This window comes from Jiella pacifica, from assembly GCF_010500815.1.
Classification (GTDB): domain Bacteria; phylum Pseudomonadota; class Alphaproteobacteria; order Rhizobiales; family Rhizobiaceae; genus Jiella; species Jiella pacifica.
This window is the reverse complement of sequence record NZ_JAAAMG010000009.1, coordinates 1-56,467: the sequence shown is the minus strand read 5'-3', so window position 1 is coordinate 56,467 and position 56,467 is coordinate 1. Positions and strand designations below refer to the sequence as shown.

Below are 56,467 nucleotides of genomic sequence, written 5' to 3'. Positions count from 1 at the left end.
CCTCGCGCTGATCATCACCGGCGCGCTGGTCGGCTCGTCCGGTGCGATTCTCTCCTACATCATGTGCAAGGGGATGAACCGGTCCTTCGTGTCGGTGATCCTCGGCGGCTTCGGCGGCGACAGCGGTCCTGCCGGGACGCAAGACCTCGGTGACCGGACGATCAAGCAGGGCTCGGCCGAGGACGCCGCCTATCTGATGGCGAACGCCGCGAAGGTGATCATCGTGCCGGGCTACGGCATGGCGGTGGCCCAGGCCCAGCACGCTTTGCGCGAGATGGCCGACAAGCTGAAGGAAGCCGGCGTCGAGGTGAAATACGCCATCCACCCGGTGGCGGGCCGCATGCCGGGTCACATGAACGTGCTGCTCGCCGAGGCGAACGTTCCCTATGACGACGTCTTCGAACTCGAGGACATCAATTCGGAGTTCTCCCAGGCCGACGTCGCCTTCGTCATCGGCGCCAACGACGTGACCAATCCGGCGGCGCGCGACGACAAGACCTCGCCGATCTACGGCATGCCGATCCTCAACGTCGACCAGGCGCAGACCTGCCTGTTCGTCAAGCGCTCGCTCGGCTCGGGCTATGCCGGCATTGACAACACGTTGTTCTACAAGGACAACACGATGATGCTCCTGGCCGACGCCAAGAAGATGGTCGAAGACATCGTCAAGGCGCTCGATCGCTGAGACGGGTAGCCTCGCTCGGGCATGCGCCGGCGGCATGACGCCGGCGCAACGAAGCCCGTCGTACGGCCCCAGGTGTGGGCTGTGGACGAACCGATCATGCAGACGATGCGGCCAGGCCGCCTGAACGCGGCCATGCGGCCAGTCCGGGAGGCGGCGCAGAGAGACGGTTCTAGTCCCCCGACCCCGACAACACGTCCTCGGTGCTGGTAAGGTCGGAGGTGAGGACCTCGACGTCCGTGTCGTGGCCGGCCGTGACGGTGAAGGGCCGCTGGTAGACCTTGTTGTTGTTCTTGGCGACGATGACGTAGTCGCCTTCGGCCAGCACCATGGACGGAAAGGCTCCGACGCTCTGGCGGATGAGATCGCCCGATGCGGTGGTGATCGTCCATGCGGTGTCGGCGATCGCTTCGCCGCCATGGTCGCGGACGAGCTTCATGGTCAAAAGCGCCGCCCGCTGGGTCAGCGTCGCCTCGGTCAGCTTGCCGGCCTCGACCCGAATGTCGGCGCGCACCACGGCATTCGCGGTGCCGTAATGCGAGACGATCTGATAGGAGCCGGCATTCAGCCGCACCACCTTTTCCGACGGCACGTCGCTGGCGACCAGCTTGTGGTCGAACTCGTCCCCCTCTTCATCGGCATAGATGTCGAAGCTCAATCGCGCCGCTGGCGGCTTGCCGTCGTCGCCGACCACGGCGTTGAGCTTCAGCCCGCCGGCATCGAGGACGACCGTCTGCTGGGTCTTCAGTCCGGTGAAGTCGATGCGTTCGACGATGCCGGCCCGGCCGAAGCCGACATGCAGGATGTAGGTTCCGGGCGAGACCTCGAAATCAGGTGTCGGGCTTTCCGACGAGGCGACCAGCGAAGAACTGCCGTCGATCGAGGGAACCGCCGAGAACAAACGCCAGATCAGGCCGTTCGGGATTTCCGGCCCGCCTTCGGAAAGGACCGCGCGCAGGGAGAGCGTCTCGCGCCGGCGCATCAGATTCGGGATCGGCCCGGTGGCCGGCGGCGCATAAGCCGGCAGCCCCGGCAGATCGATCGTCGGAGCCTCCAAGAGGCCGGGCCTGTTCGGCAGCGCGATCGGCTCGAAATGACGGAGCGGGCGGGCTCCCGGAGCTCCAATCTCGTTGCCCTTTGGCAAGAGATCTATGGCCGAGGGCGAGGCGTAGGCGCCGGGCTTGTTCGGCTTGCCGCCGAAGATCTGACCGAGAAAGCCGTTGTCGTCGTCAGCGCCGTCCGCCTGCTGCGCATGAGCGGGCAGGGCCGCGACCTCCAGCATCAGGAGCAAGGCGACGAGCCCGGTCTTCGACCAGAAAGGACGTATCGAAAAGCGGCCGCAGGTCACGCTGCGGATCCGTTGCGGGACACATATGTTATCGCCGCGGCAGAACGTCGTTCCACCACAGCCACGCGTCGCTCGTCTTCCACCGGATCGCCGGACCGCATTCGCGCCCCGATCGAGAGCATTTCCCCCATGCGGCTAGTGTTGAACGCAAATCATCGACGAATTCAAGGCAAGCTGCGGCTTTTCCCACCGCGAGGGAACGCGGCGTCCATGCGGCGCTCCAATTGCAATGTTCGGCCGAGCAGCCTAGCTCTGCGGCAGAACGAGCGGAGACCTGATGTTTTGACCGAAGCGACTGACCTTCTCGCCACCCGGCGTTCGATTCCGATCCTGATGCTTGCCGACCCGGCGCCGTCGGGCGAGGAACTCGACCGCATCCTGACCATCGCCGCCCGCGTGCCGGATCATGGCAAGCTCGCGCCCTGGCGGTTCATCCTCTATCGCGGCGAGGCGGCTGCGGGAATCGGCCGGGCGCTGGCGAAGCTCGTCGCCGCGCGCGAAGGCGAGCGGATGACCGAGACCCGCCAGAAGGTGGAGGCCGAGCGCTTCACCCGCGCGCCGCTCGTCGTCGGCGTCGTCTCGACCGCCAGAGAGCACGTGAAAATTCCGGTCTGGGAGCAGCAGCTCTCCGGCGCCGCCGCGGCGATGAACCTCGTCAATGCCGTCCATGCCCATGGCTATGCCGCCAACTGGGTGACCGAGTGGGTCGCCTATGACGAGGACGCCAAGGCGATTCTCGGCATTGCGCCGGAGGAGAGGGTGGTCGGCTTCATCCATGTCGGCACGCCCACCGAACCGCCTTCGGAGCGACCGCGGCCGGAGCTTTCCGCAATCGTCACCGAGGCGGTGGCGCCGGGAGCCGCGTGATGCTTTTCTATACGACGGATTCCAACGATCACGGCCTGCCGCACGATCCGTTCAAGGCGATCGTCTCGCCGCGGCCGATCGGCTGGATCTCGACGCGGTCGAAGGACGGGGCGGTCAACCTGGCGCCCTACAGCTTCTTCAACGCGATCAGCGACCGCCCGAAGCTGGTGATGTTCTCCTCGGCCGGGATGAAGGATTCGGCGGCGTTCGCCATCGAGAGCGGCGAGTTCGTCGCCAATCTGGCGACGCGGGAATTGGCCGAACAGCTGAACAAGAGCTCGGCGCCGGCGCCGCGCGGCGTCAGCGAATTCGGCTTTTCCGGCCTGACCGAGGCGCCGTGCCGCATCGTTTCGGCACCGCGCGTCGCCGAAAGCCCGGCCGCTCTCGAATGCAAGGTGACCCAGTCGTTCAGCCCAAAGGGGCTGGACGGGACGATCTCGGAAAACACCGTCGTCATCGGCGAGGTGGTGGCCATCCACATCGACGAGAAGATCCTCAAGGACGGGATGATCGACATGGCGCTCGCCGCGCCACTCGCCCGCCTCGGCTATCTCGACTATGCGGTCGCCGACCAGGTCTTCCAGATGCGGCGGCCACGCATGCCCGACGCCTCGGACGTCTGACGCCGCCGGGCTTTTCGCTCATTGGCCCGGCAGGCACACGCCCGGAGACGTCCGCCTTCGTGGACGTTTCCGTTGCGTGAACGGACATGGTGAACGAAAGCTAAACCTTTTGCCGCGATCATGAGCTGTCCGAGCGGATCGAGGTAAGAGGGTTGCAGCATCCATGATCGTCCAGCGTTTTGCCAAATGGGCCAGGGAAGCGAATACCAAGGAGCGGGCCGAGGCGGCGACGATGCTCGCCGAGGCGCTCGTCCACGGCGAGGCCAAGGGCTCCGACCGCGACACCATCGTCGCCTCGCTGACGCTGCTCCTCGACGATTCGGCACCGTCCGTCCGCCTCGCCATGGCGAAGGTGCTTTCCGCCGGTCGTAGCGTGCCGCGCTCGCTGGTCTTTGCACTGGCCGCCGACGTGGCGCCGGTCGCGGCCGAGATCGCCGGACGCAGCACGCATCTTTCCACCGAGGATCTCGTCGACGTCGCCGCCGTGGGGTCGGCGGCGGCGCGGCGCGCGATCGCCGAGCGCCCGGTGGTCGCGCTGCCGGTCGCCGCGGTGATCGCCGAGATGGGCGAGCCCGAGGCGGCACTGGCGCTTTGCCGCAACGACGAAGTGGCGATCGGCAATTCGAGCTTCGATCGTCTCGTCGACCGGTTCGCCGCCGACGGACGGGTGCGCGAGGCGCTGCTCGGCCGGAGCGATCTGCCGCCGGTGATCCGCCACCGACTGATGCTGGCGGTCCGCGATACCCTTGCGGGGTCGGCTCTCCTCGTCAATCTGTTCGGGGAGAAGCGGGCGGGCGTCGTCGCGTTCTCGGCCGCCGAACGCGGCACCAACGTCCTCGCCGAAACGCTGACGAGCCGGCAGATGCCGGATTTCGGCGAATATCTGCGTGGCTCCGGCGCTGTGACGCCGTCGCTGCTGGTGCGGGTGGTCGCGACCGGCAACATCGAACTCTTCATCACGCTTCTCGCCAGCCTCTCGGGTCGCTCGGAGCGCCGGGTCGCGGGGATCGTCGGCGGCGGGAAATCCCCGGCCCTGCGGGCGCTGGTCATCGAATGCGGCCTCGAAGAGGGCCTCGCCTGCCTGTTCGGCGAGGCGGTCTCGCTGTGGCGCGCCATCGCCCGCGGCGACAAGGCCCTGCGCCCGGCCGCCGTGCCCGCGCTCGTCCTCGCTCGGGTGAGCGCCCTTGGCGCCGGCGGCAGGATCCCCCACGATGCGACGACGCTGCTCAGGCGGCTTGCCGGCGAGGCGGAGCGCGACGCGGTTCGCGAGGCGGCGGCGGTCGCCGCCTGAGCCGAAGCTCCATTCCGGCAGCCTTCCAGGCGCCCGACGTAGCTTTCCAGAGGCGCCCGTGACGGCCTGCAGCGAAGATCAGTAGCGGAACTGCTCGGTGAGGATGCGCTCGTCCCAGGAGTGATCCTGATCGAACAGGATGTAGCAGACGTCGCGGGCGGATTCGCGGATGGTGACGCTCTGGACGGACTTGACCTCCGTCGCGTCGGCGACGGCGTTGACCGGGCGTTTGTCGGCCTCGAGGGCGGTGATCGCCACTTCCTGGCGGTTGCGCAAAAGCGCGCCGCGCCAGCGCCGCGGGCGGAACGGACTGACGGGGGTCAGCGCCAGGAGCGGCGCGTCGATCGGCAGGATCGGCCCCTGTGCGGACAGGTTGTAGGCGGTCGAGCCGGTCGGCGTCGCCACCATGACGCCGTCGCAGACGAGTTCGTCGAGGCGCACCTTGCCGTCGATCGAGATCTGCAGGCGTGCCGCCTGATAGGATTGCCGGAAGATCGAAACCTCGTTGATCGCCAGTGCGCGATGTTCGATGCCTTCGGCATCCGTCGCGACCATCTCCAAGGGGCGGATGGCGTTCTCCACTGCCGCCGCCAGCCGCTCGCGAAGTCCGTCCTCGCGATAGTGGTTCATCAGGAAGCCGATGGTGCCCTTGTTCATGCCGTAGATCGGCTGGGCGGTGTCCATGAAGCGGTGCAGCGTCTGCAGCATGAAGCCGTCGCCGCCGAGCGCGACGATGACGTCCGCCGTCTCCGTCGCGGCATTGCCATAGAGCGCCGAAAGCCGCCGCGCCGCTTCCTGGGCAGCGCCGGTCTCGCTGGCGACGAAGGCGATGGAACGGAACGGACGGGGCATCTTGAAAACTGCGGGTCAGGGCGGTGTTCGTTCACCGGTGTCTAACGGTTCGGGACCGAACACACCAGCGCAGCAGGAAATGTCGAAGGCCGGCAGGCGAGGCAGAGATGCCGCCGACGGTCGTAAGGGCGAGGGTATGGCGGTGACGCGTTCGCCGGTGCCCCTCGACGGACGAAAGGGGCCTTGCGGCCCCTTTCCCATTGAAGTCCCGTTAGAGGGCTTCCTACTGGAAGCCGAGCTTGGCGGCCAATCGCCGGAGAAGGCCGGCGGGCATCGCCGGCTTTTCCTCTTCTCCGGGATGGTCTCTTGTCTAGGCGCCGGCGAAAGGATGCGCGGCAGAACCCTTCTTGGAGACGACCTCGGCGGCCGTCGGCGTGCCCTTGATGGCGCGCTCGATGGATTCCATCACGGCCTGGTAGTTGTAGTCGCGGATCTTCGCGTCGTCCTCGGCTTCCCAGTGGATGAAGACGCCGACGCAGATGAACAGGTCGTCGGCCTCTGCAGCCGGGATGATGCCCTTTTCGACCGAGTCGGCGACGGCGCGCGCGACGGCGGTCTGGGCCGGGCCGAACATCTGGACGGCCTGCTTGGCGCCCTTGATGGTGACCTTGTTGAACATCACGGTGTTGGGCTTGCAGGGCAGGTTCGGCGCGACCACTGCGAGGAGGGTGGTGAAACCGTCCTTGTTGTTGGTCAGCGAGTTACAGAACGCCGCCTCGGCCGCCGAGCCGCGGGGTCCGATGATGAGATCGATGTGGGCGACCTCGTTGCCTTCGCCGACCAGCGATTCGCCGACCATCACCTTGTTGATTGTCGCCATGAGCCATTCCTCCAAACTAGCGTTAGCTGATGCGTCCGGCTCGAGCCGGACGCGTAAAGACGTTCCGATCCGGAGGAGAATCGAATCCGGCCACAGGATCAAGTCGCTGCGTCGGACGGCTCTCCTCCCGAGCGCCGGAAAATTCCCGGCTACGACTATCCTTGTTCGCGGCGTCCGCACGGGACCGGTTTGCCAGATAGCTTGGGGCCCAGATGGACCCCTGCGTCCGACAGTCAATCATTCCGCGCGCGCTTCCGCAAGATTTCTGACCAAGAGGGTGGCCACCGTGAGGTCGGCGGAGGTGCCGGGATTGCGGCCTTCGCGCTTCAATGCGGCGTCGAAGGCCAGCGCCGCCGCAAGCCGTTCCTGCCGATCGGCGATGCCGTTCAAAGAGTTACTGAATGATTCGAAGCGTTTGCGACAGGCTTCTGCCGTTTCCATCCCGTATTTGCGCGCGATATGGCTGTCCGGAAATTCGCTGGCGAAGGCGAGGTAGATAGCAAGGGCTGCAGCGTCGCCGAGGCCGGATGCGACTTCGTCTGCCGCCGAATCGCCGGCGGGCAGTCCGATGTCGAAGACGTCATGAAATCCGTTGCAATACTGGCGGGCGACGAGATCGACGTCGGCGGCCATCGCCATCGCCTCGACGAGGCCGATGGAGGGAGCCGAGCGCACGTCGTCGTCTGCCCGTGTACCGAGCCCGCCGGGACTGGCGAGGGCGATGGCGGCGAAAGTCTCACGCGCGTCGGCCGCATCGAGGTGGGCCAGGACGCGCGCGACGCCATTGCGGAGTGCGCCGACGCGATCCGTCCGGGACGACGGCGCGCCTCGGCCGCTCGTCTCCGCCGCTGCTGCCAGCGGCGCGCAAAGCAGCACGATGCCGAGATTGGCGTTGACGCCGACCGCCTCGAAACTGGCCTTCGTCGCAGCGAAGACGCGCTCGCCGACCGAGGAGCCGCGCCGGGCGATCATCGGGGCGGCGGCCGCGGCAGCGTCGAGGAACGTCTCGACCGTCATGCCGTGGCCGGGCGCGAAGCGATGGACGTTGCCGGGCTTCAGCGTCTCGACCTCGGTCCGGCAGGCGTCGAGGAAGGCCGCCTCGATCGCTGCCGGCTCGAGGCTCACACGAAGGCTCCCGAGGCTCGTGAGAAGGCAGGAGAGGCAACCGGCTCGACGCGCCGACGCTCGGCGAGGGTGGCAAGAAGATCCTCCGCACGGATCGCCGCGATGTCGCGTCCGCTCGCCTTTTTCAGGCCCGTCCAGGCCGGCATGGAGTTCACTTCCAAAACGTGCGGTCTGCCACCCGCGTCCTTCAGGATGTCGACGCCGCAGAAATCGCCGCCGACGGCCGCCGTCGCCGCAACGGCGAGCGCTTCGAGCTCATTGTCGGGCTCGATCGGCCGGGCGAGGGCGCCCTGCTTGATGTTGGTGATCCAGCAGGCCGCCTCCCGGCGCATCGCCGCGACGGCCCGGCCGCGCGACACGAGGACCCGGTAGTCCGACCAGCGGCCGTCCAGCGAATGGCCGATGAAGCGCTGGAGATAATAGACGCCGCCGGCGATCTCTTCTGCCGGGGGCAGGTCCTCCGGGCGGCCGATCAGCTTCAGGCCCTTGCCTTGCGCCCCGAACAGCGGCTTCAGGACGAGCGCATGGTTTTCGGCGGCGACGATGCGCTCGGCCTCTCTGTGCGATTCGACCGCCCAGCTGCGCGGCGTCGGCAGGCCGGCCGATGCCACGAGATAGCTCGTCATTGCCTTGTCGACGCAGTTCTCGACGGCCCGTGCATCATTGGAGACGAGGACGCCGAGCCGGCCGAGCGCATGCAGGATCGAGAGGCGCCGCGTCACCGCCTCGAAGCTGCCGCCGTCCATGGTGCGGACGCAGACGGCGTCGGGGAGGGCGTCGCCGAACTCCGGAAAGACCAAGCCGTGCCGCGCATCGGTGTCGAAGCCGACATCGGCGAGACCGGAGACCACCACGCTCGCGCCCTTCGCCTCGAAGGCGGCGCGAAGCTCGCGGGCGTGCCGGTCGAGGCTCGCCGTGACGACGAGAATGCGCGGCGTGGCAAAGGGCGCCGTCTCAGCCGAAGGAGGCATCGATCAGCCCCGGGTCGACCTTGCCGGCCGAGAAGGTCTCTCCGGTCTCCAGCGCCACCACCTGCACCTCGGCGGGCGAGAACAGCATGCCGTCGATCTTGTAGAAGTCGCCTTCGTAGCGGCTGAAGATCTCCTTGAAGGGCTTGCCGAAATCGGCCGAGGTGCTGCTCGGCAGCTTCTCGGCGAGCTCCCTCGCCGCTGCCGCCGGTCCGGTAACGGCGAGCATCACCCGGCCGCCATAGATCACCGCATCGTTGGTGCGGCCCATGGCGGTGAGGAAGTCCGGATGCGGGGGGGCGAGCGGCGCCGTGCCGATGCCCTCGACGATGGCGCTCATGTCGAAATGCAGGGCATGGGCCTTGTGCATCGCCACCTCGACGACGCGTCCGACGATCTGCACGCTGCCGGCCAGCGACTGGGTCGGCGTGAAGATGATCGTCAGCTTTTCCGGGGCGACGTCGCAGTCATGGGCGATGCGTCGCACCAGGGCTTCGGGCGGCGGGCTGGCGGCTTCGAGCACGATGGTCGCCGTCTCGCTCTGATCGGCATAGGCGATGTCCTTGAACAGCGCCTCCTTGCCGGCCAGCGCCCGGGCGGGGCCGGAGCCCATGGAGAAATAGGCCTCTTCGCCCTCCTCATTGGTCAGCTGCCAGCCGGCATACTGGCTGCCCATGCAGGCGATCACCGGGTTCGACGTGCGCACGGTGATCGCGAAGGGCCAGCGGGCGAGGCGCTCGGACGGCGCGATCGCGACGGTGCCGAGCCCGCCGAGGCAGATCTCGGTGATGATCCGGCCGGCCTCGAGGCTGCCGGGGACACTGGCCCCGGCATCGACGACGGTCTCGCCTGCCGCGCCCGTCGACACCGCGAGCTTCAGTTCCTGCGCCCGTTGCTTCAGCTCCGCGACGAGGGGCAGGACCCCTTCGTTCACGGACAACAGCCTCGTGGTACTCATGCCGCAATACTCCCCAGTACGTCGCCGATGCGGCGCGTTCTAGCATGGAAAAGCCGTTCGGCGGTCTCGGCGGTTTCGCCTGCCGCAACGATGGTGCAGATCGGTTCGCCGGCGGCGAAGCGGGTGGGTGGGTGGCTGCGGTCCCGCGTCCAGTCAGGCCATTGGAAGCCGGCCGGGACGCCGAGCGGTCGGTCCGCCCAGGCCAGGCCGGAGGCGCGGACGTCGCCGGTCGTACCAGCTCCACGCGAAGGCAGCTCGCCGCGCACGGCGGCCAGATGGAGCGCGATCAGCGGCTGGGCCGGATCTTCGAAGACGTCGAGCGTCGCGCCCGGGCGAGCATTGACCTCGAGGAGCACCGGGGCGTCGTCGCCGACGACGAAGTCGGCGCTGCACAGGCCGGTGAGCGGCAGGCGATCGAGAATGCCGGCGACGTCCCGTCGCATGGCAGCGTCGGCGTCGGCCGCAACCGGCACCGGCCCGACGGCGCCGCCGTATCGATACGGTTCATCCTGGCTCGGATCGGCCCATTGCCGGGAATAGCCGAGGCAGGCGTAGCGGCTGCCGGCGGCGACGAAGGCCATGGAGATCCGCTCGCCCACCACGAAACGCTGATAGTAGCGGTCCGGCGACGGCGGCGCATCGCCGCGAACGACGTGGCTGCCGCCGCTGCCGCCGATCTTCTTCGATAGCCACTTGGCGGGATCGCCGGGCCGGGTCCGGCGGATCTCGGGATGGGCGATGCCGGCGTCGTTGCAGATCGCGGCGATCGCCTCCGGGTCCTTCAGGCGGCGCGCGGTCGCCGGATCGGTTCCGAGGATCGGCCAGCGCTCAGCGATCGCCTCCAGAAGCTCAGGTCGGTCCTCGAAGCCCGCGCCATAGACGAAGCCGAGCGGTTCCTCGCCCTCCGCGAGTCGCTCCAGCGCTGCGATCAGAGCCTCGCTGGAGAAGCCGTCGGGATAGTGCCCGCGCAGCACCTCGCTCTTCCTGGCGTGGTCGCGAAGGTCGAGATCGCCGAAGAAGTCGACCGCCAGCGCGTCAATCCCGGCGAGCTGCGCGCTCGCCGCGATCTGGCGAGCGGAAAAGGCGGCCGTGAGGATCGTCGGCCGGGGGGCGGTGCTCATGACACGAGCTTGCGGGCGAGCTGGAACGCGTCGCGGAAGTCGAGGGTCTGCGGCTCCTTTGCCTCGATCATCCGCTTGAGCAGACCCTGCTCGGTGTCCGACTTCAGCGGACCGACGGCCAGCGCGCCGATGCCGAGCGCATTGGTGCCCTCGATCGGCTCGCCGCCCGCCATCACGTCGATGCCTTCGAGGCCGAGCGGCGGCACGGCGTTGACGTCGGCGGCGACGAGCAGCTTTTCCGCCGCCTGGAGTTGCTTGAGGCTCAGCACCTGCACGCCGGCCTTGGCGGCGGAGAAGATCACCTCGACGTCGCGGACGGCTTCGGTATTCTTCTCGTCGCTGGAGCCGTCGGCGGGTTCGACCTTCGCGCCGAAGCGCTCCTTCATCTCGTCGGCGCGCTTCTGAACCCGCTCGAGGCCCGAATAGCCGACGATCCTGACCTTGGCGCCTTCGAGCGCGGCGATCACCGCGGCGCAGTATCCGACGACTCCGGTGGCGCCGAACACAGCGATCGTCACATCGGAAAGAGCCTTGCCCTTCTCGTCCTTCAGCTTTTTCTCGACGAAAGCGACCATCGCCGCCGCGGTGGTGAAGGAGCCGGCGGGGTCGGCCATGATGTTGCAGCCGAAGGGCGGCACCAGCGCGTTCTTCGCCGCATCGATCATGTCGAGGGCGAGCACCGCATCGTCGCCGCCGAAGAACACCGCCGAATTGACGCCGCGGTCGGGCGGCCGCGAGAAGATCACGTCCTGGACGAGATCGGCGACCTCTTCCAGCGTCACCGCCTCGTAGGGCGTCACCGAATCGTAGCCGGCGTCGAGCGCCATGTTCACGTCGAAGGGGCTGACGTGCTTCTGGGGCGTCAGCATGTGAAGAATGTTCTTGGCTGCCATGGGGCTGTCCTTCCTCGAATTTTTGTCTGCCGCCGTGATGCGCGAACGTGTCCGTGCCGGCTTTCGTCCCGGCTCACATGGCGGGCGGCGGGTCGATTTCGATGCCGCGGTTGCGGCCGCGGGCGATGCGGATGTCGAGCCCTTCGCCGAGCCCCGTCGCGACCAGCCGGCCGACGAGGCGGTCCGCCGCCGCCGCGCTCTCGCAGAAGGCGAAGCCCGTCGGGCCCCAGGAACTCTGGCCGATGCCGTGGGCGCCGTTGGCGGCGAGCCACTCGCAAGCCGCCGCGACCCGGCGGCTGGTGAAGACGCCGCCCTGGGCCGACGCGAAGTGGGCGCCGACCTTCTGCTGGATTTCGGCGATCGCCGCGCCGAAGGCCGGAAGATCGCTCTCCGCGAGACCCGGCAAGGCTCGCATCAGCACGAGCTGGCAGATCCGCGCCGCATGCGCCTCGGGAAAGGGCGGCAGGGCGGCGAAGGCGTCGAGTTCGTCCTGACCGTGGAAGCCGACGTCGTTGGGGTCGATGACGAGGACGGCGCGCCAGGCCTCGGGAAAGTCGAGATGGGCGATCAGCGGCGGCGGCAGTTCCGAGCCGCCCTTGCCGCCGTCGACGGCGACGCCGCCGCCGGTGACGAAGGCGACGCCGAGGCCGGACCGGCTGCCGCGGCCGAGCAGCGTCGCATCCGATGCGGGATCGAGCGGCAGGCCTTCCAGGCGACGCAGGCCGCAGGCGATGGCGAGCGCCAGCTGGGTTCCCGAGCCGAGACCGGCATGGGGCGGGATTGCCGAGGCGACGTCGAGCTCATGGGCGCCGGCGATCCCCAGCGCCTCGCGAAGCCGAACGAGATGGTGGGCGGCCCGTTCGATGCTTTCGCCAAAGACGCGGTCGCTCGCCGCGCGGCGAATCCGGATCGTCGTCGACGGCGCGTCGAGCGCGAGTCCGATCCCGCCGAATCGCCGGCCGAGCGAGCCGCCGGGATCGAGGAATCCCAGATGCAGGCGGGCGGGCGCCGAGACGGTGACGACATCGTCGATCAAAAAAATATCCTGCCTTCGAAGTGCCCGTGTTCTATTATTGCTGGCCCGGACATCGGGGCAAGGGAGAAATTCCATGGCTGCCAAGACCTATTCCGAAACCGAAGTCGAAGAGCGACTGAAGGCAGAGCTGCCGACATGGCGCCTGGAGGACGGCTGGATCCGCCGGACGTACAAGACCCATGGCTGGAAAGGCACGCTGATGGTGATCAACACCGTCGGCCATCTCGCCGAGGCCGCCTTCCACCATCCGGACATCACCGCCTCCTACGCCTGGGTCGAGGTGCGGCTGATGAACCATGCCGCCAAGGGTATCACCGATTCGGACTTCGCCCTCGCGAAGAAGATCGAGGAGGTGGTGACGTGGCAGCCGGGCAAGGAGGAGGGGCCGCTTTCCGGCACTCCCGAGGATCCGCGCTTTGCCTATATCAAATACGACAAGTCCTGAGAGCGGCGCCGCCGGCATTTGACCTTGGCGCGCCAGACGGTAGTTTGGCGCCGGGCACAGAAAGCGAATGAGAGTGGACACAGCGTGGATCGACGGGCAGCCGGCAACGCCTGAAGCGGCATTGCGAGCGGCGGCCGATCTCCTGGACAGCTCGCGCCAGCCCTTCGTCGGCGGCCTGCGGACCGATGTCATCGGCCTGCGTTCGGCTCTGTCGCTGGCTCGCCGGATCGGCGCCATCGTCGATCATGCCGGCTCCGCGGCGGTTTATCCGTTCATCGTCCCGGCGCGGGAAAGCGGGGCCTTTCTGGCCGCGCCCGCAGAAATGCGGCGTCGCGCCGACCGGGTGCTGATCCTCGGAAACGCCGCTGCCCGGACCGGCGCCGACGTCATTCGCATGCTGACCGACGCCGAGCCGGACCTCGGCGCGGCAACGCGCGCCGGCAAGCGGCGCTTCATGACCCTCGGCAGCAAGAACGCGACATGGCCCGGCGCGCAGGAAACTGCTCACGTCGACTGCGCGAGCGAGGAAATCGTCGACGTTCTCGGCATGGTGCGTGCCACACTCGCGGGGCGGCGGACGGGCGAGGGCGCTCTTGGCGAGGAAACCGTCGCGACGATCGCGTCCTTCGTCGCCGAGGCGAGCTTTTGCTGCGTCGTCTTTTCGCCGGCCGAGTTCGGTGAACTCGGCACCGAGCAGATCTTCGGTCTCGTCGCCGATCTCAACGAGACGACGCGGGCGAGCACCCTGCCGGTCTTCGCCGAAGCCGACGCGATGGGCGCGGCGCTGCAGGCGACCTGGACGGCGGGGTTCCCACTGCGGCTGTCCTTCGGGCGCGGCGCGGCCGAGCACGATGCGGCGCTGAATGCCAGCGAGCGCCAGCTTTCCGGGGCGGGCGAGGCGGATCTGGCGGTTCTCGTCGAGGCGCTCGCCGGCGCTTCGCCGGCCACCCTCGAAGCTGCGATCCCCGCCATCTTGCTGACCGCCGATCCGGCCTCGGCCGGGTCTGCGAAGGTCGCCTTTCACGTGGCGACGGCAGGCCGCGACCAGGACGGCGTCCTTTACGATCCGCGCTTCGGCGGTTTCATCGCCAAGACCGCGCAAACGAAGAGCGAGCTGCCCTCAGTGGCCGCGATTCTCGACGCCTTGGCCGAGCAGATCGGCGAGCGCGCCCGCGATGCGGCCTGAACCAGAAGCGGCCGGGAGGAATATCTGACATGCTGACACGGCTTTCCGGCGGCCATGTCGTCGATCCGGCCAATGGCCGCGACGAGGTCGCCGACCTTTACGTCGAGGACGGTCTCGTCGTCGATCCGCCGGCCAACGGGCGGGTGGCGGACGAGACCATCGACTGCACCGGCCTCGTCGTCATGGCGGGGGCGATCGACATCCATTCCCACATCGCCGGCGGCCACGTGAACACCGCGCGGCTGCTTTTGCCGGAGTGGCACCGGGCTTTCCAGGCCCGGCCCGGCGAGACGGCGCTCTCAAAGGTCGGCTGGACCACCGAGGAGACCGGGCTTCTCTACGCCGAGATGGGCTTCACGACCGTGGTCGAGCCGGCGATGGCGCCGTCCTCGGCGCTTCACGCCCATCTCGAACTCGCCGATACGCCGATCATCGACAAGGCGACCCTCGTCGTCCTCGGCAATGACGACATGCTGATGTCGATGATCCGCGAGGGGGAGAGCGAAGGCGCGATCGCCGACTACGTCGCCTGGACGGTCTCCGCCAGCCGGGCGCTCGGCGTCAAATGCATCAATGCCGGCGGCTCGGCGGCCTTCAAGGAGAACGTCCGCAAGTTCGACTTCGACGACGTCGTGCCGGATTACGGGGTCTCCTCCCGCCAGATCGTCAAGGCGCTACAGACGGCGGTGACGAGCCTCGGCATCCCGCATCCGCTGCACGTCCACTGCAACAATCTCGGCGTTCCGGGCGCCTCGTCGGATTCCATCGAGGCAACGATCCGCGCCGCCGAGGGAAGCCCGCTGCATCTCGCCCACATCCAGTTCTACGGCTACGGCACCGAGGGCAAGCGGCGGTTTTCCTCGCGCGGGCAGAAACTGGCCGAACTGGTGAACTCGACGCCCGAGGTCACCGTCGACATCGGCCAGGTGATGTTCGGCCAGACGGTGACGATCTCCTCCGATGAGTTGCGCCAGTTCGCAGGCTCCAAGCAGGCGAGCCCGAAGAAGAGCATCATCTTCGACCACGAGGCCAATGGCGGCGGCGTCGTGCCGATGAACTATAAGCAGAAGAGCTACTTCAACGCCCTGCAATGGGCGATCGGGCTGGAGCTGTTCCTCCTGATCGAGGACCCGTCCCGGGTGTTCTTCACCACCGATCATCCGAACGGCGCGCCCTTCACCACCTATCCGGACATCTTCGCGCTGCTGATGGATCGCAGCGTCAGGGCGAAGTGGCTCGAGGCCCTGCCGAAATCGGTGGTGAAGATGACGTCGCTGCCGGAGATCGAGCGCGAATACACGCTCACCGAGATCGCCACCATGACCCGCGCCTCGCCCGCAAGGCTGCTCGGCACGTCCGACCGGGGCCATCTCGGCACCGGCGCGGTGGCCGACGTCGCCGTCTACCGGCCCGACGCGGACAAGGCGAAAATGTTCGGCAAGGCCGCCTATGTCCTCAAGGACGGCGAACTGGTGGTGAAGGACGGGCAGGTGGTGAAACGCAAGTTCGGCCGGGCGCTGACGTTGCGGCCGGAGCCGGACAAGGCGATGAAGACGCGGCTCGACCGCTATTTCGACGACAAATACGGGCTCTCCGCCCGCTGGTTCGAGGTGCCCGAGGGCGCGCTTGGCCGGGACGAGCCGTTCAAGGTGGTGCCATGCCGGGCGTGAACGACACGATGACCGTCAACGGCGTTTCGATCGACGACGGCTTCGCCGAGGCCTTCCCGATGGCCGGGACGGCGATCCAGATCACCGCGATCAATGAGAAGTGGGCGCTGGAAGCGGCCCGCTCGATGACCGGCTTTGCCACCTCGGTCATCGCCTGCGGCTGCGAGGGCGGCATCGACAAGGTGCTGACGCCGGCCGAAACCCGAGACGGGCGGCCCGGCGTGCGCGTCCTGTTCTTCTCCTTCGATGCGGGCGGGCTTGAAAAGCAGGTGACGACGCGGCTCGGCCAATGCATCCTCACCAGCCCGACTTCGGCCTGCTACGCCGATTTCGACAGCGAGACCAAGATCGATCTCGGTTCGGCCATCCGCTATTTCGCCGATGGCTGGCAGATCTCCAAGAAGTTCGAGGGAAGGCACTTCTGGCGCATGCCCGTGATGGAGGGCGAGTTCCTCTGCGAGGCCGAGACGGGCGTCACCACCGACGGCGTCGGCGGCGGCAATCTTCTCCTGATGGCGCGCACGACGGCACAGGCGTTGGCCGCCTCGGAGGCAGCGATCGAGGCGATGCGCAAGGTGCCGGACGTGATCATGCCGTTTCCGGGCGGCATCGTGCGCTCCGGCTCCAAGGTCGGCGGCAAGTACAAGGGGATGATGGCCTCCACCAACGACGCCTACTGCCCGACGCTGAAGGGCGTGACGAAATCCGAACTGACGCCTGAGATCGGCTCGGTGCTGGAGATCGTCATCGACGGACTTTCCGCGCGCGCCGTCGCCGATGCGATGCGCGTCGGCATCAAGGCGGTCACCGATCTCGGCCCGGAAGAGGGGGCGCTGCGAATCGGCGCCGGCAATTACGGCGGCAATCTCGGGCCCCATCACTTCCATCTGAAGGACCTCCTGCCATGACCGGGCTGACCTTTCGCAAGAGGGAAGAGCCGGCCGAGCGGCTGGACCTTTCGCCGCTGACCCCCTCGCGGCTCGCCGGGATGGCGGAGCGGGACATCGCCGCGCTTGCCGTTGGAACCAGCCGGATGGGGCTTCGCGTCGGAGACGTCTTCGACGTGGCGATGGGCGATGCCGCCGCGATCCGCTTCGAAGGCGGATCGGATCGCTTCGACCGGATCGGCGAGGCGATGGATGGCGGCGAGATCACCGTCGCTGGCGATGCCGGCGTCCGGCTCGGGCGGATGCTGGCGGGCGGGCGGATCAGCGTGTCCGGCTCGGTCGGCGCCCATGCCGGCTCGGCGATGAGCGGCGGCGTCATCGCCATTTCCGGCAATGCCGGGGAGCGCCTCGGCGGGCCTCTGGCCGGCGAGATGATGGGCATGAAGGGCGGCACGATCACCGTCGGCGGCAATGCCGGCGTGCGCGCCGGCGACCGCATGCGCCGCGGCGTGATCTTCGTGACAGGCGCCGCCGGCGAGGATCTCGCCAGCCGGATGATCGCCGGCACGATCGTCGTCGGTGGCCGGGCGGCCGCGACGCCGGGCCGGCTGATGAAGCGCGGAACGCTCGTCCTGTGCTCCGGCGCGGAGCGCTTTGCGCCGACTTTCCTCGACAATGGACCGGCCGATCTTCTCATCCTGAAGATCATGGCCGACGCCTTCGCCAAGGGCGAGGTCGGCGAGGTGCCGTTTCACGGCGCGCCGATGCGCCGGCTCGGCGGCGACACCGCCGTCCTCGGCCTCGGCGAGGTTTTCCTGCCGCTCTGATGCGTCTGCAATCGGGGCGAGCGAGGGCGCTGTCGCAAGCGCCCGTTGCCCTCCTGGCGAACCTTCAGCGGCGTCCATCGGGATGATTTGTCGCGGCTGCAGCACGCATCCAACGCGCTATCCTCCGCGAATATCGGAGAGCAGATCGCCCGCCATGCGGGCGGCGTCCGAAAGGGAGGAAACCAGCTGATGATCGATCTCGTCCTGACCGTCTGCCTCGTCGTAAGTCCCACCGACTGCAAGGAAGAACGTCTGACCTATCAGGCGCGTTCGACGAGCGCCCAATGCATGATGCTCTCATCCCCCTACGTCGCCGAATGGGCTGGCAACCACCCGAAGTGGCGGGTGGCGAAGTGGCGTTGCGAATGGCCGGAGCAGCGCCGTAAGGCGATCTGAGGGGTTCGTCGCGCCGCCAGTCCTCGCCAACACGTCTCTCGGATGAACAGGTCTCGGCCGCTTCACTCTTCTTTCGGCCGCTCCATAATCTTCAGCGGCACCCGCAAGAAGAGAGGAGCGCGACGATGGCTTCGCAACCACCCGTCTGCGATTTCGGTTGGCCGGCAGGCGATGCCGAGCGGCCCGGTGTCGACGGCAAGATGCACAAGATCTTCGAGTGCCGCGGCGACAACGGCCTGCTCGTCGCGTTCATCTGCAATCACTGTCCCTATGTGAAGGCGGTGATCGACCGTCTGGTGCGCGATGCCAAGGACCTGTCGGCGATCGGCATCGGCACCGTGGCGGTCTGTTCGAACGACGCGGACGCCTATCCGCAGGATTCCTTCGAGAACATGCAGCGCTTCGCCGAGGCGCACGGTTTCCCGTTTCCCTACCTCCACGACGCCGACCAGAGCGTTGCGCGCGCCTACGGCGCGGTTTGCACGCCGGACTTCTTCGGCTTCGACAAGGATCTGAAGCTGCAATATCGCGGCCGCATCGACGCCTCGCGCAAGGAAGTGGCACCGGAGGGCACGCGGCGGGATCTCTTCGAGGCGATGCGTCAGGTGGCCGAGACGGGCGAGGGACCGCGCGAGCAGATCCCCTCCATCGGCTGTTCGATCAAATGGAAGGATGCCGCCTGATGGCCGCAAGCGAGTGGCCGAAGGCGGTCCTGTTCGATCTCGACGGCACCCTCGTCGATTCGGCGCCGGACATCCATGCCGCGCTCAACCAGACTCTGGAGAGCTACGGTGAGCCGCCGTTCACCCTCGAGGCAGTGACGCGGATGATCGGCGCCGGCGTTCCGAAGCTGATCGAGCGCGCCTATGCGGCGCTGGACAAGGAACTCGACCCGGCGACGCGGGACAGGATCGTCGACCGGTTCCTCAAGATCTACGAGCCGCGCAGCGCCGAACTGACCACGCTTTACGCCGGGGCCAGCGAAATCACGCGTCGGCTGAAGGAGGAGGGCCGGGCGATCGGTGTCGTCACCAACAAGCCCGCCCAGGCCACTGCGGAGATTCTCAAGCATTTCGGGCTCTTCGACCTGATGGACGTGATCGTCGGAGGCGATGCCGGACCGGCGAAGAAGCCGGAGCCGGGACTGTTGCTCCTTGCCTGCGAGAAGCTCGGTCTTCGCCCGCAGGACGTTCTCTTCATCGGCGACAGCGAGAACGACGTGGCGGCCGCCAAGGCCGCGGCGATTAAGGTTGTGGTGGTTCTCGGCGGCTATACTGTCCTGTCGAACGAAGAGCTCGCCGCCGATGCCGCCATTGACGCCCTCTCTTCGGTGCCGCAGTTGTTCTCGACGCTGGCGTGAAGAGACTGGGGCGCTTGCGCAGTCGTCATGGGTGCGAGCGCCGCAAGAGGCGGAAGTCGTTTGGCAGAACGATGATTCGCCCCTCATCTGCTCGATCGGAAAATTTGACTTTTATTTCAGCGTTCTAGGTTCTTTCGTAGATGTGGCTTCGAACTCCGTCGGTTCCCCGCGGAAAGGAAAGCTCTACGAATGGTGAATTACTCTACGGCGGAGGATATGATTCTCGTAGTGGCGATCAGCTTTTGGCTGCTCGTCGTCGGGGCGGCCTATTTGCTCGGCGTGTAAGCTGTCGAGCAGGATCTGAGAGCTTGATCCAGGTCAAAGCGCTGTATGCGGGAAAAGTCTGTAGATTGCCACGCAAATGCCGCGCAGTTTCCGGCCTCTTCTGTGCAACCAACTGCGCGGAAATGAGTTTTTGACGCTGAACTATCGACGTCAGCATCCCTGCCGTTGGGCGGGCGGGAGGAGAGAGAATGCCGAGGATCGACGATGCGGCCGAGATCCGGGCTTTGGCATATCAGATTTGGGAACAGGAAGGATGTCCGAGCGGACGCGAGCATGAGCATTGGGCTCAGGCAAATCGCATCTATGCCCAGCTTCATCCCGCCGAGCCAAATCTCAGGGAGAGTCGCGGAAACGACATGGAAGTCGTGTCCGTCGGGCGATCGGAGATCGACCGTCTGAGGCAGGCGCTGTGGACGCCCGAACCGTTCTCTCCCGATCTTTACCCGAATAGCGTGCCGGAACCGCGGCCTGTGTGGCAGCGGCAGGGCATGTCCCCGGAAGTTCTCGGCAGCCGAGCGACCTCCACTCGACCCGCCCGGCGGGTTGGAAGCGGGCGCTACTGACGCTGCTGCACGGCGGCCGATCGGCGCGTTTGGCCGCGAGAGAGCTAGCTTTGAGAGCCGCGATGTCTCGGCGTGGCGGGGCGTGAGGAAGCAGACGCTTCTCTTGCACCTCGTCGTTCAGCCGCGTTTTTCCTTGTCCTTCAGCATCGACCAGGTGTTCTGCTGAGCCAGCATCTTCTGCAGATAGGCGGCGTTGGCTTCCGCCTGCTGCGGCGGCAGCGCGGCGGTGGCGATCTGTTTGGCCTCCTCGAAGCGACCCTGTAGCCCGACGACCAGCGCCAGGTTCTGCCTTACACGGGTGTCGACGCCCGGAGTATCGGCCGCTTGCCGGAGATACTGTTCGGCCGAGGCGAGGTCGTTGGTCAGGACATAGGACATGCCGAGATTGGAAAGAACCGTCGGCTCGTTCGGCTGCAGGTCGAGGGCCTTGCGGTAGAGCGTCCGCGCCTGGTCCGACTGGCCCATCTGGTCGAGGATCGCCCCTTCCGCCGACAAAAGCCGCCAGTCCGGCCGGTCCGGGGTCTGCGCCCGGCGGATGGTCTCCAGCGCCTTCGGCAGATTGCCCGCCGCCGCCAGAGCCTTGCCGTAGGCCGACAAGACGTCCCGGTCCTTGGGGTTGGCGATCGCCACCTGCTGCATGACGGCGAGGGACTGGTCGTTCCGCCCGGCCATCTGCAGGACGGCGGCGAACGCCATGCCACCGCCCTTGTCCTTGGGGTTTTTTTCGTAGGCCTCGCCGTAGGAACGCAGCGCGCCATCGAGCTGCGTGGCCGGCAATGCGGCGACTTGGCCGGCGCCCGGCCGCTCGACCGACCCGGTGGTCTCCCGCGAGACCGAGGCGCAGCCCTGTCCGGCCAAAAGCGCCGCCGCGGCGAACCCCAGCGCCAGGCGCTTCAAACGTGGCGACGTCGGGGCAGTGCGAGCGGTCATCGAGCGATCTCCATGGCGAAACGATGTGCGAAGACCTTCACGGACGGGGCCTTCCGAGACGGCACAGTATTTTGTTAACCCTACCCAAAGGTTAATTTCCCATGCCGGCGCTCGGCTGTCTCGCGCCACACACCCCGCGTTGCGGGGGTGCTTGATTCTGCGCTTCGAGGCGCCGACAAAGTGCGCCATCGGCTCGTCGACGAGCCGCATCCAATTCCAGGGAGTTTTTGCCCATGGCGATCACGCTATCCGCCAAGCCCGGCGCCGCCTCGCGTCCCATCCACGCCGTCTTTGCCGATGGGATCGACGCCCTTCCGGATCGGGCGAGGAGATGGGCGTCGACGATGCGCTTTGCCGGCGAGGCGGGTTCGGTGCTGATCGCGCCCGGCGATGATGGAGACGCCGCAGCCGCCGTTCTGGGCCTTGGCAAGCCGGCGAGGGACGACTGGGGCCGGGAGGCGCTGCCGCTCGCCTTCGGCGCGCTTGCAACGCGTCTTCCCGCCGGGGCCTGGCATGTGGAGGCGCCGGAAGCCGCGGGCGATCCGACGCTGCGGGCCGTCGCCATGCTTCTCGGCGGCTATCGCTTCTCCCGCTACAAGGGCGGCAAGGCCGATGGCGCCGAAGCCGAGCCGGCCGAGGTCTTTGCCGGCGAGGGTGCCGACATCGCCGAGGCGGAACGGATCACCGAGGCGGCCTTTCTCACCCGCGACCTGATCAACACGCCCACCAACGACCTCGGACCGGCGGAGCTCGAGGCGGCGGCCCGTGCGCTTGCCGCGGAATTCGGCGCCGCGTTCTCCGTCACGACGGGCGACGAGCTTCTCGAAAATAACTTCCCGATGATCCACGCCGTAGGCCGCGCCAGCGCTTCGGCGCCGCGGCTGATCGATTTTTCCTGGGGCGGCAGCGACGCGCCCAAGGTGACGCTGGTCGGCAAGGGCGTCTGCTTCGACACCGGCGGGCTCGACATCAAGCCGTCGTCGGGAATGCTGTTGATGAAGAAGGACATGGGCGGCGCCGCCAACGTTCTCGGCCTCGCCCGCCTCGTGATGGCGAGCGGTCTGGACGTGAGGCTCCGCGTCCTGATTCCGGCGGTGGAGAATTCGATTTCAGCCTCGTCCTTCCGGCCGGGAGACGTATTGAAGAGCCGCAACGGCAAGACCGTCGAGATCGGCAACACCGACGCCGAGGGGCGGCTGGTACTTGCCGATGCGCTGACCCTCGCCGATGCCGAGGCGCCGGAGATCCTGATCGACATGGCCACGTTGACCGGCGCGGCGCGTGTCGCGCTTGGTCCGGACGTGCCGCCGTTCTTCACGTCCGACGACGCCTTCGCGCGAAGCCTCTCCGACGGCGCCAAAAGGGTGGCCGATCCGATCTGGCAGCTGCCGCTCTGGCAGCCTTACAGCGAGGATCTCTCCTCCAAGATCGCCGACCTCAACAACGTCACCAGCAACGGTTTTGCCGGCTCGGTGACGGCGGCGCTGTTTCTCGAGGGCTTCGTGGACAAGGCCAGGACCTGGGCGCATTTCGACGTCTATGGCTGGCGCCCCAAAGCCTCTCCGATCGGCCCGGTCGGCGGCGAGGCCCAGGCGATCCGGGCGATATACGACGTTCTGAAACAGCGCTTCGGCAAGGCCGGCTGAAACACCGAGGACGTTCGCGACATCGGCGGGCGAACAGGGCGTCTCTGTCCAGTTCGCCCGCTTCTGGCGCGGAAACTGCGGCCACGATAGACGGAGGAAAAGACGATGCCCGACAGGCAGGACGCCCGGCTCAACGCCTTCCGGCCGGATCTCGCCGACGCGCGGCTGAAGGGCCGGGTCGAGGCCGAGCGATTCGTCGAGGGCGAGGTTCGCCGGGTTCTCGCGCCGATCGCGCCGCTCAGGCGCCGGCCCGAAGACGGCGCGCCACTCGACACGGAATTGCTGATGGGCGAGCGGGTGACGGTCTTCGAAGACGCCGGCGACGGCTGGTGCTGGGTGCAGGCCGGGGCCGATTCCTATGTCGGCTACGTCCCGACCGCCTGCATCGGCCGCGTCGATGATGCTGCGCCGCCGACGGCACGTGTGCCGGTGCCCCGGACGCTGGTCTTTCCGGCACCGGACATCAAGCGGCCACCACTCGGCGCCCTGCCGATGGGCGCACTCGTCTCCGTCGTCGGCGAGGCGAGCGATCACAACGCAGACTACCGCGAACTGGCCTCCGGCGGCTTCGTGGTGCGCCAGCATCTCGCGCCGCTCGGCGAAGTCGAGTCCGACTTCGTTGCGGTCGCCGAGCGATTTCTCGGCGTTCCCTATTTGTGGGGCGGCAAGAGCGTGCTCGGCATCGATTGCTCCGGGCTTCTGCAGCTCGCTCTGGAGATGACCGGCGCTTCGGCGCCCCGGGACGCCGACATGCAGGAGCGCGACCTCGGCACGCGGCTCGCCGGCGTCGAAGGCCTGCAGCGCGGTGACCTGATCTTCTGGAAGGGCCATGTCGGCATGATGCTCGACGGCCGCAATCTTCTCCACGCCAACGCCCACCACATGATGGTGGCGAGAGAGCCTCTGGTCGAGACGATCGAGCGGCTGACCGCGAAAGCCGTCGCGATCACCAGCGTGCGGCGGCTGCGCGGCGATACCGGGTGAGGCGGCGGCGGAGGGCGCGGGACCAACTCGGGGATCAGACCCGACTCGTTGGCTTCGGCGCGGCGATCCGCTAGCGTCGCGCCGCTATCGAAACGGGAGGACGACATGGCAGAGAAGATTGCGCTGGTGACCGGCGGGGGAACCGGCGTCGGCAAGGCGATCACCAAGGCGCTCGTCGCCGAGGGGTTTCAGGTGGTGATCACCGGGCGGCGCGCCAGCGTGTTGGATGATGCGGCGAAAGAGGTCGATGCGGGAGCCGTTCATCCGGTCGCCTGCGACGTCTCGGACCGGGAGGCCGTGGCCGCCCTGTTCCGCACCGTCGGCGACAAATTCGGACGGCTCGATCTCCTCGTCAACAATGCCGGCGTCTCCTCGCCGTCGGTGCCGCTGGAGGATCTGCCCGTCGAAGAATGGAACAAGGCCGTTGGCGCCAACCTCTCCGGCGCGTTCTTCTGTATCCAGGAAGCCTTCCGGATGATGAAGGCGCAAAGCCCGAGGGGCGGGCGGATCATCAACAACGGCTCGATCTCGGCGACGACGCCGCGGCCGAACTCGGCCCCCTACACCGCGACGAAGCACGCCATCACCGGCCTCACCAAGGCCGCATCGCTCGACGGCCGCCGGTTCGACATCGCCGTCGGCCAGATCGACATCGGCAATGCGGCGAGCGACATGACCGCCAGGATGACAGGCGGCGTCATGCAGGCGGACGGCTCGATGAAGCCGGAGCCGAGGATCGACCCGGTGCACGTCGCGCGGGCGGTCGCCTACATGGCCAGCCTGCCGCTCGACGCCAACGTCTTCACCATGACGGTGATGGCCAACCAGATGCCCTTCGTCGGCCGCGGCTGAGGCCGCGCCGTGGTGGAGGTTCGCGGCGTTCCATGGAGGACGCCGCGAACCCGGCCGCGGAAACGGTCAGAAGAAGTCGGCCTTGCCCGGTTCGGCGAACATCCGGTCGAGATTGAGGAAGCAGATCATCTCGCCCTGATGGGCGAAGATGCCCTCGACGAAGCCCTTGTCGTAGCCGGAGGTCATTTCCGGCACCGGCTGGATCATCGACTGATCGAGGGTGAGGATGTCCGAGACGCGGTCGACCATCAGGCCGAAGATCGCGCCATCCAGTTCGGCGACGACGATGGCGCTGCGCTCCGTCGGCGTCGACCAGCCCTGGCCGAGCTTGCGCGCGGTGTTGATCACCGGGATCACGGCGCCGCGAAGGTTCATCATGCCCATCACTTCGGGCGAGGCATGGGGCAGAGGCGTCGATTTCGCCCAGCCTCGGATCTCGCGGATAGAGGTGGTGCGCACACAGAACTGCTGGTCGCCGAGATAGAAGGCGATGATCTCGATCGGAGCATTGTTGGCGGGAGCCTGGCCTGCCAGGGTCTCAAGGGACGTCATCAAGGGTCGTTCCATCCGTCGGGTTGTCGAAATGCCGGTTGCCGCCGCCGCGCCCATCGAGGCTGACGCGACATGGCGGATCGTCGGGGACCATAATCCGCCATGCTGTCGCTTGGCTGGAGGCGGGGAGGGCGGGCACGGCCCTGGCCTTGGGAAAGGCAAGCAATCGCAAGGCACGGCAGCGGCCGGGTCTGCGCTTTTCGAGCTGCCGCCGGGCAACGCGAAAATCGTCGTCGCTTTTGCTCCGGCGTCGGTGCATAAGGGCGCAGTCGATCGATCGAAATTCCCGGGCAATTCGCCACCATGCGCGCCTCCGGCGTTCCCTTAGCCAAGACAGAACCGACGCATGCCGCCGCGCCGCGTTTCGTGCTGCGTCCGGCAACGGTCGAGGACGTCGATGCGTTGGTCGCGCTGGAAGACGCGACCTTCGTGTCCGACCGGATCACCCGTCGCTCGTTCAAGAATCTTCTCGGATCATCCAGTGCCCTGATTCTCGTCGCGGAGGATGGCACAGGCGGCAAGCTTCTCGGCTATGCCGCGCTCCTGTTCCGTCGGGGGACGGCCCTGGCGCGGCTTTATTCGATCGCCGTCGACGCGGCCGCCATTGGCCAGGGTATCGGCCGAGCACTCCTGAAGGGTGCGGAAACGGCTGCGTTCGACCGGGATCGGATCTGCCTGAGGCTCGAGGTACGCGAGGACAACGAACGGGCGATCAGGCTCTACCGTCTGGAAGGCTACAGGCCGATCGGACGCTATCTCGACTATTATGCCGATCACATGCCGGCGCTGCGCTTCGAAAAGACCCTGCGCGGCGACAAGCCCTTCGACACCGGCGTTCCCTATTACGAGCAGACGACCGATTTCACCTGCGGTTCGTGCTGCCTGATGATGGCGATGGCCCGCGACGTCGAGGGTTTCGAGCTCGATCCGGTGATGGAAATCCGCCTTTGGCGCGAGGCGACGACGATCTTCATGATGTCCGGGCCCGGCGGCTGCGACCCGTTCGGTCTGGCGGTGACGGCCCACGAATTCGGTCTCGACGCGGCCATCCACGTTTCCCAGGCCGGCGATCTGTTTCTCGAAGGCGTCAGAAGCCTCGAGAAGCAGAAGGTCATGGCGCTCGCCCAGGAAGACTTTCGCCGGCGGGCAGTTACCTACGAGATTCCGACGGTGATCGAGCCGTTCACGATGGACACGCTGCGCGCGCATCTCGGGCAGGGCGGCACGGCGATCATTCTCGTATCCGGCTACCACATGTTCGCCAAGAAGGTGCCGCACTGGGTGCTGGCCCATGGCGACGATGGACGGCACATCATCGTCCACGATCCCTGGGTCGCCGACGAACGGGGCGAATCCATCGCGGACGCGGCCTATCTGCCGCTCCCCTACGACACGTTCGACAAGATGGCCCGGTTCGGCAAGGCGAGCCTGCGGGCGGCGGTTTTCCTTTCGCGCCGACGGAGCTGACACGTCTTCATGTCTCAATGGGTCGTTCTCGTCGGCCGCCTAGCCGAACTCGACAACAGCGCAACCCCCCACAAGGTGATGACCAGCCGGGACTATCTCGCCCGGCCGGCGCTGTTTCGCGGCCAGCGGCCGAAAATCATCAATCTGTCGCGCAGTTACGCCTATCAGAGCCGCGGCTACTATGCCTCGCTGCTGGCCGAGGCGCGGGGTCACCGCATCATTCCGTCGGTCGAGACGATGATCGACCTGTCGGAAAAGAAGCTCTACGAAAACGCCTTGCCGGAACTCGACGCGGCGCTGCGCAAGGCCTGCGAAAAGGGCGAGGTCCCGACTTCGCCGATCCGCATCTATTTCGGCTATTCGAACGATCACCGGCTGGAACGTTTCGCCAAGATCGTCTTCGATTGGTTCCGCGCCCCGGCCCTCGACATCCACCTGGAGCCGAATTCGCCGACGCCGACGATCCGCCGGATCGGCTTTTCGCCGCTCGGAAAGCTCGACGACGGCGAGATGTCGCGGCTCTATGCGTCGATGGAGCGCTACACCGGGCGGGAGTGGCGGGCGGCCAAGACCAAGACCCCGGCGAAATACACCTTCGCCACCCTCTACGATCCGCGCGAGGAATTGCCGCCATCGTCCGTCGAGACGCTGAAGCACTGGGCGAGGGTGGCCGCACGGCTCGGCGTCGACGTCGAGCCGATCACCCGCAAGGATCTGCCGCGGCTGGCCAATTTCGACGCCCTGTTCATCCGCGAGACGACGTCGATCTCCAACCACACCTACCGATTCGCCCGCCGGGCGATGCAGGAGGGCATGCCGGTCATCGACGATCCGATCTCGATGATCCGCTGCACCAACAAGGTCTATCTGAACGAACTGATGGCGGCGAATGCCGTCGCCTGTCCGCCCGGTCTGATGATCGCCGGCCGCGAGGACTTCAAGCGCGCCGCCGACGAACTCGGCTTCCCGATGGTTCTGAAGATCCCCGACGGCTCGTTTTCGCGCGGGGTCAAGAAGGTCGACGATTTCGCCGGGCTGGAAAAGCTCGCGGGCGCCTGGCTCGAGGACAGCGATCTGTTGATCGCCCAGAAATTCATGCCGACCAAATTCGACTGGCGGATCGGCGTCCTCGGCGGCGAGCCGCTCTTCGCCGTCCAGTATCTGATGGCCAAGAGCCACTGGCAGATCATCAATCACGAAACCGGCGGGCGGCCACTCGAAGGCGGTTTCAAGGCCTTCTCCCTTGGCGATACGCCGCCGCACGTGCTCGACGCGGGCTTGCGCGCCGCCCGTTGCATCGGCGACGGGCTCTACGGCGTCGACCTGAAGGAGACCGACGACGGGGTCTTCGTCATCGAGGTCAACGACAACCCCAATCTCGAACACGGCGTCGAGGACTCCATCGAGAAGGACGAGGTCTGGGCCCGGCTGACGCGCTGGTTCGTCGACCGGATGGTGCGATGAGCTTGCCGGGTCCGGTGAAAGGGCATTCGAGCATGCGCTCAGAAGACGGATTCCAGCCCGCCTTCATCGGCTCGATGTTACCACCGACAACAGAATTTCCGAGTAGCCATAGATGACTGCTTCCATAGGACGCCCCGCCGGTCCGCGAAATCGAGCGTATCATTCCAGGCTGAAAACCAAGCGCAATTTTCGAGCTCTGGGCAAATATCGGGCATAGCCCTTTCATCTGACGCCATGAGATTTCCGGATGCTATCGTTCATTCCTTCGAGCCAGTACCGCTTCATTCAATCTGCTTGAAAATGCGATAGCCGATGCCGCCTCTCTGGTGGAGGCCGGCGGTTTTCCTATCAACGACCGTCTGGGCTAGATCTGGTTCAGGTGGTCGCAGCGGCCACGCGACCCGATGAAGCCGCTCGAGTACCAGGGATTGATCGCCCAGGTCGATGCGCGTGATCCGGCATTCGCGCTGCCGTTCCAAGGGGTTCCGAAAAGCGCGGCGTTCGGCTGGTTCTGAAGCTGGCCGCGGCCTTCGGCATTGTCTGAAAGGCCCGAGGTGAACTGACCGCCGAAGTGATTGGCCCAAATCCAGAAGCAGCCGGCAGCCTGAACGATGCCCCATTTCGACGTGAATGCCGCGTCGCCGTTCGACGAACCAGCGTTGGTGGTGGCAAGGCCGGTGGTGACCGGATCGTTGCCGCGCGAGACGGCTTCCTTCGTCCCGAAGGCCGCGGTGACGAAATCGGTGTAGTCGAGCGGACGCTTTCCCACCGAAGCCAGAAGCTCGGCCGCCTCGAACCAGGTGAAAGATCCGTAGGTCGTTGCGCCGTCGCCGCCGAACGTCGCGGGAACTTTCGGCGGGGTCGCCCCGTCCGCAATCGTCGCGCCGGACCGGGAGGATCCGTCGACGTCGACATTGGTGCCGGTCAGATAGATGTCGCACCAGAAGCGTCCCGCGACCAGCGCCATGCCCCGCGGGTCCGGGCAGGCCGGACGCCATTTCAGGTCCCACAGGCTGTAGGGGTTGATCTGCGGGATGGTGTCGCCGCCGGTGTTGTAGCCCGGCGCATTGCCGCCTGCGGCGTAGTGGAAGCCGCCGATCTTGCGGCTGTTGGCCGTCGTGAAGCCCACGGGGGCAACAAGGCCCGCATCCGCCCGCACCGATCCATCCGAGCAGACATAGACGGCGTAGTCCGTGCCCCCCGTCAGGGCCGGCATCTGAACCGCTGTCGGGGCGGAAAATCGATGGACGAGACCGGCCACTTCGACGAAGCAGCCGGCCTTCAGATCCAACGTCCCGCTGCCGGTCCGCGTGAGGGCGGCGCTGGCGCCGTCGGCCTTGTGGAACAAGCCGGCAGTGAGAGTGCCGATCGGGCCGGTCTGGGGAAAGCTCACCCCGCCGGTGGTCCGGTCGATCGCCATGGCGTCGTGAAAGACCGCGCCGTCCGGCGAGACCTTGATGCGAAAATCCTCGTCGCCATAGAGGCCCATCAGGGCGCGTGTCGACCAGCCGCTCTGGAAGTTGAAGCCCGCGTCCTTGCCGGCGTTCTCCTTGTTGAAGGTGCCGAGGACGCTGCCGTTGCCACTCCCCGAGACGTCGTCGTGGCTGACGAGAAGGGCCGAGGTCTTCAGGGCGACCCGGTTGGTCTCGTCCGCCGCCGTATTGACGCCGAGGCGGGAGAGCGCGCCGCCGGCCAGTTCCTCCGGCCCCAGTGCTGCCGGGACCCAGCCGGCCGCGCCATGAAGGAGGAGGGTTTCCTCGGTGACGCACCAAGCGCGCCAGCCCGGCTGGGGCTCGAGGAACATCCAGGCGCCGTCCTGCCACACGGCGACGGCGTCGCCGCGTCCGGCCCATTCGCCCGAGCCTTCTGCCGCGACGATGTGCCGGTCGCCGGCGGAGGGCGCTGCCGGCGCCTCGGTCCGGTCCCGGTCGAGGACGGCGAGATGGACGAGGGCATCGAGCCGGACCAGCGCCTCGTTGTGGGTGACGTGCTTTTGGGCCTGCTCGGCGAGGATGTAGGGCAGGGCGAGGCGGTTCGTGGTGTCGGGCATGGGTTCGATCCTTGTCGTCGCTCGGGCAAGGATCGCCGCGTTGAGGGTGCCCGGAGATAAGTTTCCGTTCATGAGGGATTTGAAAAGCATAAAATCTTCATTGAATTCATATCATTATCTCTGCTCATGAAGGTATGACGTCAACTGAGATACCTCCCTGCTTGCAGGCTGAGCGCCGCCAGCCTGCGGGTCCGTCGCGGTGCCGATCAGCTCAAGAACGACCAAAACAGCGGCAGGAGAATTGCTGTCGCCAGGGCGTTGAGCCCCATGGCGAGGCCGGAGAAGGCGCCCGCCACCTCGCTCTCCTGCAGCGCCCGGGCCGTGCCGATCCCATGCGAGGCCGCGCCGAGGGCAAAGCCCCGCGCCGCCGGATCGCCGATCTTCATCCGGTCGAGCAGGACCGGCCCGAGCGCGCCGCCGAGGATGCCCGTGACGATGACGAAGACGGCCGTCAGCGACGGCAGGCCACCGAGCTTTTCGGCGATGCCCATGGCGACCGGCGCGGTCACCGATTTCGGTGCCAGCGAAACCAGGCTGACGTGATCGAGCCCCAGGACGTAGCCGATGCCGAGCGCCGTTCCCATCGCCGTCAGCGAGCCGAGGAGGAGGCTGGCGAGGACGGCGAGGGCGCTGCGCCTGACCTTTTCGAACTGTCGGAAGAGCGGGATCGCCAAGGCGACGGTCGCTGGGCCGAGCAGGAAGTGGATGAACTGCGCCCCCTCGAAGTAGCTCTGATAGGACGTGCCGGTCGCGGCCAGGATGGCGACGAGCGAAATCACTGAGATGAGCACCGGGTTGAGCAGCGCCGGCCGGCCGGCCCGGCCGTAGAGCCACTGCGCTCCCTGATAGACGACGAGGGTCATGGTCAAGGCGAGGAGCGGGCTTGCCGCGAGATAGACCCAGATGTCGGCCAGCGTCTCGGGCATCATCCTTCGTCTCCTCCGGTCTCCGCTTTCGTCCGGCCCAACTGCCTCGCACCGCGCCCCGGCCCGAGACGGTTCATGACGAAGGCGGTCACGGCGATCGTCACCAGGGTCGAGCCGACGAGGGCAGCGGCGACGGCGCTCGCCTCGTCCTCCAAGCGCGACGCATGCTGCATGATGCCGACGCCGGCGGGCACGAAAAGCAGCGAGAGATTGCCGAGGAGGGCGTCGCCGACCGCGCCGATATCCTTGGGCACGCCGTTGCGGATCATCAGAACGACGAACAGGATGACCATGCCGATTACCGGGCCCGGCAGCGGCAGGCCGCTCGCCGCCGAGATCGTCTCGCCGGCGAGTTGGCAGAGGAGAATGGCGGTCAGCGCTTGCAGCATGAATTTTGCCTTCGATTGATGGCAGGCGGGATATCGCAATTGCCGCGACGGAGGGAGCGGGACAATCGCATTATGCCTATGACCGGCGCTGCTTCCGATCCTTTGAGACTGCCATTTCGTGTCGCGGGGCGCTATGAGGGCACGATGCGCTTTCCACCTTCCTTCCTCGACGAGATCAGAGACCGGGTGCCGATTTCCGAGGTCATCGGCCGCCGGGTCACCTTCGACCGCAAGAAGTCGCAGCCCGGCCGTGGCGACTTCTGGGCCTGCTGCCCCTTCCATGGCGAGAAGACCCCATCCTTCCACTGCGAGGATCGCAAGGGCCGCTATCACTGCTTCGGGTGCGGCGTCTCGGGCGATCACTTCCGCTTTTTGACCGAACTGGAAGGCCTGGCCTTTCCCGAGGCGGTGGAGCGGCTGGCCGCCGAGGCGGGACTTCAGATGCCAGAGCGCGATCCGCAGGCCGAGGCGCGCGAGGCGAGGCGTGGCACCCTCGTCGAGGCACTGGCAGAGGCCGCAAGCTTCTTCTCCCAGCAGCTGCACGAGGCCGACGGCGCCAAGGCGAGGGCCTATCTGCGCGATCGCGGCATGACGCCGCGCACGCAGAGCCTCTTCGGCCTCGGCTTTGCGCCGAACTCCCGCAACCGGCTGAAGGAGCATCTGGCGACGAAGGGCTTCGGCCGCGAGGAGATCGAGGGCGCCGGTCTCGTCGTCCATGGCGAGGGCATCGCGGTCTCCTACGACCGGTTCCGCGACCGGATCATGTTCCCGATCCACGACGTCAACGAGCGCGTCGTCGCCTTCGGCGGACGGGCGATGGCGGCCGACGCCCAGGCGAAATATCTCAACTCGCCGGAGACCGACGTCTTCCACAAGGGCGACATGCTGTTCAACCTCGCCAGGGCGCGGCGCGCGGCGCGCGAGGCCGGCACGGTCATCCTGGTTGAGGGCTACATGGACGTGATCATGCTCGCCCAGGCGGGCTTTGCCCACGCAGTGGCGCCGCTCGGCACGGCGATGACCGAGCGCCAGCTCGACCTTCTCTGGCGCGCGGCAAGCGAGCCGATCCTGTGCTTCGACGGCGACGCCGCGGGGCTGAAGGCGGCCAATCGCGCGGCCGAACTCGCCCTGCCGGCTCTGAAGCCCGGCCGCTCGCTGCGATTTGCGCTTCTGCCCGAAGGCAAGGACCCGGACGATCTCGTACGCGACGGAGGGCCGGAGGGCTTTGCGGCGGTGCTTTCGGCCGCCCGGCCGCTGGCCGATCTGGTCTTCATGCGCGAAACCCAGGGCGGCAACTTCGACACGCCCGAGCGCCGCGCCGAACTGGAACACCGGCTCAAAGGCCTCTACCGCACGATCGGCGACGAGGCGGTGCGCCGGCACTATCTGGACGATCTCTCAGTGCGGCTGTCGAGTTTTTTCGGAACCGGAACGTCCACCGGCCGAACCCAGCGGGACGGCTGGCAGGGCAAGGGGAATGCCCGCGGCGGCTACGGCCGCCGGGATGGCAAGCCGGGCAGGGGCCATCAACCGGGGCGGGCGGCCATCTCCGATCGGCTGGCGCGCTCGCGCCTCGCCTCGCCGGCCGGCGGCTCGGCACCCTCCTTGCGGGAAATCGCCATCGTCGTCGGCTTCGTCAATCATCCGCTCTTGATGGAGGAGGAGTTCGAAGTCTTTGCCGGCCTCGAACTTGCGAAGGGTGATCTTTCGCGGCTGAGATCGGCGGTGCTCGACGCGCATGCGACCAATCCGCCCAGGGACCGCGACGAACTTCTCGTCGAGCTTCGACGCCATGGTGCAGAAGCCCTGTTCGTCGCCTTCGAGGCAAAGCTCAAGGCCGTGCGGCTCTGGCCTGTGCTCGCCGAGGCAGCCTTCGAGGATGCCCGCGAGGCGCTGCGCCAGATGCTGCACCTGCAGCACCGCTTCCTCGCACTGAAGCGCGAATTGCAGCATGCGGAGGAGATGTTCGGCCGCGAGCCGACGGAGGCGGCTTATGCCCACGTCATGGAAATCAAGAGCGAGATCGAACGCGTCGACGGCACCGAAGCGTTGATCGACGGCTTCGGCCTCTTGTCGGGACGGCCGATGAAGGCCATTTGAGGACCACGCAGGGGAACCCAGACAACGCGTCGAATTGGCGAAACGTGATCGGATCGCCCCATGACATTGCGCATAAATGCTTGACAGAGCACATCCGTTCGGTCGAGACGGCAAACTATTCGAGTTGCCAGCTTGAAAGATTTCGGAACTGCGCCTTCTTAGATGCGCCTTCCGGCAAACCTAAAGGTGCCTGCCGCCGAACGGCGGGCTGCTTATGGTTAAGCCGTCGTTAACGGCAGATGCCGCATATGGTGGCCCAAGGGCCGCAGCGCGGCGACCATCCTCGTCCTGCGGGGGTCGCCCGAAGGGTATGCGAACTGGAGAATGAAACGTATGGCGACAAAGGCCAAGGAAAACGAAGCAGCCGTCGAGGAGCGTAACGACGCCACGCCGGACGGACCGCTGCTCGACCTTTCGGACGACGCCGTCAAGAAGATGATCAAGGCCGCAAAAAAACGCGGCTTCGTGACCATGGACAAGCTGAACTCGATGCTGTCCTCCGACGACGTGACGTCGGAGCAGATCGAGGACATGATGGCCATGCTCAACGACATGGGCATCAACGTCGTCGAAGACGACGAAGAGGGCGGCGAGGAAGAGACCGAGGAAAAGGAATCGACCGAAGTCGCCGAGACTGGTTCGACCCAGGTCGCCGCTGCGCCGAAGCGAGAGGCGGGCGACCGCACGGACGACCCCGTGCGGATGTATCTGCGCGAGATGGGCTCGGTCGAACTCCTGTCGCGCGAGGGCGAAATCGCCATCGCCAAACGGATCGAAGCCGGCCGCGAGACGATGATCGCCGGGCTCTGCGAAAGCCCGCTGACCTTCCAGGCCATCATCATCTGGCGCGACGAGCTCAACGAAGGCAACATCATGTTGCGCGAGATCGTCGATCTCGAGGCGACCTATGCCGGACCGGAGGCGAAAACCCCCTCGGCCCAGCCGAACGGCGAGGGCGCTGCTGCCCCGACCGTCAACGGGGCGCCCGGCGGCGAGCGGCAGAACGGCGAGGAGCAGCTGGCCGGCGGCGAGGACGACGACGACGAAGACGATCTTGAGAACAATCTGTCGCTCGCGGCGATGGAAGCCGAGATCAAGCCGCAGGTCATGGAGATCTTCGACCAGATCGCCGACGGCTACCGACGTCTGCGCAAGCTCCAGGACCAGCAGGTCGAGAACCGTCTCGCCGCTCAGGGTACGCTTTCCCCGAGCCAGGAGCGCTCGTACAAGAAGCTGAAGGAAGACCTCGTCGCTGCGGTGAAGAGCCTGTCGCTCAATCAGAACCGCATCGATGCGCTGGTCGCCCAGCTCTACGACATCAACAAGCGGCTCGTCGGCAACGAGGGGCGGCTGTTGCGCCTCGCCGAATCCCATGGCGTCAAGCGCGAGGAGTTCCTGCGTGAATATCAGGGCTCCGAACTCGACCCGAACTGGACCCGCCACGTCGCAAATCTATCCGGCAAGGGCTGGCTGAAATTCGTCCAGAACGAGAAGGACGGGATCAAGAATTTCCGCCAGGAGATCCAGAATCTGGCCACTGAGACCGGCCTCGAGATCATCGAGTTCCGCCGCATCGTGCAGATGGTCAAGAAGGGCGAGGCCGAGGCGCGGCAGGCCAAGAAGGAGATGGTCGAGGCCAACCTTCGCCTCGTCATCTCGATCGCCAAGAAATACACGAATCGCGGCCTGCAGTTCCTGGATCTGATCCAGGAGGGCAACATCGGCCTGATGAAGGCGGTGGACAAGTTCGAGTATCGTCGGGGCTACAAGTTCTCGACCTATGCGACCTGGTGGATCCGGCAGGCGATCACCCGCTCGATCGCCGATCAGGCCCGCACCATCCGCATTCCGGTGCACATGATCGAGACGATCAACAAGATCGTCCGCACCTCGCGCCAGATGTTGCACGAGATCGGCCGAGAGCCGACGCCGGAGGAGCTGGCCGAAAAGCTGGCGATGCCGCTGGAAAAGGTCCGCAAGGTCCTGAAGATCGCCAAGGAGCCGATCTCCCTCGAAACGCCGGTCGGCGACGAGGAGGATTCGCATCTCGGCGACTTCATCGAGGACAAGAACGCCATCCTGCCGATCGATGCGGCGATCCAGGGCAATCTGCGCGAGACGACCACCCGCGTCCTCGCCTCGCTCACGCCACGCGAGGAGCGCGTCCTGCGCATGCGGTTTGGCATCGGCATGAACACCGACCACACGTTGGAAGAGGTCGGCCAGCAGTTCTCGGTGACCCGCGAGCGCATCCGCCAGATCGAGGCGAAGGCGCTGAGGAAGCTGAAGCACCCGAGCAGGTCGCGAAAGCTGCGGAGCTTCCTCGACAGCTGAGGCCCTGTCCGAAAACCGAATATTTCGTTGAAACCCGGACACGTTCCAGGTTTCATGCGTTTCAGGGCTTGGACACCCCAGCCGTCGGCCGATTAGCACCTATCGACCAGGGTGGATGCATGATCCGACGCTTGATTTGTTCCATATCCAATCGTGCTAGGATGCTTCCATGAGCGCGTTGAGAGAACATCACGAACCGCTTCCACAGACCTTCGAGCGTCCGGTCCCCCCCACCACCCAGGCGGCCGAGGGGCTGCTTCGGCGGCGGTTCACCGTCGCCGATGTGGAGGCGATGGTGGCGGCCGGCATCATGGATCCGAAGGAGCGCGTCGAACTCATCGGCGGGGAGCTGGTGCCGATGTCGGCCAAGGGAATTCGTCACGAGCGGCTGAAGACCTTCGTCATGATGCAGCTGGCGCGCAAGCTGCCCGAGCCTCTCGCCTTCACGCCCGAAACCACCTTCCGTCTCTCCGAGGACACCTTCGTCGAGCCCGACTTCGTCGTCTATGAAAATCCCGCCGCACTTGAGGGGCTCGACGGCCCCAGCAGTCTCCTCGCCATCGAGGTCGGCGATTCAAGCCTTGCCTATGACCGTGGCCGGAAGGCGTTGATCTACGCCGCTTTCGGCGTCCGGGAGCTCTGGGTGATCGACGCCGTCAGGCTGGAGACCCGTGTGTTTCTGGAGCCGATGCCGCTCGGCTATCGCCGCGTCGCGGATTTCCGGACCGAGGCGACGCTGACGCCGATTGCCGTTCCCGGCCTCGCCATCACGCTTTCCGACTATAGCTGACGTCCCGTGCCGCCGGCCGCTGTCACGAAGGCATGCGAGCCCGACAACCGGCCGGCAAGCTCCGAGGCCGTTGCCGATGGAGCATCCACGTGGCAGGGCCGGGACCAGCCGGCCTGGCGTGCCAGGATCGCCGAACGGCTCCGCGACACCAGACGCCGCGACGCAAACGATGACGCCGTGGCATGAACGAGGAAATCGAATGTCATTTCTGAAGAAGCTCTTCGGCGGCTCGGGCCAAACGGCCGCCACAACCCCGGCCGAACCGAAGGTCACCGAGACGCGCGAGCATGCCGGCTTCACCATCAAGGCGACGCCGATCCCGGAGGGTGGCCAGTTCCGTCTCGCGGCGCTGATCGAGAAGGAGATCGGCGGGGCGGTGAAATCCCATCAGATGATCCGCGCCGACATGTTCTCCTCGAAGGAGGACGCCACGCAGTTCGCGCTGCGAAAGGCCGAGCAGGTGATCGACCAGCAGGGCGAGACGATCTTCGACAACTGAGGCGGCGGCGCTACGCGCGCTTCAAAAGAGGAAAGAGAACTGAACAGGGTGCAGGGACGCCGATGCGGCGCCCCGCCGAGGGCGAGCGCCCCAGCCCATCCGCGTCAAGCGTCGGCGATGCCGCCGCCGGGTTGCGGTCAGCGCGCTTCCTTCCAGGTCGGCGAGACCTGCCAGAACTGGCCGGAATAGTTGGCGCAGGGGGTCAGATGCGGCTGGTTGTCGTCGGGCCCGCCATTGAAGATGTCGAGGCACATGTCCGCTCCGCGAAACTGCGTGGTCATGCGATAGGCGCCACCGTCCGGCGAGAAGCGCCAGAACTGTCCTGAATAGTTGCCGCACGGCGCCAGGTGCACCTGATTGTTCCGTGCCCCGCCGTTGAAGACGTCGAGGCACATGCCGCCGCCGCGGAACATGGTCGAGAGTTTGTAGTAGCCGTTGCCCGCCGGCGTCAGCCGCCAGTACTGGCCCGAGACGTCCTGCGCGGGCGCCAGATGCGTCATGTCGTTCTTTGAGCCGCCATTATAGACATCGAGCCGCATGTCGCTGCCGCGAAACTCGGTGGAGAGAGTCTGAAAGAATCTAAGATCGAACTGTTGGGCCGAAGCGGCCGTCGAAGCGACGGTGATACACAGGACGGTGGCAAGGCGACGCGGCACGGGAGCTTCCTTTCATCGTTGATGGCGCTCCATACCGAAAGACCTTACGAAAGGGAAGATATCTGTCGCTCAGATGCGGCTTCGCTATCATTGGCGCCTGCCGGTTGCGATTCGGCAATGTACTCGCGCCTAACGACGCCGAGCAAGCCTGATTCGGAAAACGGATGGCGCGGGAAGTCTTTCAAATCCATGCGCAATCGGCATGTTCGGGAGGGATTTGCGCTCCACCTTTTAATTGCTCTAAAAAGACCTTAGTTGAAGGATCAGGAGGAGGAGCGGCTCTGCCGCTCCATGGAAAGGGTACTTCGTCGATGCGCCTCACCCGGCAGACCAACTATGCTATCCGGATCCTGATGTATCTCGCGACCAACCCGGGCCGCCTCAGCAAGCTCGGCGAGGTCGCGCGCTCCTATGCTGCGCCGGAACCCTTCATGTTCAAGATCCTGCAGCCGCTGGTGTCTTCCGGGCTGGTGGAAACGGTCCGCGGCCGGAATGGGGGGATCCGCCTCGGCCGACCGGCGTCCACCATCAACCTTCGCGAGGTCGTCGAGCTGATGGAAGAGAGCTTCGCCATGGCGGAGTGCTTCGATGGCGGCGTCACCGACTGCCCGCTGGTCTTCCAGTGCGAACTCAACTCCGCGCTTCGCCAGGCGCTGGATGCGTTTCTGTCGACGCTGGAGCGATTTTCGATCGCCGATCTCGTCGAGAACCGGCCATTCCTGTCGCAGACCCTCGGCATCCCGATGACGACGGAGCACGTCGCTCTCTCATGACGTCCGCTTCCCATCCGGCCGACCGCACGGACGACGACGCCGTCTGGGAAACCGCGCCGTCGCCCTGCATCGACGTCTGCAAGTACAAGCGCCAGGGCCGCTGCATCGGCTGTTCGATGACGAAGGCCGAGAAGGACTCCTTCCCTCACCACGGTGGCGCCGCCGCCAAGCGCGAATTCATCGAGGCTCTGATCGCGCGGATCGCCGAAAGCGGCCGTAATCCCGCCTTCTGGGCCTATACCTATCAGCACAAATGCAAGCGCGAAGGCGTTCCGTGCCCGGTGGAGATCGAGGAGTAGCGCGCCTGCCGGCTTTGCGTCCGCGGCAGGAATGACCGCTGCTGGCTCTGCGGTTCACATCTACGCAGCCGTGCCGGTGCGTTCGCCCGACCAACACGTCGCGGTTTTCGATACTGTCGGCATCACTCCCGCGCCAGCCGTCGCGCCTTGCGCAATTCGGGGAACATCCACGCCCATAGCCCGGCGACGCCGACGGTCGCGGCACCTCCGATGACCACCGCAGGCACCGCTCCGATGAGCGCGGCCATGCCGCCCGCCCGGAATTCGCCAAGTTCGTTGGATGCGCCGATGAACACCATGTTGACGGCGTTCACCCGGCCGCGCACGTCGTCGGGGGTCCACAGCTGCATCAGCGTCTCGCGCACATAGACGCTGATCATGTCGGACGCGCCCATGATCACCAGCGCCGGCACCGACACCCAGATCGTCGTCGAAATCCCGAAGACCATGGTGAAGGCGCCGAACAGCCCGACGAAGACGAACATGATCGCGCCGGCGTGGTTCTTGATCGGATGGGCGGCGAGATAGATCGCCATCGGAATGGCGCCGAGGCCCGGCGCCGCGCGCAACAGGCCGAGGGCGAGAGGCCCCGCGTCGAGCACGTCGCGGGCATAGACAGGCAGAAGCGCGACAGCGCCGCCGAGGAGGACGGCGAAGAGATCGAGTGAAATCGCGCCGAGGACGATCTTCTCGCTCCAGATGAAGCGGAAGCCCGCGACGATGGTCTCGAAGCTCGCCGGTTCGTTCGACTGGCGGTGGGCCGGCGCCTTGATGGCGAGGACGGCGACCGCGCCGGCGAAGAACAGCGCGGCGCCGGCCCCATAGGCGGCGATCGGCGAGACCCCGTAGAGCAGACCGCCGGCGACCGGGCCGACGATCGCCGCGATCTGCCAGGATGAGGAGTTCCAGGCGATCGCGTTGGCGAGTTCGTCCTTCGTCACGAGATTGACGACGAGCGACTGTGAGGCCGGCCCGAAGAAGGCCCGCGCGATGCCGAAGACGATCAGGATGGCGAAGATCGGCAGGGGCTCGGTCAGGCCGTGATAGGCGAGGGCGAGGAGGACGAGCGCCCCGATCCCTTCCACCGCGATGCCGGCGGCCATGATGCGGCGGCGGGAGTAGCGGTCTGCCGCCGCCCCGGTGACGAGCACGAGGAAGAACGCCGGCGCGAACTGGCAGAGCCCGACGAGGCCGAGATCGAACGGATTGCGGGTGAGATCGTAGATCTGCCATCCGACCGAGACGATGACGATCTGGGTCGCGAAGGTCGCGGCGAAGCGCGCCAGCCAGTAGTAGAGGAAGCGCCGGTTGCGGAAGGCTGCGAAGCGATCCTCGGTCGGGGTGGGTTCGGGCACGCGAGGCGCCGGACTGGTCGCGGAAGGAAGGGACGTCGGCTCGTCGGTCACCGGAAAACCTGAAATCGGCGGAACGCTGCGGGGGCTGCGCCGGCCGGTCGGTCGGTCTTGGTCCCATGCGTGCCATGAAGGAAGGAGCCGGTTCAGTCGCAGGCGGCCGAATCGGAGAGGCGGAACCCGGGTCGGCTCCGCCCCGAGGCAGTTACAGCGGCAGCGGGTGGCGGCGGTGTACGGCGGCGATGTCTGCCGTCACCGCGTCGGAAAGCACCACCTCGGCGGCGCCGATGTTCGTCTTCAGCTGATCGAGATTCGTCGCGCCGATGATCGCTGCGGTCATGAACGGCCGGCTGAGACAGAAGGCGATCGCCATCTGCGCCGGATCGAGCCCGTGCTTGCGGGCGACTTCGCAATACTCGTCGGCGACCGTCGTCGCATATTCGGTGTGCCGGCCGCCGAGGCCCTTGTTGATCGCCCCGCGCGATCCCGGCGGAACGGCACCGGCGGTGTATTTGCCGGTGAGGAGGCCTGCCGCCAGCGGTGAATAGGCGAGCAGCCCGACGTCTTCGTTGACGGCGGTCTCGGCGAGGTCGAGGTCGAAGATCCGGTGCATCAGCGAATATTCGTTCTGGATCGAGGCGACACGGGGCGTGCCGTCCCGCTCTGCGATTTTGGTGAACTGCATGACGCCCCAGGCGGTCTCGTTGGATAGCCCGACATGGCCGATCTTGCCGGCCTTGACCTGCGCGCCGAGCTCGTCGAGCACTTCCTCGATATTGGCCTTCACCACGTCCGGCATCTGGTCGCTCGGATCGTAGGTCCAGTTCTGGCGGAAGTGGTAGGAGCCGCGATTGGGCCAGTGCAGCTGGTAGAGGTCGATCCGGTCGGTGTTCAGCCGCTTCAGGCTGGCGTCGAGGGCGCGGCGCACCGAATCCGCGGTGATCGGCTCTCCGTCGCGGACGAGGGCGCTGCCCTTTCCGGTGACCTTGGTGGCGAGCACGACGTCGTCGCGGCGTCCTTCCTTGGCGAACCAGGTGCCGATGAACTCTTCCGTCCGTCCGACCGTCTCGGCCTTTGCCGGCGTCGTCGGATACATCTCGGCGGCGTCGAAGAAGTTCACGCCCATTTCGACGGCGAGATCCATCTGCGCATGGGCTTCGGCTTCCGTGTTCTGCGAGCCCCAGGTCATGGTGCCGAGGCAGATCTCGCTGACGGAAAGGCCGGTGCGGCCGAGCGGACGGTATTTCATCGCGAAAGATCCTGGGGGGCAATGAGGAGAGGTTCCGCCACCTTACGGTGGGCGATTGGGCGAACATAGTCGGATCGGGGCAGGGCGCAACGTCGCGGCGGGGTTTTCGTTCGGCAAAGTGAGCTTGCGGAGCGCCCCGCCAAGCCGATACCACGGTGCCAACCATCATTTCCCTGAAAGGAACCGTCATGGCCGATCTCGACAGCGTTCTCGGCTGCCTCGATCTCAATCTCGACCGCTCCGTCGAGCGGCTGAGCGCGCTTCTGCGCATCCCCTCGATCTCGACCGATCCGGCCTATCGCGAACAGTGCCGGCTGGCGGCGGAGTTCCTCGCCGGCGACCTCGGCGCCATCGGCTTCGAGGCTGCGGTGCGCGAGACCCCAGGCCACCCGATGGTCGTCGCCCATCACGCCGGACCCGCCCCGACGAACGGCAAGCCGGCGCCCCACGTCCTCTTCTACGGCCACTACGACGTCCAGCCCGTCGACCCCGTCTCCGAATGGAAGACCGGACCGTTCGAGCCCGTGGTCGAGACGATGCCGGACGGGACGAAGCGCATCGTCGCCAGAGGCTCGGCCGACGACAAGGGCCAGCTGATGACCTTCATCGAGGCCTGCCGGGCCTTCAAGGCCGAGACCGGCGGGCTGCCGTGCCGCGTGACGATCTTCCTCGAGGGCGAAGAGGAATCCGGCTCGCCCTCGCTGAACCCGTTCCTCGACGCCAACCGGGAAGAGCTTTCCGCCGACGTCGCGCTGGTCTGCGACACCAACATGTGGAACCGCGACACCCCGGCGATCTCGACCGGCCTCCGCGGCCTCGTCGGCGAGGAGATCGTCGTCAAGGCCGCCAGTCGCGACCTCCACTCCGGCTATTACGGCGGCGCGGCGCGCAACCCGATCCACGTCCTGGCGAAGATCCTCGCCGAGATGCGCGACGACGACGGACGGATCACCATTCCCGGCTTCTACGACGGCGTCGAGGAGCTGCCGGATGACGTCAAGAAAAGCTGGCAAGCGCTTGGCATGTCTGACGAAACCTTTCTCGGAGAAGTCGGCCTGAAGGTGCCCGCCGGCGAGACGGGCCGCTCGGTCCTGGAGCAGACCTGGTCGCGCCCGACCGCCGAGGTGAACGGCATTTCCGGCGGCTATACCGGCGAGGGCTTCAAGACCGTGATCGCGGCGCAGGCGACGGCGAAAGTCTCGTTCCGACTGGTGTTCTCCCAGGATCCGGAGAAGATCCGCGCCGCCTTCCGCAAGTTCGTCGAGGACCGGCTGCCGGCGGACTGCACGGTCGAATTCCATCCCCATGGTGGCTCGCCTGCGATCCAGCTGCCCTTCGATTCTCCCGTGCTGCAGAAGGCGAGGGTCGCTCTCTCCGACGAGTGGCCGAACCCCGCCGTGATGATCGGCATGGGCGGCTCGATTCCGGTGGTCGGCGAGTTCAAGAAGCGCCTCGGCATGGAGTCGCTGCTGGTCGGCTTCGGCCTTGCCGACGACGCCATCCACTCGCCCAACGAGAAGTACGAGATGTCGTCCTTCCACAAGGGCCAGCGCTCCTGGGCGCGCATCCTGGCGGCGCTGGGCGAGGGGTGAACGATCAGCCTCGGGCAAGCCCGCCCATCTATTAATCTCTTCTTAAGAGATCCTCGCTAATTTGATCGACATAGGGGACACCGAAAAAGCCACGCGATCGCGACCACTGATCGATTTTTGGTCACGATCCTGCGATAGGCCGTTTTGCGGTGTGGGGATGACCGTGCCTCGAAAGAGGATGCGGGGGACAGCCTGAAGGGTGCGGTGATCGGGGGATCGCCGCACCCTTCTTGCGTTCCGCCCTCAGAAAGCCGTCGTCGACCCGTCGTGCCCGACCGCTTCGTCCCGGTGGCCCGCCCCTGTCACCCTCCTGCAACGGCCTGATTTGAAACATCCCGTCGCGGTCGGTTTTCGCCGGTGTGTGAATTGCGCAGCGGCGCGTGATCCGGCATCTCTGGCCTCACAGCATGCCCGACGGGGCGCGTCGGTCGACGACGCTCCGGCCGATCAAAACGAGGCGTGCAACGGAGTATCAGTATGGCTTTGCGCTTTGCCTCGGTGGTCGCCACCACGCTTCTCGCTTCGACTGCCCTGGCAAGCGCGGCCGATGTCTCGGTGCCTTATGATCCGGCGCCCGCTGCGCCGCAGCCGGCGGCGATCGACTATGGCGGCGACGACTTCGTCTTCGAGCTCGGCATCAAGGGCGTCGTCGATCCGGAATATCTCGGCTCCGACGAGTACCGCGTCCTGCCGGGCGCGATCTTCTCGGTCGAATATCTGAACCTGCCCGGCCTCGGCTCCTTCGGCGGGCCGGACGGCCTCGGCTTCTCGATCGGGCCGTCCTTCAACGTCGTCGGCGAACGCAAGGCGGACGACCACTCCGAACTGCAGGGCCTCGACGACGTCGACACCACCTACGAGGCCGGCATCAAGGTCTCCTACGAGTGGCAGAATGCCGAGATCTACGGTTCGGCGCGCTATGCCTTCGGCGGCGCGGAGGGCTTCGTCGGCGATGCCGGGGCGAACCTGATCGCCCGTCCGACCGAGACCGTCACCCTCAAGCTCGGCCCGACCGTCAGCTTCGCCTCGAAGGGCTACATGGAGGATTATTTCTCCGTCAGCCCGGCCGAATCCATCGCCAGCGGCGGCCGTTTCTCGGCCTATGACGCGGGCGGCGGCGTCAAGAGCGTCGGCGTCGCGGCCTCGGCGCGCTACGAGTTCACGCCGGACTGGTTCCTCAACGCCGATGCCTCATGGGACCGGCTGGTCGGCGACGCGGCGGACTCGCCGATCGTCGAAGCTGGCGACAAGAATCAGTATTCCTTCACCCTCGGCGTCTCGAAGCGCTTCTCGCTCGATCTGTTCTGATCCTGCGGTCCTCGGTTGCGGGGCCGCTCACCGGGGCCGGATGATCGAGGCCTTGCGGCGATCGGTCGCCCGCGACATCGCTCGAACGGCATGGGGCCGGGCGCAACGCTGCCCGGCCATTTGCGTTTCCTCCTTGATTTTCATCATCGAGGAGGGCGCCACCATGCCCATCAACAGGACCACCGACGACGTCGAGCTTTATGCGAAGGACTGGGGCACCGGCCGCCCCTTCGTCCTCGTCCATGGCTGGCCGCTGAATGCCGACATGTGGGACTATGTCGCCCACGAACTCGTCGAACAGGGTTTTCGCGTCGTCGCCTATGACCGCCGCGGCTTCGGCCGTTCCAGCCAGCCTGGCGGAGGCTACGACTACGACACGATGTCAGACGATCTTGCCGCCGTAATCGACGGCCTCGGCCTCTCCGACGTGACGCTTGTCGGCTTTTCCATGGGCGGCGGCGAGGTCGCCCGCTACATGTCACGCCACGGCGGCAAGGGCGTCTCGCGCGCCATTCTCGTCTCGGCGGTGACGCCTTACCTCCTCAAGGACAACAGCAATCCGGACGGCGTCGACGGCTCGACCTTCGATGGCTTCATCGCCGAGCTGAAGAAGGACCGGCCGGGCTTCCTCGAAACCTTCGGCAAGCAGTTTTACGGCGTCGGCCTGCTCGACTGGTCGGTCTCGTCGGCCTATCTGGAGTGGACCAAGCAGATGGCGTTGCAGGCCTCGCTGCGGTCGACGATCAAATGCGTCGACGCCTTCGGCCGCACGGACTTCCGGGGCGACATGGCGGCCTTCAAGGTGCCGACGCTGGTCATCCACGGCACATCGGATTCGACCGTGCCCTTCGAGATCTCCGGCAAGCGGGCCGCCGAGATGATCACCGGCGCCGAACTGAAGGCCTATGACGGCGCACCCCACGGCCTGCACTACACCGAGCAGGACCGGCTGGTCGCTGATCTGGCGGATTTCGTGCGGTAGCCGTCAGTGAAGTTTGGAGGGGCCGGGGCGCACTGCGCTCCCGGCTTCAGCCTTTTCAGGGTCGAGTTTCACGGCACGATCGAATCGACCACCCCGCCATCCACACGCAGTGCCCCGCCGCTTGTCGCCGACGCTTCCTTCGAGCAGGCATAGACGATCATGTTGGCGACCTCCTCGACGGTCGCCGGGCGGCCGAGGACGGAGCTCGGCCGCTCCGACTTGACGAACATCTCGCCGGCCTCTTCGATCGAGACGCCCTTCTCCGCCGCCATGTCCTTGAGCATATCCTTGACACCCTCCGACATCGTCGGGCCGGGCAGGACGGAATTGACCGTGACGCCGGTGCCGCTGGCGAGTTTGGCGAGCCCGCGCGACAGCGAGAGGAGGGCGGTCTTGGTGAAGCCGTAATGGATCATGTCGGCGGGAATGTTCAGCCCCGATTCCGATGAGATGAAGACCACGCGGCCCCAGCCAGCCTCCATCATCTTCGGCAGATAGGCCCGCGACAGGCGCACGCCCGACATGACGTTGACCTGGAAGAAGCGCTCCCAGGTCGCGTCGTCGATCTCGAAGAACGGCTTCGGGCCGAAGATGCCGAGATTGTTGACGAGGATGTCCGTCTGCGGCACCGCCTGGAGCAGCCTATCGCATCCCGCTGCGTCGGCGAGATCGGCTGCGACGCCGGAGACGGCCGAGCCGGGAACGGCATCGAGGACGGCGCGGATCGCCGTCTCGACGCGCTCGGTGTCGCGGCCGTTGACGACGACGCGCGCGCCGGCCCTGGCGAGCCCCTTGGCCGCGGCGAGCCCGATGCCGCCGCTTGAGCCGGTGACGAGGGCGGTTTTTCCGGAAAGATCGATCAGCATGGGAAGCACTCGGTTCGGTGGACGGGAAAACCCGGGTTGTTCTGCGAACTAGAGGATGGCCCGCAAGGGAAAGAGTTCTGAGGAAGAACGGTCCGTCCGGCAGGCTGAAACGGCGCTGCCAGATTGCTTAAAGCCCCGTTAAATCGCCTCATTTAGAATGGATAGACGACGCTGCCGATTCCGGTCGCCGGGGAAATTCCGGTCGTCGACGGGCCTGTGGGGACAGGCTTCTGAAAGACAGGTTCTGGAAGAACGACCGGGAGCGATGCCGCCGACGAGAAGCGGTCTCGCTTCAGATCGCGGCATATGGGGAAAGCGAGGGGGATGAGGAGCGCCAATCGGCAGCTCTGCGCCCCCCGGTATCAGGATGAAAGGCTGCGCATGGCGGCACGGCGCGAGCGGATCGAACCGAGCTTCGAACGCGACGAGGGGGTGAGCGAGGCCGGGCTTTCGATCAGCCCGGACGACCGGGCCGTGCCGACGGCGGCGAACGATCGCAAGAAGCGCAAGCCTGCCGCGAAATCCACCAGCGGCAAGGCGACGGCGAAGTCCGGCGGCGGCAGTGGCCGCGGCGGGGCGCGACGGGGCGGCGGTTCGGGCGATGGCGGCGGCAATGGCCGCCGGCGTCGGCGCAGCTTCCTCGGCCACGTCGTGCGGCTCGGCATCGCCGGCACCCTGTGGGGGGGGCTCGCGGTCGCCGCCGTCGTCGGCTATTTCGCCGTCAAGCTGCCGCAGGAGGCCTGGGAGATCCCGGCCCGCCCGCCGAACGTCAAGATCGTCTCGGTGAACGGCGAACTCCTGGCCAATCGCGGCCTCACCGGCGGCAAGGAAGTCTCGCTCGACGAGATGAGCCCGTACATTCCCGAAGCGGTCATCGCCATCGAGGACCGGCGTTTCTACGACCATTTCGGCGTCGATCCGCTGGGCATCGTCCGCGCCTTCGTCGAGAACTGGCAGGCCGGCTCGACCGTGCAGGGTGGTTCGACGCTGACCCAACAGCTCGCCAAGAACATCTTCCTCAACCCGGAGCAGACGATCCAGCGCAAGATCCAGGAAGCGATCCTGTCGGTCTGGCTGGAGCATAAGTTCACCAAGGATCAGATCCTCGACATGTATCTGAACCGGGTCTATTTCGGCTCGGGGGCGACGGGGGTCGAGGCCGCCGCCCGGCGCTATTTCGGCAAGTCGGCGAGCGAGGTGACGCTGTCGGAGGCGGCGACGCTGGCGGGGCTCCTCAAGGCGCCGTCGCGACTGTCGCCGGCGCGCGATCCCAAGGCCGCGAAGGAGCGCTCCGAAGTGGTGCTCTCCGCCATGCTCGACGAGGGCAAGATCAACCGGCAGGAATATGACGACGCCGTCGCCGAGAAACCCGTCAAGGCGAAGAGCTACTGGGATGGCGCCCAGCACTATGCCGCCGACCTCGTCATGCGCGACATCAAGAAGCTGATCGGCGACGTCAAGCAGGACGTCATCGTCGAGACGACGATCGAGATGCCGCTGGAACGCATTGCCGAAAAGACCATCCGCCAGACGATCGACAGTTCCAAGCAGAACGTCACGCAGGGCGCGCTGGTGGCCATCGACGGGACCGGCGCGATCCGGGCCCTGGTCGGCGGGCGGGACTATGCCGAAAGCCAGTTCAACCGTGCCGTCGATGCCAAGCGTCAGCCGGGATCGACCTTCAAGCCCTTCGTCTACGAGACGGCGCTCGAACACGGTTGGCGGCCGGAAAGCATCATCGTCGACGGGCCGGTCCAGATCGGCAAGTGGAAGCCGTCGAACTACGAGAACACCTATCGCGGCCCCGTCATGGTGGCGGACGCCCTGCGGTTCTCGCTCAACACCGTCGCCGCCAAGCTGATCGACAATGTCGGGACGCAGGCGGTGATCGACACGGCGCACCGGCTCGGCATCAAGTCCGACATCGTCGACAATCCGTCGATCGCGCTCGGCACCTCCGAGGTGTCGCTGCTGGAACTGACCGGCGCATTCGCGCCCTTCGCCAATGGCGGCTACGAGGCGACGCCGCATCTGGTCAACCGGATCACCACCGAGGACGGCAAGGTCGTGTGGGAACGCGGGGCCGAGGTGCCACCGAAGGTGCTCTCGGAGGACATGGTGGGGATGATGAACGCCATGCTGCGCCGGGTGGTCAATTCTGGCACCGGCCGCAAGGCGGCGATCGAGGGCTTCGATGCTGCCGGCAAGACCGGCACGACCCAAGACTTCAAGGACGCCTGGTTCATGGGCTACACCGCCGAGCTCGTCACCGGCGTGTGGTTCGGCAACGACAACGGCGCCAAGATGAAGCGCGTCACTGGTGGATCGCTACCGGCCGCGGCCTGGCACGAATTCATGAGCGCTGCGCTCGACGGAACACCCAACGTCCCGCTGCCTGGCAACTACACGATCGGCGAGCCCGACGCGCCGCTGATGGCCGACGGCAATGGTGGCGAATACTACGACGGCGAGTTGCCGCGGGACGACGGCGTCCCGATCGACGGCAGCGATGGTGGGCAGAACCGCGTGATCTACGACCGCGCGCCGCCGCCGGGCGTCGTCGTGCAGGAACGTGTCTCGCCCCGTCGGGAGAACAATGGCAGCCTGTTCCGGCGCATCTTCGGCGGCTGAATCTCACCCGAAGACTAACGACAAAAAAAAGCGCACCCGGCGGCGGGTGCGCTTTTTTGTTGGCTGCTGATCGTTCTGCTCAGACGATGCCGATCAGCGACAGGATGACGATGACGACGACGACGAGGCCCACGAGGTAGATGATATTGTTCAAGGTTTGCGCTCCGGGATACTGGCGTTAGGGGCTGATATGCGGCGGATCGCCTCATAGTGTTCGAGGCGGTAGCGCGTGAGGAAGCGTGTGGTTCCGTGGATCGTTGCATTTTCTTCAAATCGCCGCGTCGGCGATTCGAGTACCGGGCCCGCGGAAATCCGCTCACGAAAGCGTCAGAACCTGCCTTGCGCAGGTTTGGAGCCATTCATATATAGCCGCCATCACGGGTTGGCCGGCGGCCCCGAAACGGGGGCGACCCGGCTTCACGAATTTCGAAGACGCCACGTGGGGGTTGCCCAGCGGGAACGCCTTAACGAGGGTCCCGGGCGGCTCGCTATAACAAGGAGAATGTGACAATGGCGAAGGTTATCGGTATCGACCTCGGTACGACCAATTCCTGCGTCGCCGTCATGGACGGCAAGAATTCCAAGGTCATCGAGAATTCCGAGGGCGCGCGTACGACGCCTTCGATGGTCGCCTTCAGCGACGACGGCGAACGCCTCGTCGGCCAGCCGGCGAAACGCCAGGCGGTGACCAATCCCGAGAATACGCTTTTTGCCGTCAAGCGGCTGATCGGTCGGCGTTATGAGGATCCGACCGTCGCCAAGGACAAGGGCCTCGTTCCCTACAAGATCGTCAAGGCCGACAATGGCGACGCCTGGGTCGAGTCCTCAGGCGAGAAGTATTCGCCCTCGCAGATTTCCGCGATGATCCTTCAGAAGATGAAGGAGACCGCCGAGTCCTATCTGGGCGAGAAGGTCGAGAAGGCGGTCATCACCGTCCCGGCCTACTTCAACGATGCCCAGCGCCAGGCGACCAAGGACGCCGGCAAGATTGCCGGGCTTGAGGTCCTGCGCATCATCAACGAGCCGACCGCTGCCGCGCTCGCCTACGGCCTCGACAAGAACGACGGCAAGACGATCGCGGTCTACGACCTCGGCGGCGGCACCTTCGACGTCTCGATCCTCGAGATCGGCGACGGCGTGTTCGAGGTGAAGTCGACCAACGGCGACACCTTCCTCGGCGGCGAAGACTTCGACATGCGCCTCGTCGATTACCTCGCGACCGAGTTCAAGAAGGACCAGGGCATCGACCTGAAGAACGACAAGCTCGCTCTCCAGCGCCTGAAGGAAGCGGCCGAGAAGGCCAAGATCGAGCTCTCCTCCGCCTCGCAGACCGAGATCAACCTGCCCTTCATCACCGCCGACCAGGCAGGCCCCAAGCACCTCAACATCAAGCTCACCCGCTCGAAGTTCGAGGCGCTGGTCGATGACCTCGTGCAGCGCACGGTCGGCCCGATGAAGTCGGCGCTCAAGGATGCCGGCCTGTCGCAGTCGGACATCGACGAGGTCGTGCTCGTCGGCGGCATGACGCGCATGCCGAAGGTTCAGGAGACGGTGAAGAACTTCTTCGGCAAGGAGCCGCACAAGGGCGTCAACCCGGACGAAGTCGTCGCCATGGGCGCGGCGATTCAGGCCGGCGTCCTCCAGGGCGACGTCAAGGACGTGCTGCTGCTCGACGTCACGCCGCTGTCGCTCGGCATCGAGACGCTGGGCGGTGTCTTCACCCGACTGATCGATCGCAACACGACGATCCCGACGAAGAAGTCGCAGACCTTCTCGACCGCCGAGGACAACCAGAACGCCGTGACCATCCAGGTCTTCCAGGGTGAGCGCGAAATGGCGGCCGACAACAAGTCGCTCGGCCGGTTCAACCTCGAGGGCATCCCGCCGGCACCGCGCGGCGTCCCGCAGATCGAGGTGACCTTCGACATCGACGCCAACGGCATCGTCAACGTCTCGGCCAAGGACAAGGGCACCAACAAGGAGCAGCGGATCACCATCCAGGCTTCCGGTGGTCTGTCCGACGCCGACATCGAGCAGATGGTCAAGGACGCCGAGGCCAATGCCGACGCCGACAAGAAGCGGCGTGCGGGCGTCGAGGCGAAGAACCAGGCCGAAAGCCTCGTCCATTCGGCCGAGAAGTCCCTGGCCGACTATGGCGACAAGGTCTCCGAGGCCGACCGCGGCGCGATCCGCGCGGCGATCGACGACCTGAAGGCCGAGCTCGAGAAGCCCGAGGCCGACGCCGAGACGATCAAGGCCAAGAGCGACACGCTCGCCCAGGCTTCGATGAAGCTCGGCCAGGCGATGTACGAGGCGGCCCAGGCCAATGAAGGCGAAGGCGGCGAAGAGCCGACGGGCTCCGCCGACGAAGCCAAGGACGACGTCGTCGACGCCGACTATGAGGAAGTCGACGACGAGCAGCGCAAGAAGTCGGCCTGATCGGGCTCTTCAGTCGATCGAAATACAAAAAAGCCCCGGCGCGACCAGCGCCGGGGCTTTTTGTTGTCCGGCCTGCGGCCGATCATCGCGCCACCGCTACCGCGCTCACAAATGGCACAAGCTCCAAGACAGCGGCTTCCACAGGACGTTTTCAGCGCCGGGTGCAGAATCCTGGAGGCGCAGCCTTAGCGGTTCCTCGCTCCCGCCCCGAGAAGGCCGCCTGCTCGGCGCGCGGCGCCTGTCATTGGGCGGGCTGGTCGGTCAGCTGTGACGGGTCGTCGACCCGAGTGCCTTCCTCCGGCGTTCGGGTGAACAGCGAGAAATAAGCGATCGCGGCAATCAGGATGACCGCCGCGGCGATGCAGAGAGTGTGGCGGGATCGGCTGCGCGCTTTCGGTCCGCGGTACGGTGAACTGTCGTGGTGGTCGGCCAAATTCTCCTCCTCGGTCGGTGTCGCCGGCGCCGGTGCGGCGCCGTTCCCGAACGAACAGAAGAAGCCGGTGGCCGGTTCCCCCGTGGTTTATGCCTCCCGGCCGAACACCCGGCTGAAGATCGTGCCGACATGCTTGGTGTGATAGCCGATATCGAAGCGCTTGCGGATCTCCTCCTCGGGGAGCGCCTTGCGCACGTCCTCGTCCTTCAGGAGCTCTTCGAGGAAGTCGACCGTCGCCGAACCGGCGACATGATAGCTCTCCCAGACCTTCATGGCATTGCGCTGGACGAGGCGGTAGGCGTCCTCGCGGGAGACGCCGGCCTGGGTCAGCGCCAGCAGGATGCGCTGGGAATGAACGAGGCCGCCGAGGCGGTTCATGTTGTTCGCCATGCGCTCGGGGTAGACCAGCAGCTTGTCGACGACGCCGGTGAGGCGGGCCAGCGCGAAGTCGAGCGTGATCGTCGCGTCCGGACCGATGTAGCGTTCCACCGAGGAGTGCGAGATATCGCGCTCGTGCCAGAGGGCGACGTTCTCCATCGCCGGCAGGGCGTAGGAGCGCACCATGCGAGCGAGGCCGGTGAGGTTTTCGGTCAGCACAGGGTTGCGCTTGTGGGGCATCGCCGAGGAGCCCTTCTGGCCGGGCGAGAAATACTCCTCCGCCTCCAAGACCTCGGTGCGCTGCAGGTGGCGGATCTCCGTCGCCAGCCGCTCGACGGAAGACGCGACGACGCCGAGGACGGCGAAGAACATCGCGTGCCGGTCGCGCGGGATGACCTGGGTCGACACCGGCTCCGGCTTGAGGCCCATGGCCTTGGCGACATGCTCTTCGACGTAAGGGTCGATGTTGGCGAAGGTGCCGACCGCGCCGGAGATGGCGCAGGTCGCGACTTCGGCCCGGGCTGCGACGAGCCGCTCGCGGCAGCGCTGGAACTCGGCATGGGCGAGCGCCAGCTTGACGCCGAAGGTGGTCGGCTCGGCATGGATGGCATGGGATCGGCCGATGGTGACGGTGTCGCGATGCTCGAAAGCCCGGCGCTCCAACGCAGCAAGCAGCCCGTCGAGATCGGCTATCAACAGGTCCGCGGCGCGCGTCAGCTGGACGGCGAGGCAGGTGTCGAGCACGTCGGACGAGGTCATCCCCTGATGGACGAAGCGCGCCTCCGGCCCGACGATCTCCGACAGATGGGTGAGGAAGGCGATGACGTCGTGCTTGGTCTCACGCTCGATCTCGTCGATGCGCTCGACGTCGAAGGTCGCCGCGCCGCCTTTCTCCCAGATCGTCTTCGCGGCTTCCTTGGGGATGACGCCGAGCTCGGCCAGCGCGTCGCAGGCATGGGCCTCGATCTCGAACCAGATGCGGAACCTCTGCTCCGGCGACCAGATGGCGACCATGTCGGGGCGGGCGTAGCGGGGGATCATCGGGCGTGTTCCGGACGTCGATTGCGGGAAGACCGCCGTCTAACAGAGCGGGGGACAAGCCTCAATCGTTCAGCGACGCATCGCCGGAGAGAAGCCGGCTCGACAAGCCGATTTGCTTGTTCAACATGCGCACGTTTCCGGCTCCATGCCGAGAAGCCAACACGATGCGAACATCCCGTATGATGTCCGTATCGACGAGTGATGATCTTTTGCCGATGAAGCGGGCGGGTCCGGCGGCTTGCGTCCCTGCCGGCGCGGGAAGGCGACAGCGCACCGGATAGAGGCCGGATGTGTCTGTCGAGAGAAGGAGGGATTCCACGTGAACAAGCGCTTTGCCACGGCGGCCGAGGCCGTCGCGGACATTTTCGACGGGGCGACCGTGATGATCGGCGGCTTCGGCGGGTCCGGGGCGCCGATCGAATTGATCCATGCGCTGATCGACGCCGGGCCGAAGAACCTGACGGTGGTCAATAACAATGCCGGCAACGGCCATGTCGGCCTCGCCGCGATGATCGAGCAGGGGATGGTGAAGAAGCTGATCTGCTCCTTCCCGAAGAGCAAGGATCCGAAGGCCTTCACCGATCGCTATCTCGCGGATGAGATCGAACTCGAACTGGTGCCGCAGGGAACGCTCGCCGAGCGCATCCGCGCCGGCGGGGCGGGCATTCCCGCCTTCTACACGCCGACCGCCTATGGCACCGAACTCGGCGAGACCAAGCCGACGGCCGAATTCGACGGCAAGCCCTATGTCCAGGAGCGGTGGCTGAAGGCCGACTTCGCGCTGGTGAAAGCCGAACTCGGCGACCCTTATGGCAATCTCACCTACCGGCTGGCGGCCCGCAACTTCAATCCGCTCATGGCGACCGCGGCGGGGAAGACCATCGCCCAGGTCAGCCGGCTGGTCGAAGCCGGCGGCATCGACCCGGAGGCCGTCGTGACGCCCGGCATCTTCGTCAACCGGCTGGTCGAAGTGGAGAACCCGCAGCAGGAAGAAGTGCTGAACCAGGCGGAGGCGCGCTACCCATGAGCATCCAGGGACAGCTCAATCAGGAACAGATCGCCTGGCGCGCCGCGCAGGACATCGAGGACGGCGCCTACGTCAACCTCGGCATCGGCTTTCCCGAAAAGGTCGCGGCCTACACGATCGACGGGCGCGAGCCGATCTTCCACACCGAGAACGGCGTCCTCGGCTTCGGCCGGGCGCCGGAGAAGGGCGAGGAAGACTGGGACCTGATCAATGCCGGCAAGAAGGCGATCACCCTGAAGCCCGGCGCCGCCTTCTTCGACCATGCGACGAGCTTCGCGATGATCCGCGGCGGCCATCTCGACGTCGCCATTCTCGGCGCGCTGCAGGTGGCGTCCAACGGCGACATCGCCAACTGGCGGGTGGGCGACAAGGGCGTTCCGGCCGTCGGCGGGGCGATGGACCTCGTCAACGGCGCGAAGCGCGTCGCCGTCCTCACCGACCACGTCACCCGCGACGGCAAGCCGAAGCTCGTCGAGGCCTGCACCTTTCCGCTGACCGGCGTCGGGTGCGTCACCCGCGTCTACACCTCTCTGGCGGTGATCGACGTCGATATCGCGAACGCGCGCTTCGTCGTCCTCGAAAAGCTGCCCCATCTGTCGATGGACGATCTCCAATCCGTGACCGGCGCGAAGCTCCATGTCGAGGGCGATGTCGGCGCACTTCAAGTCCCGGAGCTTTCCTGATGGTTGACGCCTATATCTGCGACTACGTCCGCACCCCGATCGGCCGCTATGCCGGCGCGCTCGCCAGCGTTCGGACCGACGATCTCGGCGCCATTCCGATTCGCGCTCTCACGAAGCGTCACGACATCGACTGGGCGGCCGTCGAGGAGGTCTATTACGGCTGCGCCAACCAGGCGGGCGAGGACAACCGCAATGTCGCTCGCATGTCGCTGCTCTTGGCTGGTCTTCCTGCGAGCGTGCCAGGCACCACGATCAACCGGCTCTGCGGCTCGGGCATGGACGCGATCGTTTCCGCAGCCCGGGCGATCAAGGCCGGCGAGCTGGACCTTGCCATCGCCGGCGGCGTCGAATCCATGTCACGCGCGCCCTTCGTCATGGGCAAGGCGGACACCGCCTTCAGCCGTTCGGCCGAGATCCACGACACGACGATCGGCTGGCGCTTCGTCAACCCTTTGATGAAGAAGCAGTACGGCGTCGATTCGATGCCCGAGACCGGCGAGAACGTCGCCGAGGATTTTTCTGTCAGCCGTTCGGACCAGGACGCCTTCGCCCTGCGGTCCCAGCAGAAGGCGGGACGGGCAATCGAGTCGGGCCGTCTGGCCAAGGAGATCGTCCCGGTCGAGATCGCCCAGCGCAGGAGCGATCCGAAGATCGTCGACACCGACGAGCATCCGCGGCCCGAGACGACGCTGGAGGCGCTCGCGAAACTCAAGACACCGTTCCGCGACGGCGGCTCGGTGACGGCCGGCAACGCCAGCGGCGTCAATGACGGCGCGGCGGCGCTGATCGTCGCCTCCGAGGCTGCGGTGAAGGCTCACGGCCTGACGCCGATCGCCCGGATCATGGGCGGGGCCACGGCCGGCGTTCCGCCGCGCATCATGGGCTTCGGCCCGGCGCCGGCCTCGAAGAAGCTGATGGCGCTTCTCGGTCTTTCGGTCGAGGAATTCGACGTCATCGAGCTGAACGAGGCCTTCGCCTCCCAGGGCCTCGCGACGCTGCGCGATCTCGGCATCGCCGACGACGACCCCCGCGTGAACCCGAACGGCGGCGCCATTGCCCTCGGCCACCCGCTCGGCATGTCCGGCGCCCGCATCGCCGGCACCGCGGCGCTGGAGCTCCGGCTCACCGGCAAGAACCGGGCGCTGGCGACCATGTGCATCGGCGTCGGCCAGGGAATCGCCATCGGGTTGGAGCGGGCGTGAGGGCTGGGGCGAACGCGTTGGTGCGGGGTCGTCCTCGGGCGCGTCCGTACCGCATTCCAAGATCGAAAAAAGCCTCTGAAGGACGACGATTTCCATAGGATCGCGAATGCCGGGGCGCAGAAACTGGAGGCGCGATCCTCAACGCGTCGTCATTCTCGGGCCCCGTCCCGAGAATCCAGGAGACACAGGGCGCCTCTCGCTTCCGTTTGGATGGGCGTCGCGTCATCCAGAGTCGCGGCAACCGCCCCTGGCAACTGTGTTCATGCGAACGCCTTTTGGTCGCGTTGCATGGCATTGAGGACGACGAGCAGCTTGTGCGCGACGGCGGTGAGAGCGAGCTTTTTCGACCCCGAGCGATTGGCGAGAGCCT

The 56,467-nt window shown here is 66.3% G+C and carries 52 protein-coding genes (1 of these 52 cut by a window edge); 32 read left to right on the top strand and 20 right to left on the bottom strand.

Annotated features, from left to right (window positions below):
* Positions 1-685, top strand: the end of a protein-coding gene (locus tag GTK09_RS12545) for an NAD(P)(+) transhydrogenase (Re/Si-specific) subunit beta (protein WP_163463514.1). It extends 716 nt beyond the left edge of the window; 685 of the gene's 1,401 nt are visible here — the last part of the coding sequence; its start codon lies beyond the left edge, outside the window; the stop codon is at positions 683-685.
* 169 nt (positions 686-854) lie between these two features.
* On the opposite strand, the gene GTK09_RS12540 is transcribed toward GTK09_RS12545, so the two are convergent.
* Positions 855-2,030, bottom strand: coding sequence for an RgsD C-terminal domain-containing protein (locus tag GTK09_RS12540; protein WP_312869825.1), 1,176 nt, complete (start codon positions 2,028-2,030; stop codon positions 855-857).
* A 282-nt stretch (positions 2,031-2,312) separates the two neighbouring features.
* Here GTK09_RS12540 and GTK09_RS12535 point away from each other — a divergent pair, with 282 nt between their 5' ends.
* The 3 genes from GTK09_RS12535 (at position 2,313) to GTK09_RS12525 (ending at position 4,811) form a co-directional block, all read left to right on the top strand.
* On the top strand, positions 2,313-2,897 hold the full coding sequence (locus GTK09_RS12535; protein WP_281353365.1) for a nitroreductase family protein: 585 nt from the start codon (positions 2,313-2,315) through the stop codon (positions 2,895-2,897).
* Positions 2,897-3,520 (top strand): flavin reductase family protein, encoded by a 624-nt coding sequence (locus GTK09_RS12530; RefSeq protein WP_163463512.1) that lies wholly within the window; start codon positions 2,897-2,899, stop codon positions 3,518-3,520. The genes GTK09_RS12535 and GTK09_RS12530 overlap by 1 nt, the downstream gene beginning before the upstream one ends.
* 163 nt (positions 3,521-3,683) lie before the next feature.
* Positions 3,684-4,811: a DUF2336 domain-containing protein gene (locus GTK09_RS12525; RefSeq protein WP_163463511.1), complete on the top strand. Its 1,128-nt coding sequence runs from the start codon at positions 3,684-3,686 to the stop codon at positions 4,809-4,811.
* Positions 4,812-4,889: 78 nt separating this feature from the next.
* On the opposite strand, the gene GTK09_RS12520 is transcribed toward GTK09_RS12525, so the two are convergent.
* From GTK09_RS12520 to GTK09_RS12485, 8 genes are all read right to left on the bottom strand, one after another.
* On the bottom strand, positions 4,890-5,663 hold the full coding sequence (locus GTK09_RS12520) for an NAD kinase (RefSeq protein ID WP_163463510.1): 774 nt from the start codon (positions 5,661-5,663) through the stop codon (positions 4,890-4,892).
* A gap of 310 nt (positions 5,664-5,973) precedes the next feature.
* Entirely contained in the window at positions 5,974-6,483 is a 510-nt protein-coding gene (gene fae, locus GTK09_RS12515; RefSeq protein WP_163463509.1) for a formaldehyde-activating enzyme, read from the bottom strand.
* Between the two features lie 237 nt (positions 6,484-6,720).
* Positions 6,721-7,608: a triphosphoribosyl-dephospho-CoA synthase gene (locus tag GTK09_RS12510; RefSeq protein ID WP_163463508.1), complete on the bottom strand. Its 888-nt coding sequence runs from the start codon at positions 7,606-7,608 to the stop codon at positions 6,721-6,723.
* Positions 7,605-8,579, bottom strand: a complete 975-nt coding sequence (locus GTK09_RS12505) for an ATP-grasp domain-containing protein (RefSeq protein ID WP_163463507.1) — start codon at positions 8,577-8,579, stop codon at positions 7,605-7,607. The genes GTK09_RS12510 and GTK09_RS12505 overlap by 4 nt, the downstream gene beginning before the upstream one ends.
* Positions 8,563-9,534, bottom strand: coding sequence for a methenyltetrahydromethanopterin cyclohydrolase (gene mch / locus GTK09_RS12500; RefSeq protein ID WP_163463506.1), 972 nt, complete (start codon positions 9,532-9,534; stop codon positions 8,563-8,565). Before mch ends, GTK09_RS12505 begins: the two co-directional genes overlap by 17 nt.
* Complete coding sequence (locus tag GTK09_RS12495) at positions 9,531-10,655, bottom strand: ATP-grasp domain-containing protein (RefSeq protein WP_163463505.1); 1,125 nt, start codon at positions 10,653-10,655, stop codon at positions 9,531-9,533. The genes mch and GTK09_RS12495 overlap by 4 nt, the downstream gene beginning before the upstream one ends.
* Positions 10,652-11,548 (bottom strand): NAD(P)-dependent methylenetetrahydromethanopterin dehydrogenase, encoded by an 897-nt coding sequence (locus GTK09_RS12490; RefSeq protein ID WP_163463504.1) that lies wholly within the window; start codon positions 11,546-11,548, stop codon positions 10,652-10,654. Before GTK09_RS12490 ends, GTK09_RS12495 begins: the two co-directional genes overlap by 4 nt.
* A gap of 73 nt (positions 11,549-11,621) precedes the next feature.
* Positions 11,622-12,584, bottom strand: coding sequence for a beta-ribofuranosylaminobenzene 5'-phosphate synthase family protein (locus tag GTK09_RS12485; protein ID WP_246217880.1), 963 nt, complete (start codon positions 12,582-12,584; stop codon positions 11,622-11,624).
* A 73-nt stretch (positions 12,585-12,657) separates the two neighbouring features.
* On the opposite strand from GTK09_RS12485, the gene GTK09_RS12480 reads away from it, so the two are divergent.
* The 9 genes from GTK09_RS12480 to GTK09_RS12440 all read left to right on the top strand — a co-directional run bounded on the left by GTK09_RS12480 (position 12,658) and on the right by GTK09_RS12440 (position 20,203).
* On the top strand, positions 12,658-13,029 hold the full coding sequence (locus GTK09_RS12480) for a 4a-hydroxytetrahydrobiopterin dehydratase (protein WP_163463503.1): 372 nt from the start codon (positions 12,658-12,660) through the stop codon (positions 13,027-13,029).
* Between the two features lie 73 nt (positions 13,030-13,102).
* Positions 13,103-14,215 carry a molybdopterin-binding domain-containing protein gene (locus GTK09_RS12475; RefSeq protein WP_163463502.1) on the top strand — a complete coding sequence of 371 codons (1,113 nt, stop codon included), beginning with the start codon at positions 13,103-13,105 and terminating at the stop codon, positions 14,213-14,215.
* 29 nt (positions 14,216-14,244) lie between these two features.
* Positions 14,245-15,885 (top strand): formylmethanofuran dehydrogenase subunit A, encoded by a 1,641-nt coding sequence (locus GTK09_RS12470; protein ID WP_163463501.1) that lies wholly within the window; start codon positions 14,245-14,247, stop codon positions 15,883-15,885.
* Positions 15,873-16,793 carry a formylmethanofuran--tetrahydromethanopterin N-formyltransferase gene (gene fhcD / locus GTK09_RS12465; RefSeq protein ID WP_246217879.1) on the top strand — a complete coding sequence of 307 codons (921 nt, stop codon included), beginning with the start codon at positions 15,873-15,875 and terminating at the stop codon, positions 16,791-16,793. The genes GTK09_RS12470 and fhcD overlap by 13 nt, the downstream gene beginning before the upstream one ends.
* Positions 16,790-17,599, top strand: a complete 810-nt coding sequence (locus GTK09_RS12460) for a formylmethanofuran dehydrogenase subunit C (RefSeq protein WP_163463500.1) — start codon at positions 16,790-16,792, stop codon at positions 17,597-17,599. Before fhcD ends, GTK09_RS12460 begins: the two co-directional genes overlap by 4 nt.
* A gap of 189 nt (positions 17,600-17,788) precedes the next feature.
* On the top strand, positions 17,789-17,995 hold the full coding sequence (locus tag GTK09_RS12455; protein WP_163463499.1) for a hypothetical protein: 207 nt from the start codon (positions 17,789-17,791) through the stop codon (positions 17,993-17,995).
* Positions 17,996-18,120: 125 nt separating this feature from the next.
* Positions 18,121-18,678: a thioredoxin family protein gene (locus tag GTK09_RS12450; RefSeq protein ID WP_163463498.1), complete on the top strand. Its 558-nt coding sequence runs from the start codon at positions 18,121-18,123 to the stop codon at positions 18,676-18,678.
* On the top strand, positions 18,678-19,355 hold the full coding sequence (gene gph, locus GTK09_RS12445; protein WP_163463497.1) for a phosphoglycolate phosphatase: 678 nt from the start codon (positions 18,678-18,680) through the stop codon (positions 19,353-19,355). The genes GTK09_RS12450 and gph overlap by 1 nt, the downstream gene beginning before the upstream one ends.
* A 473-nt stretch (positions 19,356-19,828) precedes the next feature.
* Positions 19,829-20,203 (top strand): DUF2934 domain-containing protein, encoded by a 375-nt coding sequence (locus GTK09_RS12440; protein WP_163463496.1) that lies wholly within the window; start codon positions 19,829-19,831, stop codon positions 20,201-20,203.
* A gap of 117 nt (positions 20,204-20,320) precedes the next feature.
* Here the strand turns inward: GTK09_RS12440 and GTK09_RS12435 are convergent, their stop codons facing one another.
* Positions 20,321-21,133, bottom strand: coding sequence for a tetratricopeptide repeat protein (locus GTK09_RS12435; RefSeq protein WP_163463495.1), 813 nt, complete (start codon positions 21,131-21,133; stop codon positions 20,321-20,323).
* A 233-nt stretch (positions 21,134-21,366) separates the two neighbouring features.
* Here GTK09_RS12435 and GTK09_RS12430 point away from each other — a divergent pair, with 233 nt between their 5' ends.
* The 3 genes from GTK09_RS12430 (at position 21,367) to GTK09_RS12420 (ending at position 24,615) form a co-directional block, all read left to right on the top strand.
* On the top strand, positions 21,367-22,779 hold the full coding sequence (locus tag GTK09_RS12430; RefSeq protein WP_163463494.1) for a leucyl aminopeptidase family protein: 1,413 nt from the start codon (positions 21,367-21,369) through the stop codon (positions 22,777-22,779).
* A 105-nt stretch (positions 22,780-22,884) separates the two neighbouring features.
* Positions 22,885-23,763, top strand: coding sequence for a C40 family peptidase (locus GTK09_RS12425; RefSeq protein ID WP_163463493.1), 879 nt, complete (start codon positions 22,885-22,887; stop codon positions 23,761-23,763).
* Between the two features lie 105 nt (positions 23,764-23,868).
* Positions 23,869-24,615: an SDR family oxidoreductase gene (locus tag GTK09_RS12420; RefSeq protein ID WP_163463492.1), complete on the top strand. Its 747-nt coding sequence runs from the start codon at positions 23,869-23,871 to the stop codon at positions 24,613-24,615.
* Positions 24,616-24,681: 66 nt separating this feature from the next.
* Here the strand turns inward: GTK09_RS12420 and GTK09_RS12415 are convergent, their stop codons facing one another.
* Positions 24,682-25,167, bottom strand: a complete 486-nt coding sequence (locus GTK09_RS12415) for a chemotaxis protein CheW (protein ID WP_163463637.1) — start codon at positions 25,165-25,167, stop codon at positions 24,682-24,684.
* Between the two features lie 366 nt (positions 25,168-25,533).
* Here GTK09_RS12415 and GTK09_RS12410 point away from each other — a divergent pair, with 366 nt between their 5' ends.
* Positions 25,534-26,634, top strand: a complete 1,101-nt coding sequence (locus tag GTK09_RS12410) for a peptidase C39 family protein (protein ID WP_312869823.1) — start codon at positions 25,534-25,536, stop codon at positions 26,632-26,634.
* Positions 26,635-26,643: 9 nt separating this feature from the next.
* Positions 26,644-28,098, top strand: coding sequence for a RimK family ATP-grasp domain-containing protein (locus tag GTK09_RS12405; protein WP_163463490.1), 1,455 nt, complete (start codon positions 26,644-26,646; stop codon positions 28,096-28,098).
* 364 nt (positions 28,099-28,462) lie between these two features.
* Here the strand turns inward: GTK09_RS12405 and GTK09_RS12400 are convergent, their stop codons facing one another.
* The 3 genes from GTK09_RS12400 to GTK09_RS12390 all read right to left on the bottom strand — a co-directional run bounded on the left by GTK09_RS12400 (position 28,463) and on the right by GTK09_RS12390 (position 31,463).
* Complete coding sequence (locus GTK09_RS12400; RefSeq protein WP_163463489.1) at positions 28,463-30,148, bottom strand: DUF2793 domain-containing protein; 1,686 nt, start codon at positions 30,146-30,148, stop codon at positions 28,463-28,465.
* 206 nt (positions 30,149-30,354) lie between these two features.
* The gene (locus tag GTK09_RS12395) at positions 30,355-31,074 is read right to left on the bottom strand and encodes an LrgB family protein (protein ID WP_163463636.1); all 720 of its coding nucleotides are present in this window, start codon (positions 31,072-31,074) and stop codon (positions 30,355-30,357) included.
* Positions 31,074-31,463, bottom strand: coding sequence for a CidA/LrgA family protein (locus GTK09_RS12390; protein ID WP_163463488.1), 390 nt, complete (start codon positions 31,461-31,463; stop codon positions 31,074-31,076). Before GTK09_RS12390 ends, GTK09_RS12395 begins: the two co-directional genes overlap by 1 nt.
* Positions 31,464-31,607: 144 nt before the next feature.
* On the opposite strand from GTK09_RS12390, the gene dnaG reads away from it, so the two are divergent.
* The 4 genes from dnaG (at position 31,608) to GTK09_RS12370 (ending at position 37,186) form a co-directional block, all read left to right on the top strand.
* Positions 31,608-33,563, top strand: coding sequence for a DNA primase (gene dnaG / locus GTK09_RS12385; protein WP_163463487.1), 1,956 nt, complete (start codon positions 31,608-31,610; stop codon positions 33,561-33,563).
* A 324-nt stretch (positions 33,564-33,887) separates the two neighbouring features.
* Positions 33,888-35,897: an RNA polymerase sigma factor RpoD gene (rpoD, locus tag GTK09_RS12380; RefSeq protein ID WP_376767999.1), complete on the top strand. Its 2,010-nt coding sequence runs from the start codon at positions 33,888-33,890 to the stop codon at positions 35,895-35,897.
* Positions 35,898-36,066: 169 nt separating this feature from the next.
* Positions 36,067-36,687: a Uma2 family endonuclease gene (locus tag GTK09_RS12375; RefSeq protein WP_163463485.1), complete on the top strand. Its 621-nt coding sequence runs from the start codon at positions 36,067-36,069 to the stop codon at positions 36,685-36,687.
* 199 nt (positions 36,688-36,886) lie between these two features.
* Entirely contained in the window at positions 36,887-37,186 is a 300-nt protein-coding gene (locus tag GTK09_RS12370; RefSeq protein ID WP_163463484.1) for an HlyU family transcriptional regulator, read from the top strand.
* A 137-nt stretch (positions 37,187-37,323) separates the two neighbouring features.
* On the opposite strand, the gene GTK09_RS12365 is transcribed toward GTK09_RS12370, so the two are convergent.
* Positions 37,324-37,842: an RICIN domain-containing protein gene (locus GTK09_RS12365; protein WP_163463483.1), complete on the bottom strand. Its 519-nt coding sequence runs from the start codon at positions 37,840-37,842 to the stop codon at positions 37,324-37,326.
* Positions 37,843-38,153: 311 nt separating this feature from the next.
* Between GTK09_RS12365 and rirA the strand changes: the two genes are divergently transcribed.
* Positions 38,154-38,615 (top strand): iron-responsive transcriptional regulator RirA, encoded by a 462-nt coding sequence (gene rirA, locus GTK09_RS12360; RefSeq protein WP_163463482.1) that lies wholly within the window; start codon positions 38,154-38,156, stop codon positions 38,613-38,615.
* Positions 38,612-38,914 (top strand): DUF1289 domain-containing protein, encoded by a 303-nt coding sequence (locus tag GTK09_RS12355; RefSeq protein WP_163463481.1) that lies wholly within the window; start codon positions 38,612-38,614, stop codon positions 38,912-38,914. Before rirA ends, GTK09_RS12355 begins: the two co-directional genes overlap by 4 nt.
* A gap of 122 nt (positions 38,915-39,036) precedes the next feature.
* Here the strand turns inward: GTK09_RS12355 and GTK09_RS12350 are convergent, their stop codons facing one another.
* On the bottom strand, positions 39,037-40,269 hold the full coding sequence (locus GTK09_RS12350; protein ID WP_163463480.1) for an MFS transporter: 1,233 nt from the start codon (positions 40,267-40,269) through the stop codon (positions 39,037-39,039).
* Between the two features lie 202 nt (positions 40,270-40,471).
* Complete coding sequence (locus GTK09_RS12345) at positions 40,472-41,515, bottom strand: aldo/keto reductase (RefSeq protein ID WP_163463479.1); 1,044 nt, start codon at positions 41,513-41,515, stop codon at positions 40,472-40,474.
* Positions 41,516-41,703: 188 nt separating this feature from the next.
* Here GTK09_RS12345 and GTK09_RS12340 point away from each other — a divergent pair, with 188 nt between their 5' ends.
* The 3 genes from GTK09_RS12340 (at position 41,704) to GTK09_RS12330 (ending at position 45,397) form a co-directional block, all read left to right on the top strand.
* Positions 41,704-43,107, top strand: coding sequence for a M20/M25/M40 family metallo-hydrolase (locus GTK09_RS12340; RefSeq protein ID WP_163463478.1), 1,404 nt, complete (start codon positions 41,704-41,706; stop codon positions 43,105-43,107).
* 477 nt (positions 43,108-43,584) lie between these two features.
* A complete protein-coding gene (locus GTK09_RS12335) occupies positions 43,585-44,415 on the top strand; it encodes a MipA/OmpV family protein (protein ID WP_163463477.1) in 831 nt (276 codons plus the stop codon).
* Positions 44,416-44,578: 163 nt separating this feature from the next.
* On the top strand, positions 44,579-45,397 hold the full coding sequence (locus GTK09_RS12330) for an alpha/beta fold hydrolase (protein WP_163463476.1): 819 nt from the start codon (positions 44,579-44,581) through the stop codon (positions 45,395-45,397).
* Positions 45,398-45,465: 68 nt separating this feature from the next.
* Here GTK09_RS12330 and GTK09_RS12325 read toward each other — a convergent pair whose 3' ends face one another.
* The gene (locus tag GTK09_RS12325) at positions 45,466-46,263 is read right to left on the bottom strand and encodes an SDR family NAD(P)-dependent oxidoreductase (RefSeq protein ID WP_163463475.1); all 798 of its coding nucleotides are present in this window, start codon (positions 46,261-46,263) and stop codon (positions 45,466-45,468) included.
* Positions 46,264-46,644: 381 nt separating this feature from the next.
* On the opposite strand from GTK09_RS12325, the gene GTK09_RS12320 reads away from it, so the two are divergent.
* Both GTK09_RS12320 and dnaK read left to right on the top strand, forming a co-directional pair.
* Complete coding sequence (locus GTK09_RS12320) at positions 46,645-48,894, top strand: transglycosylase domain-containing protein (RefSeq protein ID WP_163463474.1); 2,250 nt, start codon at positions 46,645-46,647, stop codon at positions 48,892-48,894.
* A gap of 510 nt (positions 48,895-49,404) precedes the next feature.
* Positions 49,405-51,333, top strand: a complete 1,929-nt coding sequence (gene dnaK, locus GTK09_RS12315) for a molecular chaperone DnaK (RefSeq protein WP_163463473.1) — start codon at positions 49,405-49,407, stop codon at positions 51,331-51,333.
* Positions 51,334-51,574: 241 nt separating this feature from the next.
* Here dnaK and GTK09_RS12310 read toward each other — a convergent pair whose 3' ends face one another.
* Positions 51,575-51,766: a hypothetical protein gene (locus GTK09_RS12310; protein ID WP_163463472.1), complete on the bottom strand. Its 192-nt coding sequence runs from the start codon at positions 51,764-51,766 to the stop codon at positions 51,575-51,577.
* Positions 51,767-51,853: 87 nt separating this feature from the next.
* Positions 51,854-53,185, bottom strand: coding sequence for an adenylosuccinate lyase (purB, locus tag GTK09_RS12305; RefSeq protein ID WP_163463471.1), 1,332 nt, complete (start codon positions 53,183-53,185; stop codon positions 51,854-51,856).
* Positions 53,186-53,504: 319 nt separating this feature from the next.
* Here purB and GTK09_RS12300 point away from each other — a divergent pair, with 319 nt between their 5' ends.
* The 3 genes from GTK09_RS12300 to pcaF are packed head-to-tail and all read left to right on the top strand — an operon-like array spanning position 53,505 to position 56,097.
* Positions 53,505-54,212 carry a 3-oxoacid CoA-transferase subunit A gene (locus GTK09_RS12300; protein ID WP_163463470.1) on the top strand — a complete coding sequence of 236 codons (708 nt, stop codon included), beginning with the start codon at positions 53,505-53,507 and terminating at the stop codon, positions 54,210-54,212.
* A complete protein-coding gene (locus GTK09_RS12295; RefSeq protein WP_163463469.1) occupies positions 54,209-54,895 on the top strand; it encodes a 3-oxoacid CoA-transferase subunit B in 687 nt (228 codons plus the stop codon). Before GTK09_RS12300 ends, GTK09_RS12295 begins: the two co-directional genes overlap by 4 nt.
* Entirely contained in the window at positions 54,895-56,097 is a 1,203-nt protein-coding gene (pcaF, locus tag GTK09_RS12290; RefSeq protein WP_163463468.1) for a 3-oxoadipyl-CoA thiolase, read from the top strand. The genes GTK09_RS12295 and pcaF overlap by 1 nt, the downstream gene beginning before the upstream one ends.
* Positions 56,098-56,467: the final 370 nt, after the last annotated feature.

Excerpts from the sequence above, each read along its gene's own strand:
- GTK09_RS12530 (WP_163463512.1), top strand. The coding sequence starts at position 2,897 with ATGCTTTTCTATACGACGGATTCCAACGATCACGGCCTGCCGCACGAT.
- GTK09_RS12525 (WP_163463511.1), top strand. The coding sequence starts at position 3,684 with ATGATCGTCCAGCGTTTTGCCAAATGGGCCAGGGAAGCGAATACCAAG.
- GTK09_RS12520 (WP_163463510.1), bottom strand. The coding sequence starts at position 5,663 with ATGCCCCGTCCGTTCCGTTCCATCGCCTTCGTCGCCAGCGAGACCGGC.
- fae (WP_163463509.1), bottom strand. The coding sequence starts at position 6,483 with ATGGCGACAATCAACAAGGTGATGGTCGGCGAATCGCTGGTCGGCGAA.
- GTK09_RS12505 (WP_163463507.1), bottom strand. The coding sequence starts at position 8,579 with ATGCCTCCTTCGGCTGAGACGGCGCCCTTTGCCACGCCGCGCATTCTC.
- mch (WP_163463506.1), bottom strand. The coding sequence starts at position 9,534 with ATGAGTACCACGAGGCTGTTGTCCGTGAACGAAGGGGTCCTGCCCCTC.
- GTK09_RS12495 (WP_163463505.1), bottom strand. The coding sequence starts at position 10,655 with ATGAGCACCGCCCCCCGGCCGACGATCCTCACGGCCGCCTTTTCCGCT.
- GTK09_RS12490 (WP_163463504.1), bottom strand. The coding sequence starts at position 11,548 with ATGGCAGCCAAGAACATTCTTCACATGCTGACGCCCCAGAAGCACGTC.
- GTK09_RS12480 (WP_163463503.1), top strand. The coding sequence starts at position 12,658 with ATGGCTGCCAAGACCTATTCCGAAACCGAAGTCGAAGAGCGACTGAAG.
- GTK09_RS12470 (WP_163463501.1), top strand. The coding sequence starts at position 14,245 with ATGCTGACACGGCTTTCCGGCGGCCATGTCGTCGATCCGGCCAATGGC.
- fhcD (WP_246217879.1), top strand. The coding sequence starts at position 15,873 with ATGCCGGGCGTGAACGACACGATGACCGTCAACGGCGTTTCGATCGAC.
- GTK09_RS12460 (WP_163463500.1), top strand. The coding sequence starts at position 16,790 with ATGACCGGGCTGACCTTTCGCAAGAGGGAAGAGCCGGCCGAGCGGCTG.
- GTK09_RS12455 (WP_163463499.1), top strand. The coding sequence starts at position 17,789 with ATGATCGATCTCGTCCTGACCGTCTGCCTCGTCGTAAGTCCCACCGAC.
- GTK09_RS12450 (WP_163463498.1), top strand. The coding sequence starts at position 18,121 with ATGGCTTCGCAACCACCCGTCTGCGATTTCGGTTGGCCGGCAGGCGAT.
- gph (WP_163463497.1), top strand. The coding sequence starts at position 18,678 with ATGGCCGCAAGCGAGTGGCCGAAGGCGGTCCTGTTCGATCTCGACGGC.
- GTK09_RS12440 (WP_163463496.1), top strand. The coding sequence starts at position 19,829 with ATGCCGAGGATCGACGATGCGGCCGAGATCCGGGCTTTGGCATATCAG.
- GTK09_RS12435 (WP_163463495.1), bottom strand. The coding sequence starts at position 21,133 with ATGACCGCTCGCACTGCCCCGACGTCGCCACGTTTGAAGCGCCTGGCG.
- GTK09_RS12430 (WP_163463494.1), top strand. The coding sequence starts at position 21,367 with ATGGCGATCACGCTATCCGCCAAGCCCGGCGCCGCCTCGCGTCCCATC.
- GTK09_RS12425 (WP_163463493.1), top strand. The coding sequence starts at position 22,885 with ATGCCCGACAGGCAGGACGCCCGGCTCAACGCCTTCCGGCCGGATCTC.
- GTK09_RS12420 (WP_163463492.1), top strand. The coding sequence starts at position 23,869 with ATGGCAGAGAAGATTGCGCTGGTGACCGGCGGGGGAACCGGCGTCGGC.
- GTK09_RS12415 (WP_163463637.1), bottom strand. The coding sequence starts at position 25,167 with ATGACGTCCCTTGAGACCCTGGCAGGCCAGGCTCCCGCCAACAATGCT.
- GTK09_RS12405 (WP_163463490.1), top strand. The coding sequence starts at position 26,644 with ATGTCTCAATGGGTCGTTCTCGTCGGCCGCCTAGCCGAACTCGACAAC.
- GTK09_RS12400 (WP_163463489.1), bottom strand. The coding sequence starts at position 30,148 with ATGCCCGACACCACGAACCGCCTCGCCCTGCCCTACATCCTCGCCGAG.
- GTK09_RS12395 (WP_163463636.1), bottom strand. The coding sequence starts at position 31,074 with ATGCCCGAGACGCTGGCCGACATCTGGGTCTATCTCGCGGCAAGCCCG.
- GTK09_RS12390 (WP_163463488.1), bottom strand. The coding sequence starts at position 31,463 with ATGCTGCAAGCGCTGACCGCCATTCTCCTCTGCCAACTCGCCGGCGAG.
- dnaG (WP_163463487.1), top strand. The coding sequence starts at position 31,608 with ATGCGCTTTCCACCTTCCTTCCTCGACGAGATCAGAGACCGGGTGCCG.
- rpoD (WP_376767999.1), top strand. The coding sequence starts at position 33,888 with ATGAAACGTATGGCGACAAAGGCCAAGGAAAACGAAGCAGCCGTCGAG.
- GTK09_RS12375 (WP_163463485.1), top strand. The coding sequence starts at position 36,067 with ATGAGCGCGTTGAGAGAACATCACGAACCGCTTCCACAGACCTTCGAG.
- GTK09_RS12370 (WP_163463484.1), top strand. The coding sequence starts at position 36,887 with ATGTCATTTCTGAAGAAGCTCTTCGGCGGCTCGGGCCAAACGGCCGCC.
- rirA (WP_163463482.1), top strand. The coding sequence starts at position 38,154 with ATGCGCCTCACCCGGCAGACCAACTATGCTATCCGGATCCTGATGTAT.
- GTK09_RS12355 (WP_163463481.1), top strand. The coding sequence starts at position 38,612 with ATGACGTCCGCTTCCCATCCGGCCGACCGCACGGACGACGACGCCGTC.
- GTK09_RS12345 (WP_163463479.1), bottom strand. The coding sequence starts at position 41,515 with ATGAAATACCGTCCGCTCGGCCGCACCGGCCTTTCCGTCAGCGAGATC.
- GTK09_RS12340 (WP_163463478.1), top strand. The coding sequence starts at position 41,704 with ATGGCCGATCTCGACAGCGTTCTCGGCTGCCTCGATCTCAATCTCGAC.
- GTK09_RS12335 (WP_163463477.1), top strand. The coding sequence starts at position 43,585 with ATGGCTTTGCGCTTTGCCTCGGTGGTCGCCACCACGCTTCTCGCTTCG.
- GTK09_RS12330 (WP_163463476.1), top strand. The coding sequence starts at position 44,579 with ATGCCCATCAACAGGACCACCGACGACGTCGAGCTTTATGCGAAGGAC.
- GTK09_RS12325 (WP_163463475.1), bottom strand. The coding sequence starts at position 46,263 with ATGCTGATCGATCTTTCCGGAAAAACCGCCCTCGTCACCGGCTCAAGC.
- GTK09_RS12320 (WP_163463474.1), top strand. The coding sequence starts at position 46,645 with ATGGCGGCACGGCGCGAGCGGATCGAACCGAGCTTCGAACGCGACGAG.
- dnaK (WP_163463473.1), top strand. The coding sequence starts at position 49,405 with ATGGCGAAGGTTATCGGTATCGACCTCGGTACGACCAATTCCTGCGTC.
- purB (WP_163463471.1), bottom strand. The coding sequence starts at position 53,185 with ATGATCCCCCGCTACGCCCGCCCCGACATGGTCGCCATCTGGTCGCCG.
- GTK09_RS12295 (WP_163463469.1), top strand. The coding sequence starts at position 54,209 with ATGAGCATCCAGGGACAGCTCAATCAGGAACAGATCGCCTGGCGCGCC.
- pcaF (WP_163463468.1), top strand. The coding sequence starts at position 54,895 with ATGGTTGACGCCTATATCTGCGACTACGTCCGCACCCCGATCGGCCGC.